The organism is Bacillus sp. J33 (genome assembly GCF_000518885.1).
Lineage (GTDB): Bacteria > Bacillota > Bacilli > Bacillales > Cytobacillaceae > Cytobacillus.
Map to the genome: position 1 here is coordinate 1 of NZ_JAEL01000017.1, position 57671 is coordinate 57671.

A 57671-nucleotide genomic window follows, 5' to 3' on the forward strand; every position below is an offset into this window, starting at 1 on the left:
TCTCTTTTTCCATAAACTCGTTCAATACCAAAACAATGGCTGATCTAACAACTGCATCAATATTCGATTTTAATACAGATTCTTTTAAAAGTTCCAAATCTAGGTTAAACTGTAATTGGGTCATTTTTATTCCTCTTTTCATTGTTTATCGTCGCTGAAAACATTGTAGCCAAGAGTGAATAAAATGAACCCTTTTTCTTTTTACACAATTATATGGACTTAATCCTTCATTGGGCTTATGAAGACCAAAATCCGAGTAGAAAGGAGAAGAAAAGTCCTTCATAAAGTTCCTGAACCTCAAAATTTATCAAGAAAAGCCTTTTACTCATAATACCTCCACTGGCGAACTCCTATTTTTTTATAATTTTTTTCTAAAACACTTCTTATCCTCTTTTTTGAATTTATCACTTTACACCAATCATGAATAACATTGGTAGTAATTGTATGCTGAGGAAAAAGGAGCTTAAATTCCTTCACACTTCGCATTATTGCTTTCGCAACCCCTTCTTCCAATCCACATTCTCTGCAAATACATTTCTGTCCTTCTACATGGATTGAAAAGGAGGTACATTTTATACAAGTAATTCCTTTTTGCAGTTGTTCAAAATCATATATAGTCAATATTTTAAACGGAGATTCTTTAATATGCTTTGATAGTAACTTGTCAGCAAGTATTTTGTGTCTCTCATTTAATTTGGATGGTATAGCATTTAGAGTGGTTAAAAAGCGATTGAGTTGAGTAGGGAAAATAAATGGTTTGTTTAGGGGTGTTTGGTATAAGGTGAATTCGGAATTGATAAAAACAACGTAAGAATGAATGGGTAAATTAAATCCAAGGTTTTGGAGCAACTGGCGAAGCAAGGATTCACTCTGCTTCATTGATTAAGCGGATTCGTAATTTCGCGTTTAGGCTTCTTGTAAAACCTATCGGATTCATAGAAATAATCTCCTTCATAATTCTTTACCTCAAAAATATAGATGCATTCTGAAAAAATAACTAATGAATCTATTTGAAATAAGGTATTGTTTAACTTTAGAAGCAAATCATTTAAGATATAACAATCACTCTCAAGTTTGTTTGTCCATAAATCAAATAGAATTTCTCCTTCATAGCCTTTTTTAAGATTTAAATAGTGCTGTTCTTCTTTATCAGACAAACTCATTCTGGTCCTTAAGGATTTAAGCAATAGTAATTCAGCAGCTTTATTGCGGAATTTATAATGCATAACCCACATCCTATCATTTTTTAATCCATTCCATAATATAAAAATCTATTGGAGCATTCATACTATATAATGCCATTCTTCATAAAAAAATCAGAGGCAAAGCTCTGATTAAGGTTAGATTAGTTAATGTTTTGCAGCAGGCGCTATAATCACTCGTTACAAGAGGTGTCAGCTAAATCAATTATATAAAAATACTTTCAAAGTACCCTTACTATCTATAGTCGCGAGCAGTACATTTTTTATTTCCGTCTTATATAAGCTTTCCAAGGTGGAGGCAAGCCAGCTTTCATCCTTTTGAATTTGGATAAGCTCGTTTTTATTTACCTTGCCTTCCTTGATAATGGTTCTAGGCATATCGAATGGTTCCGCCTTCATTTGTATGGAAGCAGGTGTAATGGGTTCATATTTGGGATCTAAAAAAAAGGAAAGATCCCCGTCAGCTTCCCATAATGCTAGGGAAACTTTCTTTACGTCATCTACTTTTTTCTCGCGTAATTCTTCTAGCAGGACATCAATAGATATTCTTGCCTTTTTTAATCCTTTGTAAATGATTTCTCCATTCTGTACGACTGTTATGGACTGGTTATTAACAAGCTTTCTAACCGCTGGCCATTTTAGGATACTGAATAAGCTGGCCAGATACAGGACAACCAATACCGTGGTTGTCACTATAGAACCTTTTAGCCCTAGCTCCTCGTCAGACAATGGATGGGCAATAATATTTCCAATTACTAAAGCCATAACAAAATCAAGGAGCCTTAATTGGGAAATGGCACGCTGGCCTAAGATTTTGGCAACCGCCACTAAAAAGAAATATGCGATTACAGCCCTAAGACCCCATTCCAAGGCGGTGAGTGTTGACTGCCTTTGAAAAAAATCCATCTATTGCACATCCTTTAACAACAATTACATTCACATGCAGGCGTTTAGATTTTGCTTTGCAGCCTCTTAAAAGTTTTTTCTCAGTTAGCAGCAATTATTCAAAACCTAACATTACATATAATTTCTTCCTTTCTGTAAAACTAAGGAAAAGGAGGTTAAATAAATGAAAAAATTCTTATTAATGTTTCTCCTATCCCTGTCTTTCTTAACGTTAATGGGCTGTGGAAATGATGAAGCGCCTGAGGAAGGAGAACAAGTGGAAGATGTTGAAGAAGAGGATGAAATTGGTGACGGCGAGATTGATGATGAGTAAAAGAGTGATACGGTGTTTGATATAAAAGGAGTGGCCAGACCTTGGCCCTCCTTTTTACGTAATTAGTAAGTCCAACTGTAAGAGGAGGATGTGGGGGCATTCCTGTTTGACTCATGGTTTTTCTTTATTCGGGAAACATAATGGTATATTATTTTAGTCCTATAAGGGAGTGGGCAGCTTTGAAAAAGGTAACAAGTGTTTTTTGGATTTCTTTGGTCATAGCAAGTATTTTTGTTATTTGGGGCATGATTGCACCTGTTCAGTTAGGGGAAGTGATGGATCAAACAAAAGCTTACTTTTTGGGCTCATTTGGCTGGTTTTATCAGTTATCCGCCACTTTTTTTCTTATATTTGCTTTGTTTTTGATTTTTAGCAAGTACGGGAAAATTAAATTAGGTTCGCATGATGATAAGCCGGATTTTAAACGCAGCACATGGTTTGCCATGCTGTTCAGTGCTGGAATGGGTATTGGATTATTATTCTTTGGCGTTTCTGAGCCAATCTCCCATTTTACGAATCCGCCAATTGGCGAAGGCGGGACTCCTGAGGCAGCAAGAGTTGCATTAAGATATACCTATTTGCATTGGGGATTTCATGCCTGGGCGATCTATTCTGTCATAGCGCTTGTTCTTGCTTATTATAAATTCAGGAAGAAACAGCCTGGTTTAATGAGTGTTACATTAACTCCTTTACTAGGGGACAGAGCAAAGGGAATCACGGGCATTATTGTAGATAGTGTTGCCGTTTTTGCAACAATTTTTGGTGTAGCGGCCTCCCTCGGACTTGGAGCAGCCCAAATTAATGGCGGCTTAAATTATGTGGCCGGAGTACCAAATAACTATAGTGTCCAGCTTTTAATAATAGCCATAGTAACTGTCTTATTTATACTTTCTGCAAGTACAGGACTTCAAAAAGGGATCAAATATTTAAGTAATGCCAATTTGGTCCTTGCAGTTATTCTTCTATTTGCTTTCCTGATTTTAGCCCCAACAGGATTTGTGCTGGATCTTTTTACGACTACATTAGGGAGTTATGTACAGAACCTGCCCAGTATGGGATTGAGGCTTGCTCCTTTTAATGAGGAACAGGCAACTTGGATTCAGGATTGGACCATTTTTTATTGGGCCTGGTGGATTGCCTGGGCACCCTTTGTCGGGACCTTTATAGCACGCGTATCGAAAGGGAGAACGGTTCGGGAATTTATGATCGCCGTCCTGATTATTCCGACGCTTGTATGTGCTTTTTGGTTTAGTGTGTTTGGCGGGACGGCTATTTATTTTGACTATTTTGAAGGAGCCAATATCGCAGGGCAGAGTCTGGAGACAGCATTATTTTTTGTTTATGATCGCCTGGCATTTTCGGGTGGCCTTGTAATAGTTACTTTACTGCTGATAACTACTTTTTTTGTAACCTCGGCAGATTCCGCAACATTCGTATTGGGGATGCAGACAACAAATGGTGATCTGAATCCGCCTAACTTTGTAAAAATCGTCTGGGGTCTGTTTTTATCAGCCTCAGCAATCGTATTGATGCTCTCTGGCGGATTGAGCGCCATGCAGACTGCTATTATTGTAAGTGCATTTCCGCTGACATTTGTTTTAATTGCAATGTCCTTTGCCATTCTAAAAGAATTTAAAAAAGAAGTTCCTGCGAAAAGCGTGGCGAAGAAAAAGGCTAAAAAAGTTAAACCGGGGGAAGAGCCTGATCCGGGATTGCTTTAATGCTTTCAATAAACGCATATATTCTGCCAGAGGACTATGATTAAAAAGTTATAACCTTTAAAAAAAGCCAGAGATCCGTTATCTGAACGAATCCCTGGCCTTTTTAGTTTTGGTTACAGTTCTTTTTTTATTTAGGCTCTGTTACATTTGCCTGTTGATTTCAGCACGAGGCACTCAAGCGTTCAGCGGGCAGTCCGACGCTCCTCGGTGCATCCACACCTGCGGGGTCTCCCGCTGACACGCATCTCCCGCAGGACATTGAATAAGCTTCCCCGAGTTAACACCTCGTCGTAAGGAAATGCGGTAGCATTTTCGAGGAGCTCGTACCTCCCGCTCCAATCAACAGGGTGCTAAAATCAACAATAAGCTTTAACACAGTCTTTATTTAAAAAACGGAAATATTCGGAACTTCAACAGCTTTTCCCGAAAGTATCAGAAAAACCAGATGGAAGGAGAAGGCTGTAAAACCTGCCTATTCTTCTTGCATGATTCCTTCATATATCCTCTTCAAATCCTTACGAAGCTTCTCGACAGGAACAAAACGGGCCTCTCTAAGGACTTCTCTGCCATCTAAATATAAAACGACTACAGGTACTGTAAATGCCATTAAAAAACCGGCAATTTCTGTTACCTTATCCGCATTAACGAGCCCTGCTTCTATCTGGGGGTATTCTTTTAAAACTTCCTCAACCTGAGGCAGCAAACCATGGCAGACACTTCAGCTGTCCGTTAAAACATAAATGAAGCTCAGTTCATGATTCTGAATCATTTGCTGGACTTCTTCCATAGATAAAAGCTCTTTCATCATGATTCTCCCTTTTCAGAAAAGACTTTTTCCTATTATACAATAGGATTTCCATAAGTCCTTCTAGAATATCTTATTGGGTTATATTATTTCCTTTAAAGGCTAAAAATGCGCTAGATAGGAGTGGGTTAGATGACAAATCTTTGGGAAGAAAAATTTGAAGCTGAGGGATATTTATATGGCGAAGAGCCAAATGAGTTTATAAGAGAACAAGCCAACCGGCTTGAGAGCAAAAAAAGAATTGTTGCTTTTGCAGAGGGGGAAGGCCGCAATGCGGTTTTTCTTGCCAGTCAGGGACACGACGTTACAGCCTGGGATTATACGCAAAATGGACTAAAGAAAACGGAACAATTGGCTGAACGGCATAATGTCACAGTTCAAACAGAACAAAAGGATTTAATTTATGATTCTGTACCTTTTGAAGAATATGATGCATCAGTAATGGTTTTTGGGCATTTTTTGAAACAGGATCAGAAAACTGTATTTGATAAGCTGATTTCTGTAGTGAAACCAGGAGGAATGGTATTAATGGAGGTTTATTCAGAGGATCAGCTCCGTTATCAAACAGGTGGGCCAAAAAGGATTGATATGGTTTATGACCCTGCCGACTTGCTTGAATGGATTGGAGGGTATAAGGTTGTGCATTTCTTTTATGGCGAACAGGAGAGAGTGGAAGGCAGAGGGCATACTGGCACTGGACATGTCATACAGGTGATATTGAAAAAAGAGAAGATAAAATAGGAGGCTGTTTGCGGCCTCCCTTTTATTATTTCGTAAGCTCTTTTCTCATTAATTGTTGTTTTACTTATGAATCCCGCCGTTGATTAAACTTATTTAGCCACCCGAAAAGAAACAAACTTTACGAAAACAGCCATTTCTTAAGATGTGATTGGACGGCTGCCGGCAGCCTTGGCGGAATAGACGCGGTATAAGACAAGTGCAATCGCAGAAAGCAAAATGCCTGATATATATGGGAAACCAATGCTGACAGTGAAAAGCCATCCGCCCAATGGCGGGCCGATAATTCTGCCTAGAGAGTCAAATGACGATAAAAGCCCTGTTGTACTGCCATGCCCGGTCTGAGAAGTCTTGGTCAGCAGAGAGGAAACGCTCGGACGGATAAAACCGTTCCCCACACCAAACACAGTTAAATAAATGGCTGCTGTAGCAAAGCTATCAATCAGCAGGATTAGTGCAAATCCGATGGCAGATATCGTAATGCCGATTTGGATCACTGCCCCTTCCCCGTACTTTTTCGTCATTCTTCCCACTAATCCGCCTTGTACAAGGGCACCTGCAAACCCCATAATCATAAAGATATAGCCAAGCTCAACTGTCCCCAGTCCTGCTTTTTCAGCAGCAAAATAGGCGAACGTTGCCTCCAAGCCTGCCAGGGATAACGAGACAAATAGCTGCAGGAAAAATAGAATGCTAACAGGTCCGTTCAAAGCTTTAAATAATCCAGGCCGTTTTACAGACTGATTGCTCCGCTGTTCCGGTGATAGGGATTCTTTCAGCACGGCCATGACAAGAAAGAAAGTAATGAAGGAGGATGCACCTGCCAGGTAAAAGGGTACATTCAGACTTTCCCGGGAAAAGATACCGCCAATTGCAGGTCCAAAGATAAAACCTAAACCGACAGCGGCACCGATAATTCCCATTCCTTTTCCGCGGTCTTCTTCAGAAGTTATATCTGCTACATATGCCATAACAGTTGGCATGTTCGCTGATGATAAAAAGCCGCCGATTATTCTTGCGGCAAACAGCATCCAGAGCTCAGTAGATAATGCCATCATGAAAAAAGATAATCCAAGGCCGAAAATCCCGATCATAATGACAGGTTTGCGGCCAATCTTATCGGAAATGCGGCCCCACATAGGTGCAAAGAGCAGCTGCATTAAAGAATAAACAGCCATAAGCAAGCCCAGCTGCGTCGGTGTAGCTCCTAACTCTTCAGCATAAAAAGGTATGACAGGAATGATGATCCCAAATCCCACCATAACAAGAAACATGACTGCAAATAATAGAGGCAGTGCTTTTTTAGAATTCAACGTGTTCACTCCAGTAAGGTCAAATCAATTTAAGTAATATGATTATATCAAAAACAATCTTATACTTTCACCCTAGGAAGTGTACAGTAGGAAAGTTCTATTTGGCAGGTAATGTCACAAATATATTGAAATATCAAAATAATATGAACTATTATTGGTTTATGTTTATTTTACATAATTGAGAGGGGGATGTTTGTGAAAAAGAATTTAGAAAAGAAGGTTCTGATCGCCAGTTTAATTGGCAGTTCCATCGAATGGTTTGATTATTTTTTATATGGAACGGTTGCTGCACTAGTATTTAATCAAATGTTTTTTCATAGCGATGATCCGGCTGTCGGATTGATGCTGGCGTATGCTTCCTTTGCACTTGCCTTCTTCATCCGTCCGCTTGGGGGCGTTATTTTCAGCCATATCGGAGATCGAATCGGCCGGAAGAAAACACTTGTCCTTACGCTATCGCTGATGGGCGGTGCGACCGTTCTTATGGGCTTTCTGCCAACTTATGACAATATTGGGGCAGCTGCACCGATTCTTCTAATTATCTTGCGTTTAATACAGGGAATTGGCTTAGGCGGTGAATGGGGAGGCGCCCTTCTATTAGCTGTTGAATATGCGCCTAAGGAAAGAAGGGGCTTTTTCGGAAGCATCCCGCAAATGGGTGTAACAATTGGTATGCTGCTTGGAACACTTGCTTTATCCGTTATGACCTTATTGCCTGAAGAAGCATTTTTGTCATGGGGCTGGCGTGTCCCCTTTATTTTAAGTGCTCTGCTCGTCTTCTTTGGTTTGTGGATCCGCAAAGGCATTGATGAAACACCATCCTTCAAAAAAGCGCGGGAGAAAGGCGAAATTGCCAAGATTCCTTTTGTGGAAACGATGCGCAGCCATTGGAAGGAAGTTTTAATAGCAATAGGTGCGAAGGTAGTAGAAACAGCTCCGTTTTATATCTTTGGAACCTTTATTGTTTCCTATGCGACAGCTCAGCTTGGATTCTCGCGTACAGTTACGTTAAATGCCGTAACAATAGCAACGATTGTGACGACCATTTTAATTCCGGTAATGGGAAAGCTATCGGATAAAATCGGACGCAAAAAGCTGTATGTTGGCGGTACGGTACTCATGATGCTCTATGCCTTCCCATACTTCTGGCTGCTTCATCAAAATTCAGCAACCCTGCTTATTGTGGCGACAGTTCTTGGTCTCGGCATTATTTGGGCCCCCATTACAGCTGTACTTGGTACAATGTTTTCGGAAATCTTCAAGTCAAATGTCCGTTATACAGGAATTACGCTAGGCTACCAAATTGGAGCTGCATTAGCCGGAGGCACTGCCCCGCTGGTTGCAACAGCCTTGCTGAATGCCTATGACAATTCCTATGTCCCTGTGGCTCTATATATCATGCTTGCAGCAGCCATCTCCTTAATTGCAATCGCATCAGTACGCGATAAAAGCAATCAGGATTTGGACTCTGATATAGCTGTAAATCGTACAGGCATAGGGCAGCATCATACAGATCAAAAAGCTTAAGGTTTTATATGAGAGGGAGATTTTATGCTTGTATTATCTGAAAAACAAATCCAGTCGATTTATACGATGGCAACCGCTATCAAGGACATGGAAGGGGCTTTGGCCCACTACACTGATGGAAAAATACAGAATCCCCACCGGACGGTGCTGGACTTCCCTCATAAAATGGCATCCGCTCTCTATATGCCCAGTGCGATGGAGCCGATCGGGAAAACGGCTGTAAAGGTGGTCACCATTTTCCCCGGCAATCCGGCAATAGGGAAAAAAACAACACAGGGAGTTATTCTATTAAGCGATACAGAAAATGGAGAACACTTGGCATGCCTAAATGCCTCGTATCTGACAAGGCTTCGGACAGGTGCTGCCAGCGGAATTGCAACAAAGCATCTGGCGAAAAAATCGGCAAGGTCAGTAGCGGTTATTGGCTGCGGGGCAATGGCTGAAGAGCAGCTTCAAGCTGTATTGGAAGTCCGTAAAATAGAGAGAATTATGCTTTATAACCGCACAATTTCAAAGGCTTATGAGTTTGCTGACCGATTTAGGGATTTTAGCGGGTCTATAACGGTTTTTGATCATGCTGATGAAGCTGTTTCTTTAGCAGATATAGTTATTTGCAGCACCCGCTCTGAAACACCCGTTTTCTCAGGAGCAGCCCTCAGGCCTGGAACGCATATTAACGGAGTGGGCTCCTATCTCCCTCATATGCAGGAAGTGGACGCTGAAACACTTTTGCGAAGCGCTAAAATCGTTGCAGATACGATAGAGGGTGTAAAGGATGAAGCAGGTGATTTCATCATACCTCTCAACGAAGGAAAATGGAATTTTTCAAAGCTTCATGGTGAACTGGGAGAATTGGCAGCTGGACGGATTGCTGGAAGAGAAAATGACGACGAAATCACCTTTTTTAAGTCAGTCGGAATTGCTTATTTTGACCTGGCCGTGGCTGCTGCAGTATATGAAAAAGCCATTCGCGAAGGTGTTGGAACAAAGGTAGAAATTTAAAAGGATGAATAGTGCCGGCCTCATTGGAAAATCTATACCTATATTCTAAATAAAGGAGAGATTTGAATGCCAAAGAAGCCGGATAAAGTAACAGAAGAACAGCAGGTAGTTTCGGCCCAAAATCAGGCAAATCAATTTAAAAAAGGGCTGGATACTGAGTTTTCTTTAGAAGAAAACGTACAGGATGCGGCAGCTAAAAGCCAGCAGTTTCAGGCCAGAAACCAGCAGCCGACTTATGAGCCGAATAAACCGTTTTAAGAGACTGCATGATGGGTGCTTCAGCCCATCATGCAGTCTTTTATTTGCACATGTAAGGGAAAAAGGTTCAAAATTCCTATAATCGAGTCTATTTACCTATAATTAATCGTCGTAAATAGGATAATAGACCGTTATATAGCCAAATTTCACTATGTTATGATAATTCTAACAATTAAAGTGAGAGGAGATAGATTAGTGATAAAGAAGAAATTATTATCTGTTCTATCAACGGGAGCTCTTGCGCTCTCTTTATTATCGCCGCTGGCATCAGACCCTTCTGAAGCATCAGCGGAAACCGTTCCAAATTGGGACATTGAAAGATATGGAGATCGCGTTGATATCGATGGCAAGCTGAACAGTCTGTCTGAGGATTCATCATTTTTGAAGCAGGCTGAGAAGAAATTAATGGAACAAGCGGGGCAAATTAATTTTAATGAAGATGAAACTTCCGGGAATGATTCAGCTGATAGCACCTTTACATATGATGGAGGAACGAAGCTTTTTCTAAATAGGGAATTAGAGTTTAAAGAATTTACCCTCCGCAGCACGGGTGAAAATGTTGAGATTTGGGTGGCAAATGATTTATCCTTCCCTGATGATCGCCCAGCACACGTTGTGACACAAGAGCAGGTTGATAAACTGCGAGATGAGTTTGACAGCAATATATATCCTAAGGCAACATCTTTCTTCGGAACGCCAGATAGCCTTGATGGATCTAATTCTCCTTTACCGGAAATGGTCGGTCTTCCTGACGGTTATTATGAAGGAAGCGACAAAGTGATTATGCTGGTAGATAATATCAAGGATGATGGTTATTACAATCCTGATTACCCATTCTTCGTTGCTGGCTTCTTCTGGCAAACACTAGAAAACTATATTGATAGAAATATCATTACAATCGATACAAATAGCTGGGAAACCCGCTTGGAATCTACATTCTTTGGAACTACTATCCATGAACTGCAGCATTTAATTCATGCTGATAACGATGGTGCTGAAGAAACCTGGATTAACGAGGGGATGTCTACTTTCTCTGAATATCTTGGAGGATATGGCCATGATGAAGGCTCTATTAATTTCTACCTGGATCATCCGGAAAATTCTCTAGTAAATTGGGACGACCACAGAAACGCAGCAACTGGCCCTGAAACGATTGCTGACTATGGACAGGTTTATCTTTTCACTTTGTATATGAATGACAAATTCGGCCAGGAGTTTATCCGTGAGTTAGCACTGAATAAGTCGCAGGGCATTGATAGTATTAATGAGGTCTTAAAGGCACATGGATCCACCATGGATTTCACTCAAGTTTATCAGAACTTTATGACAGCTTTAACTCTGGATTCCAGTAAAATAGGCGAAGGAATTTACGATTTTGACAGCATTAATCTTCGCGAACTTGCAGTTGATGATAAGGGTACGAAACGCGGAATGACTGTAAACTTTGAAAAGGCTTTACAATTTGAAAAAGAAGGTGTCCCTGCTTGGGGCGGAGATTTCAAGCAACTGGATTTCCAAGAAAAAATTAATGGAATCTCCTTTGATGGAGTAGACTTCCTTCCTGTTCCGTGGAAATCAGTGGCTGATCCAAAAGGATCTGAAAATCAGGTTCTATGGGGCAATAATGGAGATGAAGCGGATAACGCTTTAATCTTTGAAGCAGATCTATCGAATGTTGATAGTGCGACATTAAAGTTTGATAATTTTATTGATATTGAAGAAAATTGGGATTTTGGTGTTGTCCAAGTTTCTGCTGATGGAGGAAAAACATGGAAGAGTCTTGCTAATGAAAATACAACCAGCGAAGTAGTAGAAGAAGGCTATCCAAAAATTGAAGAAAATGTACCGGGATTTACAGGTCATTATGCTGACTGGCAAACAGAAACTTTTGATTTAAGTGAATATGCTGGCCAGAAAGTTTTAGTTTCTTTCCGCTATTTAACAGACTGGGGATACAATGACAGCGGCTGGTTCATTGATAATATTGAAATACCGGAAATTGGCTACAGCCATGACGGATCTTCTGCTGAAGGATTCAAGTCAATGAATGAATTGCTGGGCAAGTATGTAAATTACACGGTTACTTTTATCAATGAAAAAACAGTTGGAAACAAAGCAGGCCAGAAGGAAACATATAAGGTTGTCACAGTGGATCCGTTCAATGTAACAGAAGAAAATGCATTGCAATTGAAGCAGCTGTTCCAGGAGGGAAAGAATTACATGATTACTTCCTATGCTGCTCCTAAAGATGATAAAAATGCTGTAGACTTTACTTATGAAGTCGAATTGAAGGAAGCTAAGAAAAAATAATCGTTTTGGGACCCATTCAATGGAGGGTCCCTCTTTTTATTTTGCTGGAGCTTTTTGAGTATTAACGATAACTTCTGTAAAATAGATGCATAATCATCCTACTAAAAAGGAGTTACTATGAAAAAATACGTGGTTATAGGTGCCGGAATCCTTGGGGCTTCAGCAGCCTACCATTTGGCTAAAGCAGGAGCAGCAGTTACTGTCATTGACCGGAAAGACCCCGGGCAGGCAACTGATGCAGCGGCTGGCATTATTTGCCCATGGCTTACCCAGCGCCGGAATAAGGCCTGGTATGCTTTGGCCAAAGGGGGAGCGGCATACTATCAGACTCTTATAAAAGAGCTCGAGAAGGACGGAGAGACGGAAACAGGATATGAGAAAATAGGTGCTGTAAGCCTGCATATAGATCCTGCGAAGCTTGAAAAAATGGAAGAACGGGCGGTTAAAAGGCGGGAATCTGCCCCCGAGATAGGGGAGATTGTGCAGATGTCCCCGGAGCAAACTTCTGAATTGTTTCCTCCCTTAGCAAATGAATATGCATCTGTCTATGTCAGCGGAGCAGCCCGCGTTGATGGGCGGGAATTAAGGGATGCACTGCTGAGATCTGCTGAAAAGCATGGAGCTGAATTAGTAAATGGATCTGCGGAGCTTGTTAGTGATGGAACTGTTGTCAAAGGGGTTAAGGCCACGGAAAGGTATTATGAGGCAGAGAGTGTGATTGTAGCGGCTGGAGCATGGGCTGGTGAGCTTTTTAAACCATTGGGAATACATTTGGATGTTAAGCCGCAAAAAGCGCAAATCATCCATTTACAGCTGGAAAATGTGGAGACGGAAAAGTGGCCTGTTGTCATGCCTCCAAACAATCAGTATATTTTAGCATTTGATGGAGGCCGTGTCGTAATAGGAGCCACTCATGAAGATGATAGGGGGTACGATTTAAGAGCAACGGCAGGCGGCCTGCATGAAATCTTAGATAAAGCTTTGACGATTGCGCCAGGCCTTTCTGATGGGGCGTTTACCGAAGTCCGTGTAGGCTTCCGTCCCTATACACCAGGTTTCCTGCCTATTATTGGCGAAGTTCCAGGCTTCAAAGGGCTTTATCTATCAAATGGGCTTGGAGCCTCAGGATTGACTGCAGGGCCGTTTCTTGGCGCTCAGCTTGCAAAGCTGGCCCTCGGCAAAGAGGCGGATATTGATCTGGAGCTTTATGACCCTTCTAGGGCTATTAAGAAAGTGTAAATGAAAGTGGTGCCTGATCCTGTCCAGGCACTTATTTTTATATGCAAAACTTCGATTAAGATTATTGCTTCTAGGTTAATAATTCTCTTATTTTCGGGTATACACTAATGAAATCAGATCATACTAGCGGATTCATTAGGAGGATACATGATGCGATGGAAAGGAAGAAGAGCGAGTTCTAATGTAGAAGACCGAAGAGGCATGGGCGGAGGCGGAAAAACGCTTGTTGGCGGCGGTCTCGGAGGGATTATCATTTTGCTGATATTTACCTTTCTTGGAGGCAATCCGGAAGAGCTTTTAGGAAATATGACAGAAATGGATTCAGGCACATCTGTTCCATATGAAGAAACGGAACAGGAAAAAGAGCTTGCACAGTTCGTCTCTGTGGTGCTTGCCGATACGGAAGAGATATGGTCGGAGATATTTGAAGAACAAGGGCTAGTGTATGAAGAGCCGGCACTCGTCTTGTATTCTGGCAGCGTTCAGTCAGTCTGCGGGGCAGCAACTTCGGCTGCAGGTCCTTTCTATTGCCCGGGTGATAAAAAGCTGTATATTGATTTAAGTTTTTATGAGGAGCTGCAAAGGAAATTCAAAGCACCAGGGGACTTTGCCATGGCTTATGTTATTGCGCATGAAGTGGGGCATCATGTACAAACCCTATTAGGAACAACTGAAGAAATTATGCCCCTTCGCCAGCGTATGAGCGAAAAGAAGTTCAATCAGTATTTAGTCCGATTTGAATTGCAGGCAGACTATTATTCAGGTGTTTGGGCTCATCATGCACAGGGAATGGGCTATCTAGAGGAGGGAGACCTTGATGAAGCTTTGAACGCTGCAACAGCAGTCGGTGATGACACCCTTCAAAAAAGGGCACAAGGCTATGCAGTCCCTGAAAGCTTTACACATGGTACCTCTGAACAGAGAAAATCATGGTTTTATAAGGGCTTCCAAAATGGAACCCTTGAAGGCGGCAATACTTTTGAAAACAGTAATCTAAACAAATAAATAAAAAAAGCCAGAAGAGATAAGGCTCTTCTGGCTTTGAAAATTTTGTCTAATTGAAAAATTTCAACTCTCCGATTTTTTATTTAACGTACACCCTTCATATAAACCTGAATCTTAGGACTCAATAGGAACAAGATGATGGAAAGTACGATAGCGGCTGCACCGATTACACCGAAATATGTCATTTCTGTTTCTGGTGTGTAGAATTTTACAATTTGTGCGTTGATTGCCTGTGCTGCAGCGTTTGATAGGAACCAGAGGCTCATGGTTTGCGCTGAGAAGGCAGCAGGCGCTAATTTTGTTGTTGCTGATAGTCCCACAGGTGATAGCATAAGCTCACCGAGTACGACAATGAAGTAGCTAAGCACTAGCCATAATGGATTTACAAGCGAATCAGTTCCACCCAAATAAGCTGGCAGAAGAATAACGATGAATGATAAACCTGCAAATAAAAGTCCCATTGAGAATTTTTGCGGCACTGAAGGCTGGCGATCGCCAAGCTTCACCCACATCCATGCAAACACTGGAGCTAAGAAAATAATAAATAATGGGTTCAGGGATTGGAACCATGCAGGGGAAATATTTAATCCCATGAAGTCCAGCTGTGTCCGTTTATCTGCATAGTTGGCCAAAATCGTGGAACCCTGTTCCTGGATAGCCCAGAACATTACAGACGCAATAAATAGAGGGATATACGCAATAATGCGGGAACGCTCTACATCAGTTGTTTTCGGGCTTCGATACATAATTGTAAAGTAAACAATTGGAAGACCAATACCTAAAATACCTACAAGCGCAATGAATGAATCAACTGTTAATAGGCCTGTTGGGATCCCAACTGCAACCAGGATGGCAATAATGACTGCACCAATTCCAATGCGTGTGAAGACCTTTTTCTTCTCATCGCCCGTTAGCGGGTTGGCAACAAATGTTCCAGCCAATCCAAGATTCTTTTTCCTGGTGAAAATAAATAAAAGCAATCCGAAGAACATACCAACCGCAGCAATTCCGAAACCAAGATGGAAATTATAATTCATTCCAACTGTTCCGACAATTAACGGTGCAAGGAATCCCCCGAGGTTAATACCCATATAGAAAATACTGAATCCGGCGTCACGACGTGTATCTTCCGGACTGTAAATTTCACCTACAACACTGGAAACGTTCGGTTTTAATAATCCTGTACCAAGGACGATAAGGACCATTGAAACGAAGAACATGGCAAGGCTTCCAGGAACGGCTAGAGCAATATGACCAAGCATAATTAAAACTCCGCCATAGAAGACTGCATTTGAGGTTCCCAATATTCTGTCAGCAAGCCAGCCGCCAATAATACCGGACATATAAACTAATGAGCCATAGATAGACATGATGGCAAGAGCAGTTGTTTCATCAAGGCCCAATCCGCCTTTTGAAACCTCATAATACATATAAAATACAAGAATCGCTCTCATTCCATAGTAAGAAAAGCGCTCCCAAAACTCAGTGAAGAAAAGTGTGAATAAGCCCTTTGGATGGCCAAAGAAGCCTTTTTGAGGCACACTTTCAACAATTTTCTGCCTATTATTATCTGTCATGAATAATCCTCCTTTAGCTATTCTATAATATCTTTCTTTGTTTCCAATTGTCAAAAAAAGATTTATGAAGCCATGGTTATTATTGACTTTCTATGGTTAAAAATGAATCTATTCAAAAATATATCCAAAAGATTATTTTTTCGGAATAATTATTGTTTTAATTCTTTTCAAAAAATACTCCCATAGAAAAAGCCGCCCAAATCGGCGGCTTTTCGAAATTCTATTATACTTCTGCAAATACCGAAGCTTTCAGATTGTAAATATCAGCCTGTGCTTCACTGCTAGACAGCCTGTTTTTGCCCATTTTTTTGGACTTCAGCAGAAGATGGTCTGCATATACATAGGCTTTTTCAATTGAAAGCTGATTATTTATTTTATAGAAAAATAGTCCAAAGGAAGCGGTATATGAAAGGGATATTTTTTCTTCTTTATATTCGGCTTTAAAACTGCTGCCTTCTATTCCCCGGCGAATTTTTTCTGCCAATAACACAGCGTCCTCATAATTGCGATTTCTAAGGAAAATAGTGAATTCTTCCCCGCCGCTCCGGAACAAGTAATCTTCCCTGGAAAGATAGCTTTTCAATGTATTGGCAAAATGCCTGATTGCCTGGTCCCCAACGGCATGATTATAGCTGTCATTGATTTTTTTAAACTGATCGATATCTGCTACGATAATGCCAATACACTCATTTGTTTTATTTAACTCGGCTATTTTCTTGTCCATAAAAGCCCGATTATATACACCTGTCAAAAAGTCTGTGTAAGCCATTTGCTCAAACTTATCCCGCTCAATTTTATTTTGGAGCATTTGCGATTTTGATAGGAATGAGCGGCTTACGAGGTAGTTCAGGACAAATAAGCTAATGAGCATTTCCCATTTGCCTTCCTGAAGAAAAAGCAGCAAAAGGCCATTGGTGAAGGCTATTTTACCCATATCCAGAAGACTTCTGGTTTTAAAAAAATTAATTGCTTCACGTTTTGTTTTAATGTCCCCCAACAAAGTAAATACGGCAATTAAGAAACTGTCGGAAAGCAATGATGTGACAGTTATTAAAATCAGCATCGTCATCCAAAAACCGAATGGGATCGGCTGCAGTAGGGGATAAAGCAAATTAAACAAATAAAAGGCAATCGAGTTGCTGATCACAAAAGAGCCGATATTATAGAAGGTATGGACAAACTCATCCGGATCAGCGGTTTTTGTCCTCCTTTTATTAAAGTAAACGGTAAATCGGTAGATGCTTTCAAATATAAATAATCCTAGGGGACCCGTAAAAATCCCAATTGATAGGCTATAGTTGATCCCATAATCCATACTGGTGCTGCCATTTTTACTGATAATGCGCAAATGATGGTACAAGCTTGAAAAGAACCAATATATGAAGAGTGCTTTTAAATATGCAGAGCTCTCGACAATGATTCTAACTGAGGAAAAAGCTATGGCCATTGAAATGAAAAATAGAGACAGCATAAAGATTCTCGAGCCTTTCATGGAGCTGTTCTCCTTTCACTAGTATATATCTTTATTTATATATCTTTATTTTAAAGGAATTTTTTCTATAAAGTAGATTAATTTAAAATATTTAAACAATTTTACTGCGTTTTTTATTTCCCAGTCGCTCTTTATCCCTCAAGGTAGTGGGAGACCCACAGGCTAAGCCGAGGAGGTTTTCATCCTCCCCGGGGAAAGCAAATGCCCGCAGTGGAAAATCAACAGGCAGATTTTATAAGTAAAACAGCAATCTATTTGAAAAGAGCATATGTGTAAAAGGAATGATTAATATAATAGAGCGATTCGCGAAGTGCACAAAAATGAATACATGTAAACGATAGTGTATTCAATTGTGGACAATAAAGTAAACATGTATGCAATAGTGTATACTTGTTGGTATATCACTGTGTGTGCACTTTTGTGTACGTGTATTCAAATACGTACACATTTGCTGTTGTATTATTAAACCTTTACTTAGATAGCCAAAAGCAATTAAGCAAGGAATCTGTAATTCTCCCCTCCCATTAAGTTGTTTTATGAGAGTTAGTATCAAAAGCTTGTAAAAAATATTATTGATGTTTGTCCATTTACTTATAGTCCCTTTTAAATTAAAGGTTGTTTTCGTAGAGTTTGCTGCTAATCGGGTGGCTAACTAGGGTTAACCTCCTTGAGTTGATTGTAACGGAGGGCATGTGATCCTCGAAAATGCATCCGCATTTTCTTACGACGAGGTGTTTATTCAAGGATGCTTGTTCAATGTCCTGCTCAGGAGAGGGAAGTGGGAGACCCTACAGGCGAAGCCGAGGAAGCTCTCATTCCTTTCTGTGGAAAGCTCGAGTGCCCCGTCTGAAATCAACGAGCAGATATAAAAAAATTTATTAGAAAAAGAGCCTAAATAAATTAAAGAATTAATACCACGTAATCTCATCATCCATCGCCATATTTTAAAGTTCTCCCTAAAAATGAATGAAGAACTCAAATATTATGGTTATTACCGAGGATAGAAGTAGCTGCTGAATGAATAACTGCTGAGGAATAAGTTAGGCTTGAAAGAATCAAACTGTATTTTTTATCCTTCCCCCCTTCTTGTTGCAGCTTCCCGAGAAACATTAATCCATTGGCAGCATTAACAGAAAGTGCAATTAACTATATTTCCAACATTAGATAGTTCAATCTCCATTTTTGATAGGGCATTGCTCTTGCCTATTCGATAAGAACAATCATTTGTTAAAAAAGATAGGATTAAACTTCTGGATCCGAAACACAGCAATCAATAATTTTGAATATACTTCTGGGTTTGTGCGGTATACCATTAAGGGTATACGAACATCTGCAAACTATTAGGTTAGATCTGATTTACTTTAGTATTCTTATCTGACAGCAGGATTAGCTTATCCTATATTATAATCAACACGCCTCCAGGGTTTATTCATTTAAGTGTGTTTCACCCTCAAATAGAGGCTGGTTTTCATTAATTTTGCATTCACTATAAATCAAATAAGAAAATGGGATGAATTATTAAAAACATAGCAGCAGCAAGGATTAATTCTAGTAAATGTTAGTTGTAAACAGATATGTAAACAAGTGTACGGATTTGAATGCGATTGTGTTCATATGTGTAAACATGTATACGAAAGTGTGGACTTGTTGGTATAATTGGATGTGTGCAGTTGTGTTTACATGTAGTCAAAAAATGAAAACATGAACTGAAAAGTTTACACTTTGTTTACGTCTTTACGCTTTCATTACTTTTTTTCTCCTCTCATTGTAAAATCTAGTAATCTGGATTACTCTTAAATAAACACCTCTATATAAGAGTATGAAAGGATTGAAGTGAATTGAGTAATTCAAGAATTGCAGCAGTTGATGTAGGGAACGATTCTATTAAAGCGATATTTGGAAAAATGGATGCAGAATTAAACATACCAAACGTAATTGCAAGAGATGTTGAAGATAGACCAGTTATCGGAATTGAAGAGCTGGACAGCAAAAATCCGCTTGAAGGTATACATATTAGGGTCCACTCCCCTGCCCTGAAAGAAAATAATGCAATTTATCGTGTTGGACATTTGGCGACAAAAAGCGACAATGCCACAGAGCTTGATCCTGGAAGCAGTAAGTCTGAAGAAGACCAAACATTAGTAATGCTTTTTACAGCATTGGCATTGGATGCGGTTCAGAAGGATGGATCAACAGGCTTTAAAAAATCCGGGAATGTTATTGATTCGAACTATATGTTAGGGACAGGCCTTCCTCTTCGTGAAGTAAAGGAAGGGAAAGATGCAGGGTATCGTTCAAAACTGCTTGGATCAGTGCACCAAGTTGAATTCCTTGTAACACCTAAATATCAAGGATTAAAGGTAAACATCAAATTTGATGAAGTAAAAGTCTATCCTGAAGGGTTTGCGGCTTATATTAACCTTGTTATGGATAACAATTTAAACATCATTAATAAGGATCTAATTGATAAACGAATTCTGATTCAGGATATCGGGGGTCTTTCAACTGATATTGCTGTGATTAAAAACCGCAATGTAGATGATGATAAAGCTCAAGGATTTAACCTTGGAGTTTCAGAGGCGCTGGAATCCATTCGTGAAGAAATCAGATCCAAGCATGGTGTTGAGCTGGACAGCCGCAGAGATGTTGTTGAAATCATTACGAAAAAGAACGACCGCAACCACATCATGGTTAAAGGAAGCCGTACAAGTGTCCATGATATTACAGACCGTATCCTTCTGGACCTTGCCAAGAAGCAGTATCGCCTGCTCCGCAATGTATGGCAAAAGAACTCACAAACAGAAATCTGCTATTTTGTAGGCGGCGGTTCAATCGTTTTAAAAGATTATCTGAAGACATTAAATAATAATCTGGACGGCTATAATATTGATTTCTTCGAGGATGAAAAAGAAAGCATCTGGATGATGGCAAATGCTTATTATAAGCTGATCTCTGATTTTACAAGAAGAACGAATAAAGAAAAGGCAGACCAGGATAAAAAACCTGTTAAAGCCAACTAGGGTGATACTTCATGAAAAAAGCTTCCTCTTCTGAAATAAAGAGAGGGCAATCAATTTCCTTTCGTGTGCCATCTGATACACCTGACCATATACTTAAGCATCTGCAAAAGCTGAAGGAGACTGAAAGACGGAATTTTTCCAGTAAAATTGCAGAATTTGTTATGCAGGGAGTCAGCAGTTCTCAATCAAAGGACCGGGAAACCATTACCATTCCCCTTCCCAAAGGATTAAGCAAAATTCAAAGGGACTGGCTGAAGCATGAGCACTCAGAGGCATTGCTGGGAAGCATTCTTTATCAGCTGATAACAGATCCTGTGCGGGCTACGTCTTTGCTTGCTTCTATGAATAGCAGATCTTCAGATATAGATGAGGCATTGTATTTGCAAGAGGAGCCCAAACATGAGTTTGATCCGTATGATTCCGCGGCTGCAGCGTTAGAGGAATCTGAATCTCTGTCAGAAGCGAATTTGGCAGATATAGAAGACGATTTGCTTGATTTTGATTGGGAGAAAGCAAGAAAAGAACAGCAGGAACAGACTGAAGATAAACCTGAAGAGGAAAGTGAAGAAGATTTGGATGCACTTCTTGGCGGTTTTCTTTCACATATGAATAAATGAAGGAAAAAAGAGAGTTTTTCGGATATTGCCGAAACTCTCTTTTTTTGTATTTAGATAGGATTTTTCCGGGTAAATTACATGTACAGCCTTTTTTGGCACAAAAAGGAGGAATACAGTTGGTTTATGATTGCTTGATTGTCGGCGGAGGAATGGCAGGTCTGCAGGCTGCAATTCAGCTGGGCAGATATAAACATAATACTTTGGTGCTTGATGCAAATGATGGGCGTTCCACCATTTGCAGAAGCTATCATAATATCTTGGGGTATCCGGATGGCATAAGCGGCCAGGAATTGCGTGAGATTGGGAAACGGCATGCTGAAAGTCTTGGAGTGGAGTTTGCCATAGAAAAAATAGAGCAGGCCAAAAAGTCAGGCGAGGTATTCGAAGTTACAGCTAAAAGCGGAAAAAAGTACAAAGGCAAGCGAATATTGCTGGCGACAGGAGTTATGGACCGTATCCCTCCCTTCCCAGAATTAATGCCCTGCCTGGGCATTTCAGTGTATGTTTGCCCGGATTGCGACGGATATGAAGTTAGGGACAAACGCACAATTGTGCTTGGATCGGGAAACACGGGGGCTAATATGGCATTAACGTTATCCTATTGGACAGGTGATCTTGTTTTTGTTAACCATGAAAAAGCCGAAGTGAAGCAAAATTTAAATGAAAAAATGATTGAAAAGAATATTGAATACCATGAGGAAGCCATTCAAAAGGTACTGTCGGATGATGACAAATTTAACGGTGTACTGCTCGAAAGCGGAAAAGAGATTATAGGAGATAGAGGCTTTATTGCTTTTGGCGGCAACGAGGTAAAATCCGGTTTAGCCAAACAGCTGGGCGTAGAACGACTGGAGAATAAGCATATTGTGACAGATTCGCGTTCAAAAATGACGAATGTAAAAAATGTTTGGGCTGCTGGCGATGTCGCTGCCCATTCAGAACAAGTGACAATTGCCATGGGGGAAGGATCACAGGCGGCGATTTGGATTCATAAATCGCTTTTGCAGGAAAAAAACTAAATCGATTAGGTTTTAAACACATAGTAAAAGGGTAAATAACTTGGTTTATTTTTCAGCACTTTTCTCATATAATAGCCTATAAGCTAATAGGACAGTTCAAAAAGCCAGCGGATTGAATATCCATGCAGAGAAAGGTGTATGAATTGGAAAAAGAGAAACTGGATCTAGTTGTTCAGGAGTTGCTGGAGAGATCGGGGAGCCTTGTGAATATAAAACTGGAGAGTCATTTTCCGGGAAATCGTCTGGCAGGCGGTAAGTATAGCATGGGATCACATACCATAACACTATACATTGAAGAAATAAAAAATCAGTGCCAGCAATTATTCGCTACTACTGAATATTTTTTGGATTATTTTGCTGTGGTGTTTGCGCACGAACTAGGCCATGCTGAAGACAAACAGCTTGAAGTGCTTGCTGAAAGAATGGATCAATGCAGTTCTGGTCAGGATCGAAATCGAATTGCACTGAGAATAGAAGAAAATGCATGGGAGTTTGCTGAAAAACTGCTTACGGATATGGATAGGACCTTTATGCACAAGATCATTTACCATTCCTTAAAACCCTACTGGGATCAGCTTCAATTGGAGCCGGCCTAGACAATATGATGTTAGCCGCAGTCTGGAAGCTGCGGCATTTTTAAAATTTCATACTATACTCCACCCCAAAAATCCCCCTTTTTGTCACGAAAAGGGTATTGAAAAAAACAATTGTAAGCGTTACACTTACTGTAGTAGTATGCAAATGCTGAAAGCAAGCAGCTTTTTTTTATACCGCTCAATGCAAACGTTTGCGCACTGATGGAAATTTTATATATAAATTGAGGGTGGTAATATGAACAAAATTTGGTGGAAAGAAGCCGTTGGGTATCAAATTTATCCGCGCAGTTTCCAGGATTCGAATGGGGATGGGATTGGAGATCTTCAAGGAATTATTCAAAGGCTGGATTATATTAAGGGTTTAGGTATAGATGTTATATGGATTTGTCCAATGTACAAATCACCTAACGATGATAATGGCTATGATATTTCGGATTATCAGGATATTATGGAAGACTTCGGAACAATGGAGGATTTTAACGAGCTTCTAGATGAAGTTCATAAACGGGATATGAAATTGATTTTGGACCTTGTGCTAAACCATACAAGCGATGAGCATCCTTGGTTCATAGAATCCCGTTCATCCAAAGACAACCCAAAAAGAGATTGGTATATATGGAGAGATGGAAAAAACGGCAAGGAGCCAAATAACTGGGAAAGTATTTTTGGCGGCTCCGCTTGGGAATATGATGAAAAAACAGATCAATATTTCCTGCATGTTTTTTCAACAAAGCAGCCTGATTTAAATTGGGAAAACGAAGAAGTCCGTAACGCTCTATATGATACGGTTAATTGGTGGCTTGATAAAGGGATTGACGGTTTCAGGATTGATGCAATCAGCCATATTAAAAAGCGTTCAGGATTGCCTGATATGCCGAATCCAAAAAAGAAAAAGTATGTTTCTTCCTTCGATATGCATATGAACCAGGACGGAATCCATGAATTTTTAAAGGAATTTAAAGACCGTACGTATGCAAACTATGATGTCATGACAGTCGGCGAAGCGAACGGTGTCACGGTTGATGAGGCAGACCTGTGGGTTGGAGAAGAAAAAGGCAAGATGGATATGATTTTTCAATTTGAACATCTTGGCCTATGGGATGCCGAAACAAATCCCGAGCTTGATATTGTTGAGCTGAAAAAGGTTCTTACACGCTGGCAAAAAGGGCTTGAAAGTGATGGATGGAATGCACTGTTCATCGAAAATCATGATAAACCGCGTGTTGTCTCTACTTGGGGGAATGACCAGGAATATTGGCATCAAAGTGCCACTTCAATGGGTGCCATGTACTTCCTTATGCAGGGAACGCCATTCATTTACCAGGGACAGGAGATTGGCATGACAAATGTTCATTTTCCTTCTATTGATGATTATGATGATGTAGCAGTGAAAAATCTTTATCGGATTAAAAGCGAGGAAGGGATGTCCCACCAGGAAATCATGGATATCATTTGGGCATCTTCCCGTGATAATAGCCGGACGCCAATGCAGTGGTCAGCAAAGAGAAATGCAGGATTTACTACTGGCCAGCCATGGATGAAAGTAAATCCGAACTATACAGAAATCAATGTCGAAGTTCAATCTCAAGATGAAGATTCCATCCTTTCTTTTTATAAGAAAATGATCCGCCTGAAAAAAGAAAATGAAGTCTTCGCATACGGTCAATATGATTTATTGCTAAAGGATGATAAACAAATTTATGCGTATACCCGTACCTCTGATGATGACCAGGTAGTGGTGATTACGAATCTCTCATCAAAGGAAGCGAACTTCGTGTCAGAGTTTAGACTTTCATATGACCAGCTTTTATTGAATAACTACGCTGTTGAAGAGCATGAAGACTTTGGCTCTTTCACCCTAAAGCCTTATGAAGCGCGCGTATATCGTATAAAATAGTGTTATAAAAACAGGATCCTCATGTGAGAATCCTGTTTTTTTATTTATGAGATATTCATACCGAAGGAGGCTTTTTGAAAGCTGCGGGAAGTGCTAAAATGGGGAAAATAGGTAATGGAGGATTCGTTTATGGCGAAAGGGAAAACAAATGCGATGCGCATTTTGGATGCACAAAAGGTAGATTATGAATTAATCACCTATGACAGCCAGGACGGAAAGATTGATGGCGTTTCGGTTGCTGAGAAGATTGGAAAGGACCCAAAAGCTGTCTATAAAACGCTGGTTGCGCAGGGACACAGCAAGCAGGTATATGTATTTATCATACCGGTTGAAGATGAACTTGACCTGAAAAAAGCTGCCAGGGCTGCCGGTGAAAAAAAGATAGAAATGATTCCGGTTAAAGATATCCAGAAGCTTACCGGCTATATACGGGGCGGCTGTTCTCCAGTCGGCATGAAAAAGCAGTATCCTTCTTTTGTGGATGCCAAGGCTTCTGAACTGAACAAGATTATTGTCAGCGGCGGGAAGATCGGCATCCAAATGGAGCTGGAAATCGGCAATTTGCAGCGGGTGACAGAGGCAAAATTAGAGGATTTAGTGAAAAATGAATAGAAATAGCTGAAAAGAGTGCTGAATGTAGCTGATTTAGCGCTCTTTTTTTTATGAAGCGTACTTTTATCATCAACTTTCCCCAATATATCATCAACTCAGCAATTATATCCTCAACTTTTTGTTTATATCGTCAACTCCGCCTGATATATCATCAACTGGCAAATCACTCATCAGCTTTTTTTCTTGGGCATTCACCCATTCATTTCTCTCTGCATACTGTAAGGTGAAGATGCATTTCGAAAGGAAGTGTAAGAGTGGCTGGGAAGACACTAAATTACTTTGCCGGCGGAAATACAGCCCGCGGGTTCCACAGTTTATTTGATTCCAATCTTCAAGGGCTTGACCGTTTATTTATTTTAAAGGGCGGGCCGGGGACTGGGAAATCTTCTCTGATGAAAGCGATTGGAGCGGAGTTATCTGAAAAAGGCTATGATCTTGAATACATCCATTGCTCTTCTGATAATAATTCGATCGACGGAGTCATCATTCCGGCGTTAAAAGCAGGCATCGTAGATGGAACAGCGCCACATGTCATTGAACCGAAAGCGCCTGGAGCGGTTGATGAATATATCAATCTGGGAGAAGCTTGGGATTCCAGGGCCTTGGCCGGGAAAAAAGAAGAAATTACCACATTGGCAAAACAGATAAGCTGTTCTTTCGCAACAGCGTATGAAACATTTGCTGAAGCGCTGAAAATCCATGATGAATGGGAAAAAATCTACATTGAAAATATGAATTTTCAAAAGGCGGATGAACTGACGAAAAAGCTTATTCGGAATTTCTATGGAAACATGAAATTAAATAAAACACCTTTAGTTAAGCATCGTTATTTAGGGGCAGCTACACCAACCGGTGCAGTCGATTTTGTGCCAAACCTTACTGAAGATATTCAAAAACGTTATTTTATCAAAGGGCGTCCGGGTTCCGGGAAGTCGACCATGCTGAAAAAGCTGGCAGCAGAGGCTGAAAGCCGTGGATTTGATATTGAAATCTATCATTGCGGCTTTGATCCGCACAGCCTGGATATGATTATTGTCAGAGAGCTGGGGCTGGCCATTTTCGATAGCACAGCACCACATGAATATTTTCCTGATCGAGACGGTGATGAAATCATTGATATGTATGATATCACCATCAATTCAGGCACAGATGAAATTTATGCCGAACAGATTAAAGACATCAGCACCCGTTATAAAAATAAAATGAGTGAAGCTATTTCTTATTTGGCTAATGCAAAAAGCCATCATGAAGAACTGGAAAAAATTTATGTTTCTGCGATGGACTTTGAGGCAGTAGAACGGATTAAAGAAAAGATCCGCTCTGAGCTTCTGCTGATTTCCGAAAAGGTTTAGTCAGTTATCGTGCAATAAGGATATTGAAAGGAGATCAAAATTGATGGATTACACAAATTACCCGTTTTATCCGTACATGCCGGACTATTATTATGATGGGCGCACGTTTCCAGGAGGATTCCCTGGCGGCGGGTTTGGACTTCCAGGATTTCCGCCAGGCGGGGGATTTGGACCGCCCGGACCGCCACCAGGTGGACCAGGAGGAGGATTCGGGCCTCCAAGTGGAGGAGGACAGCCGGATGGCCCTCCGGCATCGCCGCCGCCAAGCTTTACTCCGCAGATGCAGCAGGTCACCACATTTGCCGTTGATCCAGGGGCCATAAGAGGCTGTTTATTTCGTTACACCTACATTTGGCTCGAAAATGGCCGCAGCTTCTGGTTCTATCCGACATTTGTCGGCAGAACCTCTGTAGCCGGCTGGCGCTGGAGAAGATGGCGCTGGACCTTTTACGGAACAGATCTTAGAAGAATCAGATCTTTCCAGTGCTTTTAATAAACGGTGGACACAAAAAGGGTACCCCCTCATGGGATACCCTTTTCACATTTAAAAAATAATATGCGCAGCCAGTACAATTACCGGCAGAGTAATTATAGTTCTTTCCAGGAAAATGATGATTAAGTCCTTTAAAGAAACCGGAATTTTAGAACCAAGCAGCAGTCCGCCCACTTCAGACATGTAAATCAGCTGTGTAACGGAGACGGAGGCAACGATAAAGCGAGTCATTTCGCTCTCAATTCCAGCACCGATAACAGATGGGAGGAACATGTCCGCAAAACCGACGATCATCGTTTCAGAAGCTGCAGCAGCCTCTGGAACCTGCATAAGCTGCAGCAGCGGAATGAAAGGCATTCCCAGATATTTGAATACGGGTGTGTACTCAGCGATGATCAGGGCAAGTGTACCAAGTGCCATGACAATTGGAGCAACGCCCATCCACATATCAAGGATGTTTTTGGCACCTTGTTCAAAGAAATGCTTCACACTTTGATGGCCTTTTGCTTTTTCTACGGCCTTGGAAATCCCCCAGCTAATGGGTGTATGGCCCTCTGGAATCGTTTCGTCCAGGCCGCCTTCCTGTCCGTTGTAATAAGTATCCGGCTTTCGGGATAAAGGCGGGATTCTTGGACTAATAATCGCAGCGATAAAACCTGCTGCTGTAATAGTTAAATAAAAAGGCACAAATAAATGGCCAAGATTAACCTGGGAAATGACTACAAGGCTAAAGGTAATGGACACGACTGAGAAAGTGGTGCCAATGATGGCTGCTTCTCTCTTTGTATAATAGCCTTCTTCATATTGTTTGCTTGTTAAAAGAACGCCAATGGTTCCATCTCCAAGCCAGGAAGCAACACAGTCAATGGATGATCTTCCTGGAAGCCTGAAAATAGGGCGCATGACCTTTGTTAAGAGTGACCCGAAAAATTCAAGCAGGCCAAAGTTCAAAAGAAGCGGCAGGAAAAGTCCTGCAAACAAAAACACCGAAAAAAGTATCGGCAGCAAATCGTTTAGCAGCAAGCCACCTGTATTTTCAGACCAAACTTGTTCCGGCCCAATTTCAAATAGTGTCATAACCGCAAAAATGCTTCCCAGTACTCTCGCGGCAAACCAAATAGCTGGAACATCGAATAAGGTTTTAAAGAAAGGGCTTCTTTCAATGAAGGCCGGATTAAAAAATTTAGCAGCAATCGTACCAAGAAGAGTCAAAACAATAATAAAGGTCATGATTTCAGGAAGATAAGCAGCAAGCCATTCCTGTACCCATCCGGAAAAAATGGCGATTGGAATCGTGATTTCACCGTTATATTTTAGCGGAACCATAAAGAAGCTGATTCCGATAAGTGATGGTACAACAAATTTTAGGATTTCAGAAGATGTATATTTCTTTCTGGATGCATCAGTCAATACTATTCACCTTTTCCTTATATTTGGCAGTGTTAAAGCTGATTGTTGATTTTTGCACCCTGGAGCGGAAATCAACAGGCAAGTTTAACAGAGCTTTATATTTATAAACCAAAAGTAATTTTAATTCATATTCTCTAAAAAGCCAACTCCTTTCTCTTAAATTCCACCGTTTACCTCTCTTTTAAACGTAAAAGAGATTATTTTAACAAGCATATTTTCATCTCCCATATTATGTTAAAATGTGAAATAATCAAAAAAATCAAAAAGCGGGTGGGTGAATGTTTAGGTTTCGGTTATATTGGACCTTCACAAAGAAGGCTTTTCTTCGTTCGGCTGTTTACCGGTTCGATGTATGGTCGAGGCTTGGCTCCAATCTGATTTTCCTGCTTATGTGGGGTTCCATTTGGACTGCATTATATGCAGGGAGAGAAGAATCGGGCGGTGTGAGCTTTAAAGCCATGCTGACATATATTGTGGTCAGCCAATTTTTAACGGGAGTCAATGGAGCAGGAACTCCGCTTTGGGAGATTCAGGAGAAAGTCCGTACAGGGGATATTTCCCTGGAATTAATGCGCCCGTTTAATGTCCCGCTGCGCTATCTGTTTGCCGACTTCGGAAGTGTTGCATTTTACATTCTCACAGCCCTGCTGCCATTATACACGGTGCTTTTTCTGTTTATGGACCTGGCCTTGCCGTACAGCTGGCAGACATGGACTTTATTTATCATTTCAGCATTTATCGGATTCCTGATTCGCTATTGCATTGAAATGTCGTTTGGATTGCTTTCATTCTTTCTTGTGGAAACAGGCGGAGTTGTTGATATTTTTTACTTCGCGATGTCCCTTCTGTCCGGATCAGTCATTCCGCTTTGGTTTTTTCCAGGCTGGCTTGAAAAAATGGCTCTTTATTTGCCGTTTCAAGGAATCTATTACATACCAAATACGATTTTTATAGGTGAAATAACTGGGCGTACGATCTTGCTGTCCCTTGGAATTCAATTATTCTGGGTCGCTGTTTGCTGCCTTTTATTAAGGCTCGTCTGGAATCGGGCGTCACACAAAGTTATTGTTCAGGGGGGATAGAGTGTGGGAATATTAAAATATTTCGATCTATATTTTAAACTCATCTCCGCTGGCGTAAGGGCACAGCTGCAGTATCGTTTTGCATTTGTCATGAGGATTGTTGGGCTGATTACCTCCTATGCCGGTACCGCAGTTACCATGTGGATTATGCTTTACCAATTTCAGGAATTGGGTTCCTGGACTTTTTTTGAAATGCTATTCCTGTTTGCCGTCGCTGTTTTATCCTGGGGGTTCTGCATCATTTTATTTTTTCACTTTAGGGGATTGGACACGTATATCTTAAATGGCACGTTTGACCGCTTTCTGGTCAGGCCCATTAATCCCTTCTTTCATTTCATGGCGATGAAATTCGATGTGGCTTCTTTTGGGCAATTTATTTTCAGTATTGGTATTTTCATTTGGGTCAGCTTTGAACTGCAGCTTGATTGGACCATAGGAAAAAGTCTATTTTTGCTGTTTTCAGTGGTTGGAGGCGTCCTCATTCAGGGCGGTCTGCTTGTGATGATTTCTGCACTCGCATTCTGGACGACGAAATCAGAGCAGTTTTACTGGGTAGCTATGTATCCTGCGAGAAATTTAACTAACTATCCATTGGTCATTTATCCAAAAGCTGTGCAGTGGTTTACCGCCTTTGTCGTTCCATTCGGCTTTGTAAACTATTTTCCCGCTGCCGTTTTGCTTGAAAAAGAGACCCCGTTCTTCCCTGAGAATATAGGTTTTTTTTCGCCGCTTGTCGGAATTGTCTTTTTTGTTATTGCCTATTATATTTGGATGCTGGGTTTAAAGAGATATAAGAGTACAGGATCTTAACATAGATTAGGAGGGCTAGAATGCCGATTATAGAGGTTGAACATCTAATGAAGGACTTCATGGTTGCCAAGAGGGAAACAGGCCTCCTGGGAGCTATGAAGAGCCTTGTAAAACGGGAGCATATTAAAAAGGAAGCTGTGAAGGATATCAGCTTTTCCATAGAAAAAGGGGAAATGGTTGGCTATATTGGCCCGAATGGCGCTGGGAAATCGACAACAATCAAAATGCTGACCGGTATTTTAGTGCCAAGTTCGGGAAAAGTCCAGGTTAACGGAATCGTCCCTTATGAGAATAGGCAGGAAAATGCCAAGAATATTGGAGTTGTGTTTGGCCAGAGAACACAGCTTTGGTGGGATCTGCCTACAATCGAATCGTTTGAACTCCTGAAGGAAATCTACCAGGTTTCGAATCACCGCTATAAACAAAACATGGATACTTTTACAGAGATTCTAGGGCTGGATGAATTCCTCAACACCCCCGTCCGCCAGCTTTCGCTTGGGCAAAGAATGAGGGCTGATATAGCCGCATCCCTTTTACATGATCCGCCCATTCTATTCCTTGATGAACCAACCATCGGACTTGATGTCGTAGCCAAGGAAAAGATGTGGACATTTATTAAAGAGATTAATAAAGAGCGCAAAATTACGGTTATTTTAACAACTCATGATATGGAGGATATTGAAAAGCTGTGTGAACGCATGATTCTCATTGACCATGGCCAAAAAGTATATGATGGTGAAATCGCAGTAGTGAAAGAAAGGTTCGGGAAAATCAGGACACTTATTGTAGATTTGGAGGAGTCAGCAAGCCGTTTGCCGCTTACAGGCGGAGAGGTCTATAAGGAGGAAGCGAGCCGATACTGGATCCGGTTTAACCGGGATAAAATCTCTGCATCCGAATTAATCGCCCAAATCACTAAAACTCATAATATCAAGGACTTGACAGTAGAGGAGCCAGAAATCGAATCCATCATCAGCCGGATTTATCAGGAAGGCTACCAGGACCTGCCGGAAACAGTAAAAGTATAAGCCGCTATAAAAAATAGGCCTGTTCAATATGTCATTATTTTCTGAAAAAACATATAATAAAGTAGAGGTGATCAAATTGATTCTTTATCTTCTTGGCTTTTGCGCGGTATTATTGGGAACAGGAATGTTTGTTGACTGGTGGTATAAGAAGCATGGAATTGACGATTTTGATCCTGGGGAAAATGAGAAGCATGCGTCTGATTCAGAGAGGGCTTACATCGAGTCCTATATGCATAACATGAAAAATGATCATCATAATGGAATGTCCTGATAAAAAGGCATGATGGCCAAGGCTGTCATGCCTTTTTGTATTATGTTTCATAGTGTTTTATAAACAAAATTTCCAATCTATCAATCAAATAAAACTATAGATCAGCGGTTTTTAAAAAAGAGGATGGCATCGGCCATCCTCATGTATTTCTATAAAAACAGCAATCCAAGGGAAATGACTGCGCCGCTCACAAGCAAAGTCAATACACAGTATCCCATAATATCCTTTGCCTTTAAGCCGGCAATCGCCAGTGCAGGCAGAGCCCAGAAAGGCTGGATTAAGTTCGTCCAGGCATCTCCCCAGGCAACAGCCATTGCTGTTTTTGGAATGGAAACATCCAATGCCTTTGCAGCTTCGAGCATAACTGGAGCCTGGACTGCCCATTGGCCGCCGCCGGACGGAACAAAGAAGTTAACAAGGCCGGCACTTAGGAATGCAAAGAAGTGGAATGTAAATTCATTCGAAATGGAAACAAATCCTTCTGACATTACAGCCGCCAATCCTGATGCTGTCATCATGCCCATAATTCCCGCGTAAAATGGAAACTGAATAATAATGCCGCTTGCCCCTTTAACGGCATTCACAACCGCTTCCAGGAATTGTTTAGGTGTTCCATGGAAAAGAATGCCGAGGAATAGGAACAAGAAGTTAACAATATCCAAGTTAAGCTTGAATCCATTCGTAGCAAAATAGTAAAACAGGAAAACAAGTCCAAAAATTCCGATCAGAAGTGATATAATTCGGCTGTTTTCTAAACGTTCAGCCGGTGTCATGGCCCCTTTTTCAAGAGCGGCAGCCTGAACATCATCCTGAAGAAGGGCAGGATCTACAGCGATTGTCTCATCTTTGGAAGGCATCATAAAGCGGTTAATAAATGGCAAAACCAGGAATATCGCCAGAACAATTAAAAGGTTAAAGCCGGCAAATATGGTTTGATCTGTTGAGATTACACCGATCATTTCTTCCGAAAAGTGGCCAGGCGTAGCAATCGTTAATGGAATGGAGCCGGAAATTCCCCCATGCCAGACGATGAATCCTGAGTAAGCGCTTGCAATTAAAAGCCGATAGTCGACGTTTTTAACCTTTTTAGCCAGTTCTTTGGCAAATAAGGCACCAATGACAAGTCCGAATCCCCAGTTGATTAAGCTGGCAATCATGGATACAACCGTGACAATCATAATGGCCTGGCCTGGTGACTTTGCGGTTGAGGCAAGAGCGCCTAGCCCCTTCTTAAAAAATTGGCTGCTTGCCAAGACATGTCCTGTAACCAATACCAAGACCATTTGCATGGAGAACACTAAAAGGCCCCAAAAACCATTGCCCCAATGCTGAACCATCTGATAAGGTCCGCTGTCAGTGAAAATCAAGCCTAATCCAAATACGGCAAAAGTTAGGATAATAACAAATAAAAATGGATCAGGCAGGTACCGCTGCATAATGCGGTTAAAGAAAGATACCAGTACTTTCATGATGTAACCCCCTTAAAAAAATAAATACCCTAAACCTATTATATTTTCTGTAAAATTCCCTATATTCCTTCTTTTCTGAAATAATATTTAAATTAGGTGCCATTCCGATTACTATTAAAGGGATTAATGAAAGGAGACAAGATGATGGACGTTCACATTAAGAAAGCGGATTTTGGCGATCAGGCCATTTTAAAAAACATGTATGCTTTCTACCTTCATGATCTATCAAGGTACACAAACGCGCTGGATATAAATGATGACGGGACATATGAATTTGATGCTTTTGGACTGATATGGGAAAAAGAAGGTGTGAAGCCTTATTTCATTATTGCTGATGGGCGCCTGGCTGGTTTTTTTCTTTTGCTGCGTACCCCTTTTTTGGAAAAGGCGGATTACTGCGTAAATGATCTATTTATTTACAATGCGTTTAGAAGGAAAAAAGCAGCAGAATCAGCAATCAAACTCCTTTTTAATGGGTTTAAAGGAACCTACTATATTGAGCAGTTAAAACAAAATGATCCTGCCATCCGTTTTTGGAAAAAGATATATCAGGATTATCAGCTAGATTTTAAGGAAATAACACGAACCGAAGACGGAGAAGAGTGCTTAGGGCAGTTCTTCAACGTGGAATAAAAAACAGACCTTTTTGACAGAGGTCTGTACATGCTATTTCTTCCGTTTAACCGGTACCGTTTCTTTGCGAAGCAATTTTATTAAGGATGCACACATCAAAATCAAAATAATGGTAAACGGAAGTACTGAGACGAGAGATGCAGTCTGCAGCCCCTCTAGTCCGCTGCTTAAGAGCAAAACAGCGGCAATAGCCCCCATTAAAATACCCCATACCATCCGAACCAGGCAATGGCTCTTCTTTTCTGTCTAATCAATCATGGGAATTGGATTATTCGGCGTAACTCTATAAAATGGAATTAAATAGAAGGGGAAAAGCGATCCGGAAATGGAGAAAGAGACATATCCCTAAAATACCTTATCCTTAATAGGATGACCTAGACCTGTAACGATTTAATAAGGAGAGCTCAGATGGATATTCATGTATTAATAAAGCTTTTTGAGGAAAACAGATGTGAAGAGGATGTGGTTCCCATGCAAAACTACATGAAAAAAAAGTTTCCTTTCCTAGGAATTAAAACGCCTAAGAGAAGGCTTTTATTAAAAGAGCTTTTTAATCAGACAGGGCTTTTAAAGGAGGGATTCAAGCCAGAGTTTGCAGAAGCACTATGGGAAATGGAAGAGCGGGAATATCAATATGCTGCACTCGACTATATTGGAAAATTTACAAAGAAATTGGACAAGAGTCATCTGGAATTAGTGGAAAGGCTGATTGTGACCAAATCGTGGTGGGATACGGTCGATATGCTTGCCTCCCACGCAGTCGGTTCGATTGCATCAAATAGTCCGGAAGTCATCGGAGAGAAAATTGATGGATGGGCCATCAGCGAGAATATGTGGCTTCGCAGGAGCGCAATATTGTTTCAGTTAAAATATAAAGCCAGAACGGATGAAGAATTGTTATATCAATATATTCTTTTTAATAACGAAAGCAAGGAATTTTTCATTCAAAAGGCGATTGGATGGGCTCTCCGTGAATATTCCAAAACAAACCCTGATTCGGTAAAGAATTTTATTGATTCCAATCCACTTGCCAAGTTAAGTATCAGGGAAGGCAGCAAATATTTAAACAAAAGGCAGCTTTAGTAAGGTTTGTTGTTTTTCGGGCGGCAAATAAGGTTAACCAACTGAGTTGATTGTAGCGGAGGGCACTTGACTCCAGCTCAGAAGAGAGGGAAATGGGAGACCCCACAGGCGAAGCAGAGGAGGCTCTCATTCCTCCCCGCGGGAAAGCTTGAGTGCCCGTAGCAGAAATCAACGGGCAGTATTTATAAGAAAAAACAACCATTTATGAGAAAAGAGCCAAATAAAAATAAAGAACATGATAAAATGGCAAAATAAATTATTTAGAAAAAATACTAGGCCAGAAGGTGAGATAACATGATTAAATGCATTGCCAGCGATATGGATGGAACACTTTTAACAGCAACACAGAAAATAACGGATGAGAATATAAAAGCCATAAAAGCAGCACAGGAAAAAGGTGTAGATGTTGTGATTGCAACCGGGCGTTCGTACTTTGAAGCAAGTTTCGTCCTAGAGGAAGCAGGCATCACTGCCCCCATTATTTGTGTGAATGGTGCTGAGGTAAGGGCTGCAGATGGAAAGGTAGTTTCTTCTAATCCGCTTGATAAGGAATTGGCTAAAAAAGCTGCCTATATCCTATTAGAGAATAATGTTTATTTCGAGGTATATACAAACCAAGGTACATATACAATCGATGAGGACCGAGGCGTTTCAATTATAGTCGATATCTTTCTAAGCGGAAATCCTGAAGCAGATGATATTGATAAGGTCACGAAAGCTGCTGAGGAGCGCTTTAAGAAAGGATTGGTCCATAAAGTGAACAGCTATGATGAGCTGTTCAGCGATGAAGAGCATCAAATTTATAAGCTGCTTGCGTTCTCATTTGAACCAGATTTTCTCACTTCAGCAAAAGAGGAACTGCTTAAACTCGAAGGCATGGCCGTAAGTTCATCAGGCGATGAGAACCTGGAGCTGACAAGTACTGCTGCACAAAAGGGAATTGCCCTTGAAGCTTTTGTAAAAGAAAAAGGAATTTCACTTCTAGAAACAATGGCAATTGGCGACAATTATAATGATTTGTCCATGTTTAAGCGGGCTGGAAGGTCAGTCGCAATGGGAAATGCCGATGACATCATCAAAGCGCAATGTGATTTTGTCACATCTACGAACGAAGAAAGCGGAGTAGCCAAGGCAATTTGGAAAGTGCTTGAGTAAAATGTAAAAGGAGGATGAGAGCTGTATGAAAAAGTTGATAGGTGTATGGCTGCTGGCTATTATCTGGTTGGCCGGATGCTCAAATGCCGGGGAAAATGAGGTTGAGGAGAAAGGTGAGGAAATGGAGGCCAGCCTCCCTTCCAGAGAAGAACCTAGCATCATGGCTGATGAGCTGGATATCCCATGGTCCATTGATAAAACGGGAGAAACCTTTTATATATCGGAAAGACAGGGGAGCATTGTAAAAATTCAAGAAGGAAAGAAAGAACGGCAAAAGGTTGAGTTGGAAAAGAGGCTCTCAACCGCTGCAGAAGCCGGTTTTTTGGGCTTTGTGCTGTCACCTGACTTTGCCAAATCGAATGAAGCATATGCCTATTACACCTATGAAAACAGCTCTGGCCAGTTTAACCGTATTGTCATCCTCCAGCTTCAGGATGGAATTTGGAAAGAGGATAAGCTTTTGCTGGACAAAATTCCAAGCGGCCAATTTCATCATGGCGGCAGACTTGAAATTGGCCCTGATGGCAAGCTTTATGCCACCACTGGCGATGCCGCAACTGATCCTGAAATTGCCCAGGATGCAGGTTCCCTGGGAGGGAAAATACTAAGGATGAACTTGGACGGTACTATACCTTCTGACAATCCTTTCCCTGATTCCTATGTCTATAGCTATGGCCACCGCAATCCGCAGGGGCTGGCCTGGTCAGATGACGGAACTTTGTATGCAAGTGACCACGGCCCTGAAGCCAATGATGAAATTAATCAAATTATGGCTGGAAAGAACTATGGCTGGCCTGTCATCAAAGGGAATGAAAAGAAGGAAGGCATGGAGTCTCCCTTATTTACTTCAGGTGATGATGAAACCTGGGCTCCTTCCGGCATGGATTATCACGGCGGCAAGCTTTACACCGCTGCCTTAAGAGGGAGTGCAGTTCTGGAATTTGATCTGGAAACGAGAGAGATTCGGAAGGCTGTTTCAAACCTGGGCAGGATCCGGGATGTCTTTATTGAAGGGGACAGCCTTTATTTTATAAGCAACAATACGGATGGCCGCGGAAATCCGCTTGAAAAGGATGACAAGCTTTATCAAATTTCGCTGTCTGATATCTAAAAAGCCTGGCAGCTGCCAGGCTTTATTCCTTTGAAAGACCATGCATGATAAATTGAATGGTAAGCTCAATTTCTTTTTCATCATCCCAATCGGCCTCAGGCAGTAATAGATACCTGGTAATTAAAAAACCGAATATGGATGTAAATGTCATTCGAACAGCACTAAAAGCCGGAATATCAATAATTTGGCCTTTTTTTTGATAGAACTTAACCAGGCTAACAAAGCGTTCGAATACTTTTTTGGCAATATGTTCTTTAAATTGTTCCTTAAGCTCAGGATGAAAAGGGATTTCCTGTATGAGGATCTTAATTAAAGACATATTGTTTTTTAGAAAATCAATCCGGTTCGCCATAATGGCTCTTAAAAAATCTTCATACCGTTCATATTTATGATCGATTACTTTGTATAAGTCTTTTATGACAAATGGAGCAAGCAGTTTTGCCATCATAGGGGAAACGATTCCCAGCAGCAAATCCTTTTTCGTTTTATAGTGCCTGAAGATGGTTCCTTCTGCAACTCCTGCTTTTTTGGCGATTTCACTTGTTGAAGTGGCTGCATAGCCTTTCTCGGAAAACGACTCAATCGCTGCGGCGATAATTTTCTTTTGCTTATCTGTCAGCCCTTCTTCTTCCTGGAATAGCTCTTCTATTATTGAATCCTGCTCTGGCATAGTAGACTCCTTTATCCGTACATTTTCTATAGCTTTATTATAACGGATTAAAAATATAAAAAGAAATTTTATATTTTACGATACCGCCTCAGGGCAGCAATATTAAGAATCATAAAGAGCAGAGAGAAGCCCAATAAAACCAGCAGATCTTTATAAATGATTTCCCAGCCGAAACCTCTCACCATCACATTCCTTAGTGCTTCAGCTGCATAATATAAAGGAGTTAAGGGTCCAATCCAGCTGAGCCATTCTGATATGGTCTCAAGATTGAATAATCCGGAAAAAAAGATTTGAGGTACAACAATAAGCGGAATAAACTGGATCATTTGAAGCTCATTATTGGCAAAGGAAGATAGCAGGATTCCCAGAGTCAATGCGGTTAGGGATAGAAGCAAGGTAATGAGCAGGACATACCCAAAAGCACCTTCCATCAGCATGCCAAGCACATAGATGGCATACCAGGCGATTACGGTTGCCTGGATCATGGTGAAAACGCCAAAACCAATGATATAGCCCAACACGATCTCCCATCTTCTAAGCGGACTTGTTAGAAGTCTTTCAAGTGTGCCTGTAGTCCTCTCGCGCAAAAAGGAAACACCCGCAATCAGGAATACAAAGAAAAAGACGAAAAAACCAAGCAAAACAGGACCGAAATAATCAAACTGACCCATGTCGCTGGAGCCGAATAAATAATCTACCTTCAATTCCGGGTCTGCGCCATTTTGCTGCAATGGTCTTAATGCATTCTGTACCCAACTCATGACAGAACCATTTACACTTGGATCGCTTCCTTCAAGGACCAGGGATGGGGACATTTGATCAAACAACAGATACCCGTCCAGCTTCTTGAGTGATAAATCATTTTCTGCCAGATTAGCAGATTCATATTGTTTAATAGTAGCATCTTCCAAGTTTAATTGAGCCTCAATTTGTTCAGGCAGATTCACAAGTCCGATGGAAGGCGTATATTCGTCTCCATTGAAGACAAGGTGAAGCATGGTAAGGACAAGTATGGGTGCGAAAATTAAAAGTGCCATTGTACGTTTATCTCTTATTATTTGGCGGAGTATTCTTATAACCAGCGCTGTAATCCTCATCTTAAGCACCTCCATATGCCAGGAAGGCATCTTCAATATTGGCCGTACTTGTTTGCTGTCTTAAATCTTCCGGAGTTCCAGCTGCAATTAGCTGTCCATCCCTAATCATTCCCAGCCTGTCGCACTTTTCTGCTTCATCCATGACATGTGTGGTAACAATAATCGTGGTTCCCTCTTCTTTTAAAGTGTTAAATGAAGTCCATATGCCTTTTCTGAGTACAGGGTCAATCCCTACTGTGGGTTCATCAAGTATAAGCAGCTTTGGCTTATGCAAGAGGGAGATTGCCAGTGAGAGCCTCCTCTTCATTCCCCCGGAAAAATTGGAAACAAGCTTATTGAAATGCTCATTTAAGGAAACAATCTCCATTACTTCCTTCATCCGCTGCTGTTTTTCCTTGCCTTTTAGTCCGTAAAGGGCAGCAAAGAAATCAAGGTTTTCTTTTGCTGACAATTCGGCGTAAAGGGCATCAGATTGCGCCATATAGCCAATTTTTTTCATTAGGTTTAAATTGGGCATTTTTTCACCTAAAATAAAGTTTTCCCCTTGTGAAGGAGCCTCTAATCCTGCAAGCTGTTTGACAATGGTCGTCTTGCCTGCTCCTGAAGGTCCGAGAAGACCAAAGATTTCTCCCTGAGAAATTTCCAGGCTGATGTTTTTCAAAACCTGTTGCTTTCCATAGTTTTTTGAAACGTTTTGAATGGAAACGACCGGATTGCTATTGTTCATATTGTCACCCCTTTATAAAAGTGAGTAATCACTCACTGAAATCATAATGTAAATAATTCAAATTGTAAAGTGAGTAATCACTCATTTCTTTCGACAAAAAAACCTCTCATCCATGATGAAAGGTCATAAGGCAAAGTTCATTAAAAGATTTCAATTTTAAGGGAGTTAACCTGAGAGACAAGCAGCTCTTCGTATTGCTTTTGAGCGAGATAATAGATTTCCTGTTTATTGACATCAGGATTCTCTTTTTTTACTTTTTCGATTAGATCCTGCTGAACCTTTTGAGAGAGAACAATTAGCTCGTACTGTTTCTCCTGCTTCTCCCAAAATTTTCGATCTCCATATTCCTGTATCATTTTTTTTGCTATATCAAATTGATTATATTGTTCCTTTACCTTCTTAAGTTCGATTTCTATTTCTTCTGTGGTAGCATTATGGCCTTTCTCCCTTGCTAGATATGCCATGGATCTCAGCCTTATAATCTGTGTTAATAATTGATTGCGGTCTTCGTTCATTTTCTCCTGGTCATCCCAATAGGCCATTGCTTCATCCAGTGCCTTGCCTTTATAGGCTTGCTGGTCCTGAAATCGGCTGATCGCGATATGCAGCTTATTGATAAATAGATAGAATTCCAAATCTTTCTCTGTTACCCAATCCCCGTTAATAAGAGCAGCACCTTCCGGCTCTTTCACCTCATATTCAAAAATTTCCTCTGTTATTTTACCTTCTTTTTCTGCGGTTACAACAATTTCCCAATCCCCTGCCATTGGCAGCTCGACACTTCCGGAATAAATTCCATCCTTTTCTTCCTGAAGGGCTGTCTTGTATTCTCCATGATCCATATTCTTCATCGAAAATTCGGCACTTACCTTTAAATTAGTTAATGCCTTATTATTATCTGTGATGGATACCTTGAATAAGGATGGCTTATCTTTGTGCATATAGAAAGGTTCACTTATTTCCATGTGGATGTTTTTGCTGGAGCTGCATCCGGATAAGATCAGAATAAGAATAAAAAAACTTCCAATAAGAAAACGTTTCATAACGCATGATCTCCCAACTTTTGATATTCCATGAATTCATCAACAGTGAATTTTTGGATTTTCCCATCTTCTAAATAAGCAACATGTGTGCACAGCTGCTTAATTTCGTCCAAGTGATGAGAAGACAAAAGGATCGTCTTTTCCTGCAGTGCTTCTAAGATCTGAAGGATCTCTTTTCTTCCCATTGGATCAATCCCGCTAGTCGGTTCATCGAGTACTAGAATGCTGCAATCCTGATATAGTGCTATCGCCAGTCCCAATCGCTGAAGCATTCCTTTTGAGTAATTTTTAGCCGCTAGATTGCGTTCATCCCAAAGAGAGACTGCTTTCAGTAAATGCCTGACACGATCCAGGTCGACTGATTTTGAGGAGGCCATAGCGAAAAAGGTCATATTTTCAAGTCCTGACAGGGAAGGGTAAAGCATAAATTTTTCAGGCAAGTAAGCAATATCTTCCGAATTTTTCTTTTTAAGATTTACACCATTTATTTCAACCGTTCCTTTTTTAAAAGGGAGCAATCCAAGCAGGCTGTTAATAAGAGTAGATTTTCCAGCACCATTTCGTCCAACCAAAGCACAGATTTCATTTCTTTGAACCGTAAGGCTGACATTATCTAAGATAGTTTTCTTTCCAAAGGTTTGTGTTAATGCCTTTATTTTAATCAATCTAATCCCTCCTTACGGTGAAAAATCACGGCTAAAATAAATGAGACAAAGAGAAGCAAGCCTGCATTTCCGATTAACAAGAAGGAAGGCTTTATCCACATAAAAGATTGCAGTAATTTGGACATATGGCCGAAGGAATAAACCTGAAGACCTGTTTCCAGAAAAATGCGTGCAGATTGCAAAGGATTGAAAAAATAGGCAACTGAAAAAAGCTTCACATTTTCATAAGTGACATCAGGCAAAAGGGCAAGCAAGAAAAAATCGTGTAAGAAGAAAAAGTAAAACCACAATAGGACTGCATATCCTATAATTTGCATTCGTGATCGGGAAATACTACCGATTAAAATTCCAAGCTGGTTGAATATCAGCATTAAGCTTAAAAGAGATGTTAAAAAAATGGCATAATTCTTTCCATCAAGCTGAAAATATATTTTCACAGGAAGCAGATAGATTAAAAACCATATAAAAATAGGTCCAATCAATACAGTTTGAACAGCAAGGGATTTTTTTAGCAGAAAGCTAAAATAACTTTCTCTTCTGGTTAATAGCATGATCAAGGTTTTTTGCTCTTTTTCCTGGAAGACAGAGAATGCTCCAAGAAATAAACAAAGAATGGGGATGAAATAGATCATGGAATCAAATAAGTTTAACAGTAATATATAAAACCCCTGGTCAAAAGAAAGAATAGAGGATTTATATAAAATCATGGCTGAGACAAGGATTACAATGCTAAAGGATAACCATAGCCCTTTTCCTCTTATATTTTCCTTCCATTCTTTCCAAACATAATGCATATCCAGTGTCTCCCTTTTATCAAGATTGTAAAGATGACTGTACCAATTAGAACCCAGGCCAGGGGGATATCAATGCGGTTTTGGCGAACTAGCGGATAAGGGTCCTCAAACATAGTTTTATTATTATTTTTCAGAAGAGCGTTCATCTTCTCATAAACGGCTATCGCCGGACTTTTTAAGAATAAATAGGTTAATTCATAATCTTCTATTAGCTGGTGCAATGAAGATTGGTAAACAATAGGTTCATCGCCTTTGCCATTTCCGTCCAGGTCGAGGCTCGGAAAGGTTTTTCCCCAATCATTTCCAATACCATTTTCACTCCAGCTATTTTGTCCCTGGCCTCCTAAACTAACAGCAGGAATCGTATTTTCATGGATTTGGTTTGCTGAAAAAACCTGGTCGTTTGAGCTGGCCCAAAGTTCAACTCCAATTTGATTTTTAATAATCCGGTTATTCCGGATTGAGTTAGAAGTTGATTGATCAATATAAAGGCCTCGCTGATTTAAAAAAAATGTATTATCCTCTATTTCGATTTGATTGGCAGACAAGAGCAAGATCCCAAACGATCGATGCCCGTAATTAAAAAGAAACTGATTTTTTGAAAGGTTTAATCCGCTGGAGTGCATGACAGCAGCCCCTCCTGTATTAAAGAAGAAAATATTGTTTTTAAAGCTGTTTCGATCAGAATACATATAATGAAGGCCGTATCTCGTATGGCTTATTTTATTGTTTGTAATTGTGTTTTCATTGGAATAATCAAAAAACATCCCGTCCCTTGTACCGGTTATCTTGTTATTTTTCAATGTATTATGGTTTGCATAATAAACATGCAGCCCATTTCCCTGACTGGCAATCTTTCCTTTACCCAGTCCTTTTATCTCCGAGTTTTGAACGGTATTGCCATGTGCCTGGCTTAAATAAATACCATGGAAGGAATGGCTGATTTTTATCCGGTCCAGGAGATTTCCGTTAGAATAGACCTTAATGGCGGAATACTCCTCAGAAGAATTCCGGTCCATGCTGCTGTTCGTAATTGTAAGGCTTCGCATAATTACTCCAGGAGCATGAATAGACACAACATTCCCCATCCCGTCGCCCTTAATGATGGTTTGGCTGCCTCCTATGATTTCTACCTTTTTATTAATTGTGATATTTCCCTTGTAGGTTTTGTTTTCCAGTTTGATAATCGCACCTTCTTGAGCTGAATCAATGAGATCCTGCAGGTCTTCAGAGGCAGAGCCATATTTAGGGAAAACAAATGATGCCAAAAATAGTAAGAAAAAGAGGAGACAGGTCTTCTTCATCTTCCTCGATCCTTCCACAACGGAATAATCAAAAGAATAAAGGCTGCAGCTGCCAAATAGAATCCGGTTCCCAAATAGCTATGGGTAACAAAGTTGGCCAAAGTGTTTTCTCCAATGATTGGCGGAATGAAGGGTTCAACAGTAATGGGAGCAGTAGGGCTAAGATTTGTGCCGAAATCCTTTAACCACCTGTACAAGTCCCATAAACCGAGCATCCCGCAAAGTATGAATGACCCTATGAGTACTTTGAGAATTGTTTTCCTTTTAAGAAGGCCTGTTATAAAAGTAAGAACCGCTAGCCCTCCAATAACGAAAGGGAGATATCTTAATTCGGGAAAATTAGCCTCGCTAAAATTTTTCATTCCAATATAATGATTCAAACCGTTCACAATATCAATTTCTCCATCAAGCTTATTCGGATACACAATGATGTTTAAGCCCTCCGGATACTGCGGAGCAAAAAATCTCATACCCCACCATGGAAAAAATAAAGAAGCTGCAATTAAGGTGGCAGCTGTTAGTAGAAGGATGGAAGAAAGAGTAGAAAAACGTTTACGATCCATTGGTTTCCCGCCTTTCTTAAAAGGGGAGGGCATCAGCCGAAATTGATACCCTTTCACCTTTTATTTAAAGATAAGGTATAACTTTGAACTTAAATAATTGTCTAGCTCCGGCACCCTATCGACTCGGCGTGCTTCCCTCACCTCGTCTACGACGACGCACAGGATGTGCTAGTAAGGCGAGGCGCACAGGACGTGCGCGTTTCCGAGCGTTATAAGTCAACATCGAATCGCTGTCGCTCTTCGTGTTTCCTTTATCTCACAAAAAGGAACTCAGACTAAAAACACCACGTCCTNTGGCAACGTCTGAGTGACCCACATCCTCCCAAAAGCTAACGCTTTCGGTCGTGCGATGTTAAAGCTGTCGAAGCTTTCCTTGTCCTGTGGGCCTCAGTCCACCACGCTCCGTCGATGAACAAGGGCGCCTCCGCTTTTCTTATTTAGGTTTCACAAGGAAGTAGCCCGTCATTTCCTGGTGCAGTGCCGAACAGAAATTCGTACAATAGATAGGGAAGGTTCCCGCCTTATCAGCTGTAAATTCTACTGTATTGGTCTGCCCCGGCTGAACCTCGATGTTTAAGTCATAGCCGTTTATGGCAAATCCATGAGTAATATCCTGGTCAAAATCGATATTCGTTAAGTGAATAAAAACTTTATCTCCTTCATTCACCTCAATTTGATCCGGCCGCTTGGCTTTGGCATCGAAAATAAATTTAGAGCGCATGGCAATACCGTAGATATGAACTTCATTTCCTTTGCGGACGATTTTTGTTTCTTCTTGGCTGTAAACGGCATCTGGGTTGTTTGCGTCTTTCGGATAAACAGAAATGGTTTTTATTTTATCTGCCTTAATCATTTGTGCGTAGTGAGGCTCAGGGTTAACAGGTGCAGATTGGATCACTTCCATCTTCTTTCCTGAAAGATCGATAAGCTGCATTGACTCGGGATGGGAAGGGCCAACAGACAAGTAACTGTCTTTTGCAATTTTGTTTAATGCAATCAAATACTTACCGTCCGGTGCAACTGTATCGCCCTCTGCTGCAACCGAATGGCCAGGTGAATATTGCACTGGAACACGATCCAAAGTTTCGCCGGTATTTGGATCCCATTTTACAATTTCCGAGGAGATGAACATGGTTGTATAAGCCATTCCTTTATCGTCAAATTGCGTATGAAGAGGCCCAAGAGCATTTTCAGGATTAACTTCTTTTTCCATTACTGATTCATATTTTAAGACTGGAATACCATTGCGCTCACCTGCAAAATCTTCGTTTTGAATCGCTTCAAATGCTTTTTCAAAAGAAAAGACAGTCATAGCAGGCGCCAGTTTTCCGGATGCAATAAATCGTTTACCATCAGGGGTCACGTCTACACCATGCGGAGATTTTGCAACAGGAACAAGGTAAATGCCGCCTTTATGCTTTTCCGGAAAAATCATTTTTTGTCCAGTTACTTCGTCATATTGTCCATCCTCCACCATTTTCTCTAACTCTTTCCAATTGAATAATACAATGTAATCTCTGTCCGCTTGAGAAGCGTTGATTTCAAGGTTGGTGGTAGCTTCTTCTGTATTATAAGTAGTCATGACTGCCCAGTCTGAAGACATTTTTTTGCCTGCATCTGATAAATCATATGACCAAGGCGGAAGCGCCACTTGGTAGGCAATATTTAATTTTTCTTTTTTCTCATTAAATGTAACAGCAGACATGACCCCTCGGTATTTTTCGCTGTACTCGTCCAGCGGTGCGTACTCTCTTCCAATTGGCACGGCAAATCGGGTCGGCAGGAACATGTATTCTGTGTTGGAGGTAACGAATGCTGCACAGTGCGGTCCGCTTGTGTTTGGAACATTAATGATGTCTCTGACCGTGAAAGTTTCCAAATTCATGACTGCCGCGCGGCTGTTCCCAACATCAGTCGCAAACATGTATTTTCCGTCATAATCTCCATCTTTTTCAGAAAATGCTGGATGGTGTAGATCCCCCCATGTATATCCGCCTAGCATTTCCTTAGAATGTGTATCCCAGCCGTATCCGGTTGCTGAATCCTGGGAAAAAACTGGTACAGTACGAATGTGGCGCATGGAAGGTACTCCGTAAATAAACATTTGTCCCGAATGGCCGCCGGATGCAAATAAATAGTATTCATCTTTTTCGCCAAAAGGAACGTATACTTTTTCAGCATTGCTCTTATTAGAGTCGTTTGCTGCTTCACTGCGCTGGTTTGGTGAAAAATCAGCGAAGAAGACAGTTGCTGCCAAAAAGCCGGCAAACAGGCCTGAAGCAGCAGGAACCCACTTTTTCATAAGTATGGCACCACCTTAATTGGTTATTTAGATTCCGAAGCTTGTTTAAGCACATCTGAAATTTTGCTGATTTCTTCCTCTGTCAATGGATTTCCGCCTATCACTCCTGACATGACTGCCGAGGTCGGCTCCTTCAAAAATTCTTTCAGAGGCTTGCCGTGTTTCCCTTCAACATTGTTAAAGGCTTGTGATAAGTCAGGCCCTGTGGCGCCTCCTTGGAGATTCAAGCCTTTTACTGCATGGCATCCCAAGCAGCCTTTAGCCTGAAGTATATTTTCTTCAGTTGAGACGGCTGCTGCCGTGCTTGAATCGGAGGATGTTTCTGCAGATTCTTGCTTGGTTTCCTCGGAATTGGCTTGCGTATTATCCTGGATAGCGATTTCATTGCCTGAATCATCTCCATCCCCCAGGACATCAAAGACCAGGTATCCAATACCAAGGCCGAGAATGGCGCTGATCATGAAATGTATAAAAGCTTTATTCACTTTGCTCCCTCCTTGAGAGTTTTCTTTATCATCCTAACCTCAGCTTACTCATCTATGTGTGATGAATTTCACAATTTTCTAAGGTTAATGTGAAGGATTTGTGAAAGTGTTTTTTTAGTACTTACCGTATATTGTGAGATATATCACTTTCCATAAAAGAGGCCTTCGCTAAAATAATCCTAAGGAATAACATTAGGGAAGCGGGGGATGAGAATGGATTATGAAATGAGAGACAATATGGGGGCACCATACAGGCAGCCGCTTATTGACGAGTTTTTAAGCAAAATTGAAATCTTTAAGGATCTTCCCAGCGAGTCAATCCAGCTGATCGATAAACGGATCATCAAAAAGGCATACAATAAAGGCGATAGAATTATGTCTGAGTACGAGGTAGCCAAAGGAGTTTATTTTGTCCACTCGGGTATTGTGAAGCTGACCAAACAGGATGAACAAGGAAATGAGATTATTGTCTGCATTAAGAAAAAAGGAGAAATTTTTGCAGAAGCCAATCTTTTTAACCAAACTGGCCAAACCTATCCGGCAACAGGCACGATGGTGCAGGATGGTGAAATCTATTTCTTGAACACCGATGACCTTGAACAGGAGCTAATGTATTCCCCGGAGATGGCCGTCCAGATTATCCGTTACATGAGTGAATCCCTGAGAGACATGACATCCATTTTAAGAGACATTGCCCTCCTGGATGTGTATACAAAAACAATTAAAACATTGGAGAGGCTTGCAGAAAAATTTGGGGCTAATCATTGCAATCGAATGCATATTGAACTTCCAATCACAGTCCTGGAGTTTTCTACATTAGTAGGAACATCCCGGGAAAGTGTAAGCCGTGTTTTTTCGAGGCTGAAAAAAGAAGGAATCATTGAAATCGCTAATAGAAAGATTGTAATAGTGGATTGGTGCAAATTTTGCTCCCATTTTCACCAGAGGCTATAGGAAAAGTCCTTATCTGTTAATATACAATGGCTGCTGGGAGGTTAGTCAGTTCAGAGTTTTTGTTATATAATGAATTCATAGATTATGATTCTGAGGTGCAAAAGCATGGCTGATTTTCGTTCCAGTGAGATTATTCATAAACCTGTACATGAAGTATTTGATTATATGGTTAGCATGGAAAATGTCCCTGAACTCATGCCGTATGTCATAAAAGTGGAAAAACAGACGGAGGGCGAGATCGGGAAGGGGACAAAATTTATTGAGACCCGCATGGTAAGAGGCAAAAAAATTAATGCTGATATTGAAATCATTGATTTTGAAAAGGATAAAACCTATACGACACGAAGCAATGCCAATGGACTGATTACGGAATATAAATATAATTTCCATGAAATAGAAGAAGGAACGCAGGTGGAGATGGAAGCAAACGTCAAAACAAGCGGTCTTGTAGCAAAATTAACCAAACGTTTTATCGTGAATATTGTAAAGCAGGAAGACGGCAGCCAGCTTCAGTATTTAAAGGAAATGATGGAGAAATAATCATAAAAACAGGGAGCCTCATGGTTAAAAAGGCTCCCTGTTTTTTACTTATTCTTTTGTTCATCCTCTATCAGAATGATCGTACCGCCGTCATTTCTGCCAGGCAGTTTAACTTTAATTTGCTTGTTTTTGTCTACTGTATATTTCTTTCCGCTGTAGTGGTCAATAACCTTTGTGCCGGCAGCAAAAGGGACATTAACCGTAACCTTTTTGTTTTCAGCTTCAATATTTAATCCAACAACGGCATGTGTGCCATTATAGGAGCGGTTAAAGAATAGATATCCGTCGGCATCGCTGCCTGCCAGCTTTTCACGTGTTCCTTTTGAAAATACCTCAGAGTAATTTTTTCGGATGTTAAGCAGCTTCCGGTAATGCTCGTGCATGTCATTTCCAATTAGGGACCAGTCAAAGTCATAGCGGTTTTCATTGAATTCCCCTTTATCCATATCGCCGGCATTCTTCCCGGAAAGGCCAATTTCCTCACCGTAATAGATAACTGGCTGGCCCTTGGCTGTAATTTGGAGGGCAGAAGCAACCTTCATTTTTCCCCGATCATTCCCGGCAGCAGTAATCAGGAAGCCGTCTTCATCATGGCTGCTTAAAAACTGTCCCAGTGTTGCTGTATTTGTAAGCCTATCATTTCTTGCCTGCAGCTTTTCCTCAGCTGCATCGATATGGCCGTTGATGAAATCAGCAGCTGTATACTTAAAGCCAAAATCAAGAATAGAATCCATTTCGCCGCTATTCAGGAAGCCGCCATGTTCATCGATGTGGCCCCCATAATATTCACCGATCATTTTAAAGTCGGGCTTGATTTCAGTCAGTGCATTTTTAAATGCTTTCCATGTTGTGTGTTCAACATGCTTAACTGTATCGACGCGGAAATAGTCGATTGTGTCTCCACGGTCTGTTTTTGCTTTTTCAAGCCAGTCTGTCTGCCATTCAATGATTTGTCTGCGGACAGCATCTTCTTCTGTCTTGAGGTCGGGCAGCCCCGCAAGCTCGCCTCGGATCGTATCGGTTCCTCCATCCCGAAGCATGCCTGAAAAACGTGCACGGTCGGCATCAGTAGGGAAGTTAGGGATCCCGAGTCCAATGGAGGGGTCATTTTCCTTTAATCCGTATCCAGTATGATTAAGAACTACGTCTACCATTACCTTTATGCCCCGGTCATGAGCTTTTTCCAGAAGCTCATGGAATGTCTGGATATCCCCGAGATGTTCATCCAATGCTGAAAAATTCTTTGCCCAATAACCATGGTACCCAAATTGGTTTCCATCTTTATCATGGCGCAAATCCCAATTGATGTTATCGACAATAGGGGTAATCCAGATGGTATTGATGCCGAGATCCTCAAGATAATCGAGTTTTTCAATTATCCCCTTGAAATCTCCTCCATGGTAGGTTTCAAGGTGGGACGTATCATAGTTTGCTCCATTTGGGTCATCATTGGATGCATCTCCATTATGGAAACGGTCAGTCAGCATAAAGTAAATTCGGGCTTCATCCCAGTCAAAGTCATCTTTTTTGCCGCTGAAGGTACGGGTTGCTACTTCAATGGATGCCTCTCCTTCATGTACATTGCCATATTCATCAATAACGGTAATCGGCAATGCCTTGATTCCTGCCGTTACAGATTGATCAATGGAAATGGTTTGGGCATTTAAAGCCGGGTCAATGCTGGTTTTGCTGCTCCCGCCGATTGCAGAAAGGTCTGCGTATACCTCTTTTATAGATACATCCGTATCAGAGAGTGTGGTTTCAATTGATAGAACGGCATTTTCATTGTAGGATGCTTTCTTCGGATTGACTTCAGCAATGATTTCAGCTGTGGGATTTTTATATGTGATGGATGATTTTCCATCAATTGTATTAAATGGATCTGCAGTTTCGGTTGTTTCCCCATTTCTGGTAACCAGGAAAGAATATTCATATGTGCCTTCTTCCAATTGCTCAATCGTTGTAAAGAAGCGCTCCTCTTTAGGAGAGTACTGCATATCATATAGCTGTCCATCGAACTTTGCCTGCACCTTTTCAATAGAATCCATTTCTTCCTGTTTGAATAGTTCTGGATCTCTATAATAAAGAGTGAGGCTCCCGTTATTTAAAACAGGCCCAGTGATGGAAGGGACTTGATAGAATTCCCCCTGGCCGCTTGTGACAACGACCTTTGTGTACTTGTCGTTCCCTGTTTTAATATAGCGGTCGGCACCATATGGATCCTTTTGATCCCAGCCTGTGCCTTTGCGAAGTACAAAGCCCATTTGCTCCGTTTGCTGGCCAATTTCAATCAAAGCAACAGCCCCTTTGTCAGTGACTTTAGTAAAATCAGCTTGCCCATCCTTTACACCAGTCTGCCAGGTCCAAATGTTCCAGCCTTCATAATCATGATTGTCTCTTACATAGGTAAACTCGATAAAACGGCGGTTATCTTCTGCGTTTCTATCGTCAAAATCCTCTTTTGAGTAATAAACCGTTTCATCGCCCTCTGCCAGCCATACTTCTGTTTCATGCTGGCCTTCAGGCATGGTAATCGTTCTAGTGACATCCTGTGAATCCCAGCTGCCAGGGCGGGGAATGACATGGATTTTATTTGAAGGAAATGATATTTTAGCTTGAGCAAATCCTTCTGACTGGCTTGTAAAAGGATAGGCATTGCCATTTTTTCCATCCTCCCATGCCCATAAATCCCAATTAAATTGCTCTCCGTCACTGCGCAAGTAGTTAATCGTATAGGTATTCAATTGGGCATTGATTTTGAAGGTATGCTTCAGTGTGTATTCGTTGTATTCGCCAATGACAGTTACGCTTCCTGCTTCAGCATTATCAGAGATTTTCAGCTGGTTATCTATTAGAGATACACCCGCTGCTTCCTCTTGCAATGTCCATGCTGGGTGCACAGTTTCAGCAGTTCCATCCCTGTTTAATAGGCTGGCTGAAAGAGGAAGAGTGCTGCCTTTTCCAATGTCAGCAGGCATATCCGTTGTTAATCCGCTTATAACTAATAAGCTGTTGCCATTGGCAGTCCGGCTGTTTGCAGGATCGGTAATCCAATTGTTTTCTTCCAAAATGAATTTATACTCATAGATTCCAGGGGATAGATGAATAGTCTTTGACCAAATGCTATTTTCATCTTTGGTCATCTCTAAAGCTTTATTTTTCCAGTCGGTAAAGCTCCCTGCGACACGGACTTGCTGAGCCTCACCCTGGTAGGAGAAGGTAACATTATTTCCTTCCGCCACAGGGCTTTCTACAGTGCTGGCAGAGGATAGATGCGGGTTGATTCCAGTGAATAAACTAAGAATTAAACTTAGCAGCATGATCCAGATGCCGGTTTTTCTTGCTTGTTTCATGAATTTCCCTCCTTAATAGATTGGATTGGGCGTAGGTGCAATCGTTTGCATAAAAACCAAGGATGAAAACGCTTGCACGACTCTTAAGGGAATTCTATCACCATCGGAGGAAAAGCTCATGGGCAAAAAGTAGGAAAGACGTACCAATTAAAATGGAAAAAAAGCCGTCCTAAAAGGGGACGGCTTCCTTATAAACACATGAATAGGGTTGAATTATTTCTCTGTCTCAAAAGACCATTCATTCATGCCATTTTCCATATTGTATATTTTCTTAAAGCCATTATCAGCCAATAGTTGGCTCGCTTGGGCAGATCGGGTTCCGCTTCGGCATACGACGAGATATAGCTTTTCCTTATCCAGTTGATCGATTTTTTCTTCCAGAACAGGGAGCGGGATCAAAGCAGCTCCAGGAATATGCCCTTCAGCGTATTCCTCTTCAAAACGCACATCAATCACTTGAGCCTGCTCGGTTTCCTATAGCTCTTTGGCTCTATCAGCATTTACATTTTCGAAGGAAGGACCGGGATCAGAGCTGCATCCAGCTGCAAGTCCAGCAATCAATCCAAGAACCATCAATATAAATAGTGGCTTTTTCATGCTATAGCCCCTTAAGGGTTAGAATTTATAGGTCCAAAAACGCTCTTTATAGACTCTTGCCATTACTTCAGGATCTTGATTTTTAAGGCTTTCTTCCATATTGGCAGCCATTAGCTGGGTCTGGGAAGTATGTGCTTTAATGGCAGCAATTTTACGGTCAGCTACTGCACTGACATCATTGACTACGTCAGCCTGGCCTAGTTCTTCTTCGCAGTTGTTGGAGAATGCCACACAATGTACCTTAGGGCGCTTATCTGCAGGCAGCTCTTTTACGGCTCTGATAACGGCTGCTCCGGTTGCATCATGGTCGGGATGGACGGCATACCCCGGATAAAATGTGATGATCAGGGAAGGGCTGACTTCGCCTATAATAGTTCCCAGCCTGTTCGCCAGCAATTCTTCCTCTTCAAATTCAACCGTTTTATCACGGTAGCCAAGCATTCTTAAATCCTGGATGCCCAGCACATTCGCTGCAGCCTCCAGTTCTTTCTTGCGGATTTTCGGCAATGTTTCCCTGTTTGCAAAAGGGGGATTTCCCATATTGCGCCCCATTTCGCCTAGTGTCAGGCAAGCATAGGTAACAGGTGTACCGTTATCAATATGTAAGGAAATCGTTCCTGAAACCCCAAATGCTTCATCATCGGGATGGGGGAAAATGACGAGTACATGTCTTTCCTTTTCCATACAGCTTTGCTCCTTTCCATTTTTACACTCTTTTTATCATGCAATCGCACCTAGAGATCAAGGCTGTCCCATGGTAAGGCGCTCCCGTTTTTCTACTCAAATGGCGTTTCGCCAATTTGCAGCGCAACTGCAAGTTTTCCGCTGAAATCATGTCCAGCTAAAAGGAGCCTATCTTTTTCATCCACTTCAAAATGCGTGATTCCTTCAGCATAAACCCAGCCGAAATTCATTTTCAGTCCGACACGATATGGGCCATTTCCTGTGATTTTTCCATGTTCGTAAATCAGTTTGGCATTGCGGATATACGCGCCGGAAGAAAAGAAGCTTTCATCGAAATGGGAAGCATATGCCCCATTGGTTGTTTCTAAATGGATATAGACCTCTTTATTTGCCAAGCGATCAATCTCTTTTTGCACAGTTTCTTTTACTGCTGGTTCCACTCCAAAATCCCCCTTTCCATTTATCTTCATGTATAGGTTTATTTGTTAATATCTATTCGCCTGAAAAAAGCAGATTGTATTTTTATCTTACTAAAAAATAGCAGGAAAAGCGAAAAAGTGAGCTTAAAGAGCAACAGGGTGGGATATTAAAAAACTACTAAGATTTGATTTATCCGCGAAAAAACAAATATATCCGCGAAATTCACATCTTATCCGAAAAACATATTATTCGCTGAATTTACAGCCATTTTTCCACAGAAAAAACAGAGCCCAATGGACTCTGTTTTAAATTTCTATTTTTGTTCTGATTCCAGGCGGCCTTTACCGTATTTGCGGTATGCACCAGGCATTGTAGGGCCGACATATTGGTTTAGCTGGAATCCATGGTTAATGGCTGCAGTGATGAAATCCTTGGCTGTTTGGACAGCTTCTTTTACAGGTTTGCCTTTGGCAAGCTCTGCTGTGATGGCTGATGAGTATGTACAGCCTGCGCCATGTGTATACGTAGTTTCAACCCGTTCGCTTTCGTAAAGAGTGAACTCTTGTCCATCATAAAGAAGGTCAACAGCTTTTTCATGCTGGAGCTTGCTGCCGCCTTTAATTAATACATATTTGGCGCCAAGTTCATGGATTTTAACAGCCGCTTCCTTCATGTCTTCGACAGTCCGGATTGGACCTGTTTTAGCCAGCTGCCAAGCTTCAAATAGATTAGGGGTTACAACAGTTGCAAGCGGCACAAGCAAATCTCGTAACGCTTCATTTAACTCAGGATGGATAGGCTCGTCTTCACCTTTGCAAACCATTACCGGGTCAATGACTACTCGATCAAGGTTATTTTCTTTAATTGTTTTTGCTGCGATTTTTATAACTTCCTCTGAACCTAGCATGCCCGTTTTCATGGCATCAATGCCGACTGATAGAATCGTTTCAAGCTGTGTTTCCAATGTTTCATTGGCAATTGGGAATACATTGTGGCTCCAGTTGTTTTTAGGATCCATCGTAACAATTGTTGTCAAAGCTGTCATGCCATAAACGCCAAGCTCCTGGAAGGTTTTAAGATCGGCCTGGATTCCGGCGCCGCCGCTTGTATCTGAACCTGCGATTGTTAACACTTTTTTCATAGTCATGTACAAAATTCCTCCTTGAAGTTCTGCTGGATATGTTTTTCTAATTATAACAATAATTGCAAAAGGGAAAAACTAAAATGGACTGCATACCTGTTCCTCTTATAAGGTTGTCCGCTGCTGTTTCCCAGCATGTAAATTCTGCACTTTTTGTCTATTCCGCCAGGAACTTCACCATGGCTGATAATTTGTTTCCGCATCTACTCTGTCTGCCATTTCGAAAGGCAGGTTGGCAATGCCGTAATTGCTGTGTATTCTGCATTGTTTATAAATAAATGACCTGCCTCCAGAAAATGTTTTATTTACAGTCTGCAAAGAAAGAAAACTTCCAAAGAAGTGTTATTTTAACTATTAAAACAGAAAAACCGGCTCAAAAATCCAGAGCCGGTTTCCTGTGGACAATCTGCAAAGGCACATATAAAGTTTTTTCAGGAAACGGTAAATTTATACCCAATTCCTTATTGTTAGACAATGATGATTTAAAGACACAATTTTGCCATACTTATGGAAGCCAGCGGGCCTTTATCAAAGAAACACATTCGAATAGATGATAAAATATTACAATAAGAAGCGTAAGGCTTTTATATCACTAAAGTCAGGTGAGGAACATGAGTGTAACGGGCATTATCTTAGCAGGAGGACAATCGAGCCGAATGGGCGAGAACAAAGCCCTTTTAAATATAGACGGTAAAACGGTAATTGAACGCATAGCAGACCGATTGGCTGCTATCACATCTGAAACGATCGTCATCGCCAACAGCAAGGAAGAATACCAGTTTCTTGGCCTCCCCATAGTCAGTGACCAATGGAAAGAAAAAGGCCCGCTTGCTGGAATCCAATCAGGGTTATCCGCTTCAAAAACGCAAAGGAATTTGATTGTTGCCTGTGATATGCCGTTCATATCTGCAGAATTAGGAAAAATACTTCTAGAAGAACTAGATAGCCATCAGGCAGCAGTCCCAGAAATTGCAGGCCGCCTTCATCCGCTTTTTGCAGCTTATCGAAAGGATGCCAATGAAGCGGCTGAACGTGCTTTAAAAGAAGATAAGTTGAGAATCCGAGATTTTTTGAATGATATAGACACTTCATTTTTGAAGAGCGAAGAGCTTAGAAAGAGGGGCTTCTTAAATGAAGAAGCCTATTTCTTTAATATGAATTGTCCGGATGAGTACCGGCAGGCATTAAAAATGGCAGGAGAAATGAAGAAGGGTTCCAAGTAAATCGGAATGCTATTTCACTTCCGATAGTGGATATGTCAAAATGAAACTATTGAGGTTAATAAGACTGTAAGAGGGCTTGTTTATACAAAATGAGGTGATTTAATGAATTTTGAGATTTCAAAGGATCCAATCGATATCCAAAGTGTTATAAATAAAGTAGTGCAGCGGGAAGCAGGGGCCATAACAACCTTTATTGGCACTGTCCGCGAGCTCACACATGGCAAAAAAACGCTTTATTTAATTTATGAGGCGTATGAATCGATGGCTGTTAAAAAGCTTGAACAAATAGGCAAAGAAATAAAAGAGCGCTGGGATAGTGCAGAAGTGGCCATTACACACCGTACAGGCAAGCTGGATATTACAGATGTTGCAGTTGTTATAGCCGTATCCACACCCCATCGTGCAGATGCGTATGAAGCAAATCGATACGCCATTGAAAGAATCAAAGAGATTGTGCCGATTTGGAAAAAGGAACATTGGGAAGACGGAGAAGAATGGATCGGCAACCAGCTTGAGACAGTAGCTTATCCAAAAGGGAAACCGGAGGCGAAGGATTTAAATGAATAAAATTATGTTTTTTGCCCATTTAAAAGATAGTGTTGGCGAAGAATCAATAACAAAGGATGCAAGCAGCAAAACAATAGCCGAGCTGAAACAAGTGCTATCGGAGGAATACGGTTTGAAATTGGACACGGTCATGGCAGCCGTAAACGAAGAATTTGCATCAGATGATGAAGTGATTAAGGACGGAGATACAGTCGCTTTTATACCTCCTGTAAGCGGGGGCTGATGTACCTGTATGAATTTGTTTAGCATCAGGCGCCAGGACTCGAGGTCAGTTGGAGCCTGATGCTTTTCTTAGGAGGTTCACTTATGTCTGAAAGGTATTCACGGCAGACTTTGTTTCCGCCGATCGGAAAAGAAGGGCAGGAAAAAATCCGCTCCAAACATGTGCTGATTATTGGTGCAGGAGCTCTTGGGTCAGGCAATGCTGAAATGATGACCCGTGCGGGTATCGGTAAACTGACGATCATTGACCGGGATTATGTAGAAGAAAGCAATCTGCAGCGCCAGCAGCTTTATACAGAAAGTGATGTAGCTGAAAAGCTTCCAAAAGCTGCCGCTGCAGAAAAACGGTTAAGGCTGATAAACTCCGATGTGGCGATACGATCGGTGATTGGGGATGCCACCCCGGAAAAATTGGAAGAACTGGTTAAGGGAGTAGATCTCATTCTTGATTCCACTGATAATTTTGAAACAAGGATGGCCATTAATGATATCTCGCAAAAAAATAAGATTCCGTGGATATATGGAGCCTGTGTCGGCAGCTTTGGGATGAGCCTGACCATAATACCAGGAAGGACGCCTTGCCTTAATTGCCTTTTGAAAAAAATACCGATTCAGGGTATGACCTGCGATACAGGCGGGATTATTGCACCGGCTGTCCAAATGGTCATCGCCCATCAAATGGCAGAGGCACTGAAGATATTGGCAGAGGATTGGGATGCAGTCCGGACTGCCATGGTGAGCTTTGATTTGTGGCGGAACCAGTATACAAGCATGAAGGTGTCGAAAGCAAAGGATGAGGGCTGCTTATCATGCGGGGAGGAAAGGACGTATCCATACCTCCAGGCAGAAAACATGATGAAGTCCACCGTTCTCTGCGGAAGGGATACTGTTCAAATACGTCCGCCTAAAGAGGCGGAAATCGAGTTCAGTGAACTGGCGCAGCAGCTGAAGTCGCTTGGCTATCAGGTGAAAGGGAATCCATATTTGCTGTCAGTCAATATGGGAGAGCAGCGTTTAGTCATCTTTAAAGACGGGCGTGCTCTTATTCATGGAACGAAAGATTTAGTACAGGCAAAAACGATATATCATCGGTTAATGGGGTAGCAGATACTTTTTTGCCCCTTTTAGAAAGAATGATAGCAGAAACTAGTTCAATATCATTATTTCTTTTTTTCCTGGTATTTAATCTTTTTTTTAGGCTGTTTTCGTAAAGTTTAATGCTTTTCAGCTGCTAATTAAGTTAGACCAACTGAG

57 protein-coding genes and 1 pseudogene are annotated in these 57671 nt (G+C 41.1%); 31 read left to right on the forward strand and 27 right to left on the reverse strand.

Features of this window, described 5'->3' with window-relative positions:
• The 4 genes and pseudogenes from L634_RS34885 to L634_RS0107310 form a co-directional block, all read right to left on the reverse strand.
• Positions 1-124: pseudogene (locus L634_RS34885) on the reverse strand (IS256 family transposase); the annotation flags it as partial.
• Positions 125-321: 197 nt separating this feature from the next.
• Entirely contained in the window at positions 322-861 is a 540-nt protein-coding gene (locus L634_RS34770) for a hypothetical protein (protein ID WP_332249036.1), read from the reverse strand.
• A 14-nt stretch (positions 862-875) separates the two neighbouring features.
• Positions 876-1226 carry a nuclease-related domain-containing protein gene (locus tag L634_RS34775; RefSeq protein WP_332249037.1) on the reverse strand — a complete coding sequence of 117 codons (351 nt, stop codon included), beginning with the start codon at positions 1224-1226 and terminating at the stop codon, positions 876-878.
• A 177-nt stretch (positions 1227-1403) separates the two neighbouring features.
• Positions 1404-2108 carry a DUF421 domain-containing protein gene (locus L634_RS0107310; RefSeq protein ID WP_026581888.1) on the reverse strand — a complete coding sequence of 235 codons (705 nt, stop codon included), beginning with the start codon at positions 2106-2108 and terminating at the stop codon, positions 1404-1406.
• Between the two features lie 163 nt (positions 2109-2271).
• On the opposite strand from L634_RS0107310, the gene L634_RS33785 reads away from it, so the two are divergent.
• Positions 2272-2421: a hypothetical protein gene (locus L634_RS33785; protein ID WP_198029718.1), complete on the forward strand. Its 150-nt coding sequence runs from the start codon at positions 2272-2274 to the stop codon at positions 2419-2421.
• A 179-nt stretch (positions 2422-2600) separates the two neighbouring features.
• On the forward strand, positions 2601-4142 hold the full coding sequence (locus L634_RS0107320) for a glycine betaine uptake BCCT transporter (protein WP_034262215.1): 1542 nt from the start codon (positions 2601-2603) through the stop codon (positions 4140-4142).
• A 472-nt stretch (positions 4143-4614) separates the two neighbouring features.
• Here the strand turns inward: L634_RS0107320 and L634_RS30755 are convergent, their stop codons facing one another.
• Positions 4615-4845 carry a thioredoxin family protein gene (locus L634_RS30755; protein ID WP_232233723.1) on the reverse strand — a complete coding sequence of 77 codons (231 nt, stop codon included), beginning with the start codon at positions 4843-4845 and terminating at the stop codon, positions 4615-4617.
• 234 nt (positions 4846-5079) lie between these two features.
• Between L634_RS30755 and L634_RS0107330 the strand changes: the two genes are divergently transcribed.
• Positions 5080-5688, forward strand: coding sequence for a class I SAM-dependent methyltransferase (locus L634_RS0107330; RefSeq protein WP_026581890.1), 609 nt, complete (start codon positions 5080-5082; stop codon positions 5686-5688).
• A gap of 137 nt (positions 5689-5825) precedes the next feature.
• On the opposite strand, the gene L634_RS0107335 is transcribed toward L634_RS0107330, so the two are convergent.
• Positions 5826-6998 (reverse strand): tetracycline resistance MFS efflux pump, encoded by a 1173-nt coding sequence (locus L634_RS0107335; protein WP_026581891.1) that lies wholly within the window; start codon positions 6996-6998, stop codon positions 5826-5828.
• A gap of 189 nt (positions 6999-7187) precedes the next feature.
• Here L634_RS0107335 and L634_RS0107340 point away from each other — a divergent pair, with 189 nt between their 5' ends.
• The 6 genes from L634_RS0107340 to ypfJ all read left to right on the forward strand — a co-directional run bounded on the left by L634_RS0107340 (position 7188) and on the right by ypfJ (position 14339).
• Positions 7188-8525, forward strand: coding sequence for an MFS transporter (locus L634_RS0107340; protein ID WP_442852691.1), 1338 nt, complete (start codon positions 7188-7190; stop codon positions 8523-8525).
• 24 nt (positions 8526-8549) lie between these two features.
• A complete protein-coding gene (locus L634_RS0107345) occupies positions 8550-9527 on the forward strand; it encodes an ornithine cyclodeaminase family protein (protein WP_026581893.1) in 978 nt (325 codons plus the stop codon).
• 66 nt (positions 9528-9593) lie between these two features.
• Positions 9594-9785, forward strand: coding sequence for a hypothetical protein (locus tag L634_RS0107350; RefSeq protein WP_026581894.1), 192 nt, complete (start codon positions 9594-9596; stop codon positions 9783-9785).
• A gap of 195 nt (positions 9786-9980) precedes the next feature.
• Entirely contained in the window at positions 9981-12095 is a 2115-nt protein-coding gene (locus tag L634_RS0107355; RefSeq protein ID WP_034262206.1) for an immune inhibitor A domain-containing protein, read from the forward strand.
• A gap of 117 nt (positions 12096-12212) precedes the next feature.
• Positions 12213-13334, forward strand: a complete 1122-nt coding sequence (locus tag L634_RS0107360; protein ID WP_026581896.1) for an NAD(P)/FAD-dependent oxidoreductase — start codon at positions 12213-12215, stop codon at positions 13332-13334.
• A gap of 150 nt (positions 13335-13484) precedes the next feature.
• Positions 13485-14339: a KPN_02809 family neutral zinc metallopeptidase gene (ypfJ, locus tag L634_RS0107365; protein ID WP_026581897.1), complete on the forward strand. Its 855-nt coding sequence runs from the start codon at positions 13485-13487 to the stop codon at positions 14337-14339.
• Positions 14340-14422: 83 nt separating this feature from the next.
• On the opposite strand, the gene L634_RS0107370 is transcribed toward ypfJ, so the two are convergent.
• A complete protein-coding gene (locus tag L634_RS0107370; protein ID WP_026581898.1) occupies positions 14423-15916 on the reverse strand; it encodes a peptide MFS transporter in 1494 nt (497 codons plus the stop codon).
• Positions 15917-16139: 223 nt separating this feature from the next.
• Entirely contained in the window at positions 16140-17408 is a 1269-nt protein-coding gene (locus L634_RS0107375) for a GGDEF domain-containing protein (RefSeq protein WP_026581899.1), read from the reverse strand.
• A gap of 1838 nt (positions 17409-19246) precedes the next feature.
• Between L634_RS0107375 and L634_RS0107385 the strand changes: the two genes are divergently transcribed.
• The 8 genes from L634_RS0107385 to L634_RS0107420 all read left to right on the forward strand — a co-directional run bounded on the left by L634_RS0107385 (position 19247) and on the right by L634_RS0107420 (position 27014).
• Positions 19247-20428, forward strand: a complete 1182-nt coding sequence (locus L634_RS0107385; protein ID WP_026581900.1) for a ParM/StbA family protein — start codon at positions 19247-19249, stop codon at positions 20426-20428.
• Between the two features lie 11 nt (positions 20429-20439).
• Positions 20440-21045 carry a hypothetical protein gene (locus L634_RS0107390; RefSeq protein ID WP_026581901.1) on the forward strand — a complete coding sequence of 202 codons (606 nt, stop codon included), beginning with the start codon at positions 20440-20442 and terminating at the stop codon, positions 21043-21045.
• A 116-nt stretch (positions 21046-21161) separates the two neighbouring features.
• Complete coding sequence (locus L634_RS0107395; protein ID WP_026581902.1) at positions 21162-22064, forward strand: NAD(P)/FAD-dependent oxidoreductase; 903 nt, start codon at positions 21162-21164, stop codon at positions 22062-22064.
• A 134-nt stretch (positions 22065-22198) separates the two neighbouring features.
• Positions 22199-22660, forward strand: coding sequence for a hypothetical protein (locus L634_RS0107400; protein WP_232233727.1), 462 nt, complete (start codon positions 22199-22201; stop codon positions 22658-22660).
• A gap of 235 nt (positions 22661-22895) precedes the next feature.
• Complete coding sequence (locus tag L634_RS0107405) at positions 22896-24557, forward strand: glycoside hydrolase family 13 protein (protein ID WP_026581904.1); 1662 nt, start codon at positions 22896-22898, stop codon at positions 24555-24557.
• Between the two features lie 129 nt (positions 24558-24686).
• Positions 24687-25169, forward strand: coding sequence for a Cys-tRNA(Pro) deacylase (gene ybaK, locus L634_RS0107410; RefSeq protein WP_026581905.1), 483 nt, complete (start codon positions 24687-24689; stop codon positions 25167-25169).
• 254 nt (positions 25170-25423) lie between these two features.
• On the forward strand, positions 25424-26521 hold the full coding sequence (locus L634_RS0107415) for a PRK06851 family protein (RefSeq protein WP_026581906.1): 1098 nt from the start codon (positions 25424-25426) through the stop codon (positions 26519-26521).
• A 43-nt stretch (positions 26522-26564) separates the two neighbouring features.
• A complete protein-coding gene (locus L634_RS0107420) occupies positions 26565-27014 on the forward strand; it encodes a hypothetical protein (RefSeq protein WP_026581907.1) in 450 nt (149 codons plus the stop codon).
• Between the two features lie 51 nt (positions 27015-27065).
• Here the strand turns inward: L634_RS0107420 and L634_RS0107425 are convergent, their stop codons facing one another.
• Positions 27066-28340 carry a YjiH family protein gene (locus L634_RS0107425; RefSeq protein WP_198029722.1) on the reverse strand — a complete coding sequence of 425 codons (1275 nt, stop codon included), beginning with the start codon at positions 28338-28340 and terminating at the stop codon, positions 27066-27068.
• A gap of 362 nt (positions 28341-28702) precedes the next feature.
• Between L634_RS0107425 and L634_RS0107435 the strand changes: the two genes are divergently transcribed.
• From L634_RS0107435 to L634_RS0107450, 4 genes are read left to right on the forward strand one after another with little or no spacing between them, the layout of a single operon-like run.
• Complete coding sequence (locus tag L634_RS0107435; RefSeq protein WP_026581909.1) at positions 28703-29506, forward strand: ABC transporter permease; 804 nt, start codon at positions 28703-28705, stop codon at positions 29504-29506.
• Positions 29507-29509: 3 nt separating this feature from the next.
• Positions 29510-30316: an ABC transporter permease gene (locus L634_RS0107440; RefSeq protein ID WP_026581910.1), complete on the forward strand. Its 807-nt coding sequence runs from the start codon at positions 29510-29512 to the stop codon at positions 30314-30316.
• A 20-nt stretch (positions 30317-30336) separates the two neighbouring features.
• Positions 30337-31344, forward strand: coding sequence for an ABC transporter ATP-binding protein (locus L634_RS0107445; RefSeq protein WP_026581911.1), 1008 nt, complete (start codon positions 30337-30339; stop codon positions 31342-31344).
• A gap of 28 nt (positions 31345-31372) precedes the next feature.
• On the forward strand, positions 31373-31615 hold the full coding sequence (locus L634_RS0107450) for a hypothetical protein (RefSeq protein ID WP_051428278.1): 243 nt from the start codon (positions 31373-31375) through the stop codon (positions 31613-31615).
• A 149-nt stretch (positions 31616-31764) separates the two neighbouring features.
• Here L634_RS0107450 and L634_RS0107455 read toward each other — a convergent pair whose 3' ends face one another.
• Positions 31765-33084 carry a short-chain fatty acid transporter gene (locus L634_RS0107455; RefSeq protein WP_026581913.1) on the reverse strand — a complete coding sequence of 440 codons (1320 nt, stop codon included), beginning with the start codon at positions 33082-33084 and terminating at the stop codon, positions 31765-31767.
• 144 nt (positions 33085-33228) lie between these two features.
• On the opposite strand from L634_RS0107455, the gene L634_RS0107460 reads away from it, so the two are divergent.
• Positions 33229-33717, forward strand: a complete 489-nt coding sequence (locus L634_RS0107460; RefSeq protein ID WP_026581914.1) for a GNAT family N-acetyltransferase — start codon at positions 33229-33231, stop codon at positions 33715-33717.
• 33 nt (positions 33718-33750) lie between these two features.
• Here L634_RS0107460 and L634_RS32550 read toward each other — a convergent pair whose 3' ends face one another.
• Positions 33751-33942, reverse strand: coding sequence for a BCCT family transporter (locus L634_RS32550; protein ID WP_269521486.1), 192 nt, complete (start codon positions 33940-33942; stop codon positions 33751-33753).
• 183 nt (positions 33943-34125) lie between these two features.
• Between L634_RS32550 and L634_RS0107470 the strand changes: the two genes are divergently transcribed.
• From L634_RS0107470 to L634_RS0107480, 3 genes are all read left to right on the forward strand, one after another.
• A complete protein-coding gene (locus L634_RS0107470; protein WP_026581915.1) occupies positions 34126-34800 on the forward strand; it encodes a DNA alkylation repair protein in 675 nt (224 codons plus the stop codon).
• A gap of 294 nt (positions 34801-35094) precedes the next feature.
• Positions 35095-35955: a Cof-type HAD-IIB family hydrolase gene (locus L634_RS0107475; protein ID WP_026581916.1), complete on the forward strand. Its 861-nt coding sequence runs from the start codon at positions 35095-35097 to the stop codon at positions 35953-35955.
• 25 nt (positions 35956-35980) lie between these two features.
• Positions 35981-37066 (forward strand): PQQ-dependent sugar dehydrogenase, encoded by a 1086-nt coding sequence (locus L634_RS0107480; RefSeq protein WP_026581917.1) that lies wholly within the window; start codon positions 35981-35983, stop codon positions 37064-37066.
• Between the two features lie 22 nt (positions 37067-37088).
• Here L634_RS0107480 and L634_RS0107485 read toward each other — a convergent pair whose 3' ends face one another.
• From L634_RS0107485 to L634_RS0107530, 10 genes are all read right to left on the reverse strand, one after another.
• Positions 37089-37736 (reverse strand): TetR/AcrR family transcriptional regulator, encoded by a 648-nt coding sequence (locus L634_RS0107485; RefSeq protein ID WP_026581918.1) that lies wholly within the window; start codon positions 37734-37736, stop codon positions 37089-37091.
• A 68-nt stretch (positions 37737-37804) separates the two neighbouring features.
• Positions 37805-38833 carry an ABC transporter permease gene (locus L634_RS0107490; RefSeq protein ID WP_026581919.1) on the reverse strand — a complete coding sequence of 343 codons (1029 nt, stop codon included), beginning with the start codon at positions 38831-38833 and terminating at the stop codon, positions 37805-37807.
• A 1-nt stretch (position 38834) separates the two neighbouring features.
• Positions 38835-39560 (reverse strand): ABC transporter ATP-binding protein, encoded by a 726-nt coding sequence (locus L634_RS0107495; protein WP_026581920.1) that lies wholly within the window; start codon positions 39558-39560, stop codon positions 38835-38837.
• A gap of 140 nt (positions 39561-39700) precedes the next feature.
• Positions 39701-40603 carry a FixH family protein gene (locus L634_RS0107500; protein WP_026581921.1) on the reverse strand — a complete coding sequence of 301 codons (903 nt, stop codon included), beginning with the start codon at positions 40601-40603 and terminating at the stop codon, positions 39701-39703.
• Complete coding sequence (locus tag L634_RS0107505) at positions 40600-41268, reverse strand: ABC transporter ATP-binding protein (RefSeq protein ID WP_026581922.1); 669 nt, start codon at positions 41266-41268, stop codon at positions 40600-40602. The genes L634_RS0107500 and L634_RS0107505 overlap by 4 nt, the downstream gene beginning before the upstream one ends.
• Positions 41265-42062: an ABC transporter permease gene (locus L634_RS0107510; RefSeq protein WP_026581923.1), complete on the reverse strand. Its 798-nt coding sequence runs from the start codon at positions 42060-42062 to the stop codon at positions 41265-41267. Before L634_RS0107510 ends, L634_RS0107505 begins: the two co-directional genes overlap by 4 nt.
• A complete protein-coding gene (nosD, locus tag L634_RS0107515; RefSeq protein WP_034262211.1) occupies positions 42026-43366 on the reverse strand; it encodes a nitrous oxide reductase family maturation protein NosD in 1341 nt (446 codons plus the stop codon). The genes L634_RS0107510 and nosD overlap by 37 nt, the downstream gene beginning before the upstream one ends.
• Complete coding sequence (locus L634_RS0107520) at positions 43363-43929, reverse strand: hypothetical protein (RefSeq protein WP_026581925.1); 567 nt, start codon at positions 43927-43929, stop codon at positions 43363-43365. Before L634_RS0107520 ends, nosD begins: the two co-directional genes overlap by 4 nt.
• 433 nt (positions 43930-44362) lie before the next feature.
• A complete protein-coding gene (gene nosZ, locus L634_RS0107525; protein ID WP_026581926.1) occupies positions 44363-46231 on the reverse strand; it encodes a Sec-dependent nitrous-oxide reductase in 1869 nt (622 codons plus the stop codon).
• Between the two features lie 23 nt (positions 46232-46254).
• The gene (locus L634_RS0107530) at positions 46255-46716 is read right to left on the reverse strand and encodes a c-type cytochrome (protein ID WP_026581927.1); all 462 of its coding nucleotides are present in this window, start codon (positions 46714-46716) and stop codon (positions 46255-46257) included.
• Positions 46717-46929: 213 nt separating this feature from the next.
• Between L634_RS0107530 and L634_RS0107535 the strand changes: the two genes are divergently transcribed.
• Complete coding sequence (locus L634_RS0107535) at positions 46930-47670, forward strand: Crp/Fnr family transcriptional regulator (protein ID WP_026581928.1); 741 nt, start codon at positions 46930-46932, stop codon at positions 47668-47670.
• A gap of 105 nt (positions 47671-47775) precedes the next feature.
• A complete protein-coding gene (locus L634_RS0107540; RefSeq protein WP_026581929.1) occupies positions 47776-48210 on the forward strand; it encodes an SRPBCC family protein in 435 nt (144 codons plus the stop codon).
• Positions 48211-48254: 44 nt separating this feature from the next.
• Here L634_RS0107540 and L634_RS0107545 read toward each other — a convergent pair whose 3' ends face one another.
• The 6 genes from L634_RS0107545 to pdxK all read right to left on the reverse strand — a co-directional run bounded on the left by L634_RS0107545 (position 48255) and on the right by pdxK (position 54411).
• Positions 48255-51563, reverse strand: a complete 3309-nt coding sequence (locus L634_RS0107545; RefSeq protein WP_026581930.1) for an alpha-amylase family glycosyl hydrolase — start codon at positions 51561-51563, stop codon at positions 48255-48257.
• A gap of 213 nt (positions 51564-51776) precedes the next feature.
• A complete protein-coding gene (locus tag L634_RS34205) occupies positions 51777-52019 on the reverse strand; it encodes a rhodanese-like domain-containing protein (protein WP_232233725.1) in 243 nt (80 codons plus the stop codon).
• An 18-nt stretch (positions 52020-52037) separates the two neighbouring features.
• Positions 52038-52160, reverse strand: coding sequence for a hypothetical protein (locus L634_RS34625; protein WP_269521484.1), 123 nt, complete (start codon positions 52158-52160; stop codon positions 52038-52040).
• A gap of 18 nt (positions 52161-52178) precedes the next feature.
• The gene (gene bshB2, locus L634_RS0107555) at positions 52179-52844 is read right to left on the reverse strand and encodes a bacillithiol biosynthesis deacetylase BshB2 (RefSeq protein ID WP_026581931.1); all 666 of its coding nucleotides are present in this window, start codon (positions 52842-52844) and stop codon (positions 52179-52181) included.
• A 92-nt stretch (positions 52845-52936) separates the two neighbouring features.
• Complete coding sequence (locus tag L634_RS0107560) at positions 52937-53284, reverse strand: YojF family protein (protein WP_026581932.1); 348 nt, start codon at positions 53282-53284, stop codon at positions 52937-52939.
• Positions 53285-53577: 293 nt separating this feature from the next.
• Complete coding sequence (gene pdxK, locus L634_RS0107565) at positions 53578-54411, reverse strand: pyridoxine/pyridoxal/pyridoxamine kinase (RefSeq protein ID WP_026581933.1); 834 nt, start codon at positions 54409-54411, stop codon at positions 53578-53580.
• 605 nt (positions 54412-55016) lie between these two features.
• Here pdxK and mobA point away from each other — a divergent pair.
• From mobA to L634_RS0107590, 4 genes are all read left to right on the forward strand, one after another.
• A complete protein-coding gene (mobA, locus tag L634_RS0107575) occupies positions 55017-55628 on the forward strand; it encodes a molybdenum cofactor guanylyltransferase (protein ID WP_026581934.1) in 612 nt (203 codons plus the stop codon).
• A gap of 102 nt (positions 55629-55730) precedes the next feature.
• Complete coding sequence (locus tag L634_RS0107580; RefSeq protein WP_026581935.1) at positions 55731-56195, forward strand: molybdenum cofactor biosynthesis protein MoaE; 465 nt, start codon at positions 55731-55733, stop codon at positions 56193-56195.
• The gene (gene moaD, locus L634_RS0107585) at positions 56188-56418 is read left to right on the forward strand and encodes a molybdopterin converting factor subunit 1 (protein WP_026581936.1); all 231 of its coding nucleotides are present in this window, start codon (positions 56188-56190) and stop codon (positions 56416-56418) included. The genes L634_RS0107580 and moaD overlap by 8 nt, the downstream gene beginning before the upstream one ends.
• A gap of 83 nt (positions 56419-56501) precedes the next feature.
• Positions 56502-57521 (forward strand): thiazole biosynthesis adenylyltransferase ThiF, encoded by a 1020-nt coding sequence (locus L634_RS0107590; RefSeq protein ID WP_026581937.1) that lies wholly within the window; start codon positions 56502-56504, stop codon positions 57519-57521.
• Positions 57522-57671: the final 150 nt, after the last annotated feature.

Excerpts from the sequence above, each read along its gene's own strand:
- L634_RS34775 (WP_332249037.1), bottom strand. The coding sequence starts at position 1,226 with ATGCATTATAAATTCCGCAATAAAGCTGCTGAATTACTATTGCTTAAA.
- L634_RS0107310 (WP_026581888.1), bottom strand. The coding sequence starts at position 2,108 with ATGGATTTTTTTCAAAGGCAGTCAACACTCACCGCCTTGGAATGGGGT.
- L634_RS33785 (WP_198029718.1), top strand. The coding sequence starts at position 2,272 with ATGAAAAAATTCTTATTAATGTTTCTCCTATCCCTGTCTTTCTTAACG.
- L634_RS0107330 (WP_026581890.1), top strand. The coding sequence starts at position 5,080 with ATGACAAATCTTTGGGAAGAAAAATTTGAAGCTGAGGGATATTTATAT.
- L634_RS0107340 (WP_442852691.1), top strand. The coding sequence starts at position 7,188 with ATGTTTGTGAAAAAGAATTTAGAAAAGAAGGTTCTGATCGCCAGTTTA.
- L634_RS0107345 (WP_026581893.1), top strand. The coding sequence starts at position 8,550 with ATGCTTGTATTATCTGAAAAACAAATCCAGTCGATTTATACGATGGCA.
- L634_RS0107350 (WP_026581894.1), top strand. The coding sequence starts at position 9,594 with ATGCCAAAGAAGCCGGATAAAGTAACAGAAGAACAGCAGGTAGTTTCG.
- L634_RS0107360 (WP_026581896.1), top strand. The coding sequence starts at position 12,213 with ATGAAAAAATACGTGGTTATAGGTGCCGGAATCCTTGGGGCTTCAGCA.
- ypfJ (WP_026581897.1), top strand. The coding sequence starts at position 13,485 with ATGCGATGGAAAGGAAGAAGAGCGAGTTCTAATGTAGAAGACCGAAGA.
- L634_RS0107370 (WP_026581898.1), bottom strand. The coding sequence starts at position 15,916 with ATGACAGATAATAATAGGCAGAAAATTGTTGAAAGTGTGCCTCAAAAA.
- L634_RS0107375 (WP_026581899.1), bottom strand. The coding sequence starts at position 17,408 with ATGAAAGGCTCGAGAATCTTTATGCTGTCTCTATTTTTCATTTCAATG.
- L634_RS0107390 (WP_026581901.1), top strand. The coding sequence starts at position 20,440 with ATGAAAAAAGCTTCCTCTTCTGAAATAAAGAGAGGGCAATCAATTTCC.
- L634_RS0107405 (WP_026581904.1), top strand. The coding sequence starts at position 22,896 with ATGAACAAAATTTGGTGGAAAGAAGCCGTTGGGTATCAAATTTATCCG.
- ybaK (WP_026581905.1), top strand. The coding sequence starts at position 24,687 with ATGGCGAAAGGGAAAACAAATGCGATGCGCATTTTGGATGCACAAAAG.
- L634_RS0107420 (WP_026581907.1), top strand. The coding sequence starts at position 26,565 with ATGGATTACACAAATTACCCGTTTTATCCGTACATGCCGGACTATTAT.
- L634_RS0107425 (WP_198029722.1), bottom strand. The coding sequence starts at position 28,340 with ATGGTTCCGCTAAAATATAACGGTGAAATCACGATTCCAATCGCCATT.
- L634_RS0107435 (WP_026581909.1), top strand. The coding sequence starts at position 28,703 with ATGTTTAGGTTTCGGTTATATTGGACCTTCACAAAGAAGGCTTTTCTT.
- L634_RS0107445 (WP_026581911.1), top strand. The coding sequence starts at position 30,337 with ATGCCGATTATAGAGGTTGAACATCTAATGAAGGACTTCATGGTTGCC.
- L634_RS0107450 (WP_051428278.1), top strand. The coding sequence starts at position 31,373 with ATGTCATTATTTTCTGAAAAAACATATAATAAAGTAGAGGTGATCAAA.
- L634_RS0107455 (WP_026581913.1), bottom strand. The coding sequence starts at position 33,084 with ATGAAAGTACTGGTATCTTTCTTTAACCGCATTATGCAGCGGTACCTG.
- L634_RS0107460 (WP_026581914.1), top strand. The coding sequence starts at position 33,229 with ATGGACGTTCACATTAAGAAAGCGGATTTTGGCGATCAGGCCATTTTA.
- L634_RS0107470 (WP_026581915.1), top strand. The coding sequence starts at position 34,126 with ATGGATATTCATGTATTAATAAAGCTTTTTGAGGAAAACAGATGTGAA.
- L634_RS0107475 (WP_026581916.1), top strand. The coding sequence starts at position 35,095 with ATGATTAAATGCATTGCCAGCGATATGGATGGAACACTTTTAACAGCA.
- L634_RS0107480 (WP_026581917.1), top strand. The coding sequence starts at position 35,981 with ATGAAAAAGTTGATAGGTGTATGGCTGCTGGCTATTATCTGGTTGGCC.
- L634_RS0107485 (WP_026581918.1), bottom strand. The coding sequence starts at position 37,736 with ATGCCAGAGCAGGATTCAATAATAGAAGAGCTATTCCAGGAAGAAGAA.
- L634_RS0107490 (WP_026581919.1), bottom strand. The coding sequence starts at position 38,833 with ATGAGGATTACAGCGCTGGTTATAAGAATACTCCGCCAAATAATAAGA.
- L634_RS0107495 (WP_026581920.1), bottom strand. The coding sequence starts at position 39,560 with ATGAACAATAGCAATCCGGTCGTTTCCATTCAAAACGTTTCAAAAAAC.
- L634_RS0107500 (WP_026581921.1), bottom strand. The coding sequence starts at position 40,603 with ATGAAACGTTTTCTTATTGGAAGTTTTTTTATTCTTATTCTGATCTTA.
- L634_RS0107510 (WP_026581923.1), bottom strand. The coding sequence starts at position 42,062 with ATGCATTATGTTTGGAAAGAATGGAAGGAAAATATAAGAGGAAAAGGG.
- nosD (WP_034262211.1), bottom strand. The coding sequence starts at position 43,366 with ATGAAGAAGACCTGTCTCCTCTTTTTCTTACTATTTTTGGCATCATTT.
- L634_RS0107520 (WP_026581925.1), bottom strand. The coding sequence starts at position 43,929 with ATGGATCGTAAACGTTTTTCTACTCTTTCTTCCATCCTTCTACTAACA.
- nosZ (WP_026581926.1), bottom strand. The coding sequence starts at position 46,231 with ATGAAAAAGTGGGTTCCTGCTGCTTCAGGCCTGTTTGCCGGCTTTTTG.
- L634_RS0107535 (WP_026581928.1), top strand. The coding sequence starts at position 46,930 with ATGGATTATGAAATGAGAGACAATATGGGGGCACCATACAGGCAGCCG.
- L634_RS0107540 (WP_026581929.1), top strand. The coding sequence starts at position 47,776 with ATGGCTGATTTTCGTTCCAGTGAGATTATTCATAAACCTGTACATGAA.
- L634_RS0107545 (WP_026581930.1), bottom strand. The coding sequence starts at position 51,563 with ATGAAACAAGCAAGAAAAACCGGCATCTGGATCATGCTGCTAAGTTTA.
- L634_RS34625 (WP_269521484.1), bottom strand. The coding sequence starts at position 52,160 with ATGAAAAAGCCACTATTTATATTGATGGTTCTTGGATTGATTGCTGGA.
- bshB2 (WP_026581931.1), bottom strand. The coding sequence starts at position 52,844 with ATGGAAAAGGAAAGACATGTACTCGTCATTTTCCCCCATCCCGATGAT.
- pdxK (WP_026581933.1), bottom strand. The coding sequence starts at position 54,411 with ATGACTATGAAAAAAGTGTTAACAATCGCAGGTTCAGATACAAGCGGC.
- mobA (WP_026581934.1), top strand. The coding sequence starts at position 55,017 with ATGAGTGTAACGGGCATTATCTTAGCAGGAGGACAATCGAGCCGAATG.
- L634_RS0107580 (WP_026581935.1), top strand. The coding sequence starts at position 55,731 with ATGAATTTTGAGATTTCAAAGGATCCAATCGATATCCAAAGTGTTATA.
- moaD (WP_026581936.1), top strand. The coding sequence starts at position 56,188 with ATGAATAAAATTATGTTTTTTGCCCATTTAAAAGATAGTGTTGGCGAA.
- L634_RS0107590 (WP_026581937.1), top strand. The coding sequence starts at position 56,502 with ATGTCTGAAAGGTATTCACGGCAGACTTTGTTTCCGCCGATCGGAAAA.